A 57,671-nucleotide genomic window follows, 5' to 3' on the forward strand; every position below is an offset into this window, starting at 1 on the left:
TTAAAAAATAATTAATACTGAATACAGATGAAAAGATTCCATTACGCATTGATTTTGGCAGGCCTGATGGTTTTGGGTACTTCCTGTAAGCCCAAACAGAGTGCATATAAGCAGGTATATGAAGCAGCTAAGGAAAGAGAAATGCAACAAACAGCCTCTCAGCCTACAACGGTGGTAAAAGATGCCAGTCCTCTTCCTCCCGTGGAGGTATCGGTGAGAAAAGAAAAGGTGGAACCGGTATATGCTACCGACGCTGCCGGCTTAAAGAGATACAGTGTGGTGATTGCCTCCTTGAGCGTAAAGTTGAATGCCGAATCATTGAAAGATAGGATGACAAGAGAAGGACATCAGGTAATCTTGGCGCAAAATGAACAAGGCATGTACCGCGTTATTGTGGCCAGCTACGACGATAAGCAGGAAGCCGTAGCGAAAAGAGGAGAGATTTACAGCATCTATTCGGCAAAAGGAGATACCGATTACCTGAGAAGAACTTATGGTGTTCCTTTTAATGACCTTTGGATTCTGGAAAGACAATATTAAATTAAAAAGGTTGTGCGGGATCAGGCGGAAACCGGACTATGTGAAAAGTTGTTTAACTAACCGTTCCCGTACTAGAATAAAAAGCTGCCTTTTACTGAAAAAGAGGCAGCTTTTTTAGTTGGCATATTATGAAAGTACAATTTTTGGGCACGGGGACATCTACGGGAGTTCCGCAAATAGGTTGCCACTGTGCTGTATGCCGTTCTACTGACATGCGCGATAAACGGCTGCGTGCATCCGTTAGAATTGAAGTGAAGGGAAAGGTACTGGTGATTGATTGTACGCCCGATTTCCGTCAGCAGATGCTCCCACTCCCGTTTGCGAAGATCGACGGAATGTTATTCACGCATGAGCATTACGATCATGTTGGCGGCATCGACGACCTGCGCCCTTTTTCTGTTTTCGGCTCGGTGGAACTGTTTATGGAAGAGCAGCTGGAGCATACCATCAGAGAGCGAATGCCTTATTGTTTCGCCCCGATCCGCTATGGCGGTGTGCCGGATATCACCATCCGGAGGATCAGCGATAAAACCTCTTTTTTTGTCGACGGTGTTGAAGTGATTCCCATCCGTGTGATGCACTACAAGTTACCGATTCTAGGATACCGTATAGGTGACTTTGTCTATCTGACAGATGTGAAAACCATTCCCGAGACAGAGTTTGAGAAGTTAAAAGATGTGGACACGTTGGTGATCAGTGCACTCAGAAAAAAAGAACATATTTCTCACCAAACGCTTCAGCAGGCCTTGCAAATGGTAAACAACATCAGGCCCAAAAAGGCTTATTTTACCCACATGAGCCACGAAATGGGTTTGCACGAGGAAGTTGAGCGGGAGCTGCCTCCTCATGTTATGCTGGCGCACGATGGCCTGGAGATAACTCTGTAATCCTTCCTGCAGACACATTGTTTTGCTGCTTGCTTTGTACCCAGTTTACCGGCTCGGGAGGCCTCCTGCGAAAGTGGCTGTCTTTGCGTTTTTTTAACCAAACAAAGTGCAGCGTTTTGGAAAAAAGCCGTCTTTTTCATAAAAGAGAATGTTTTATCTGCTTAGATTCGTATATTTGTATGTAAATCTTCGATAATCAGTTGAAAAAATGCGGGTAATCATTAAACTATTGCTTTCAAACAAGGTCAAAGGAACTGATTAGATATAATAATTGATAAGTACTATATAAAAGGGGAGAAACTATGAAAACGAATAAAATTTTACTTACCGTTTTGCTGACAGCAGTACCTCTCTTCGGTTTCGCCCAGGAATGGGATGATATCTATGCTGATCCAACGCGAAATGAGCCGGTGAGGGTTCAGAAAAAGCAGCAAGAACCACAAAAAAAGAAAGTGGTGATTGTTCAGGGTGATGCTTCGAACATGGAGGTGATGGCCAACGGCAGAGATGTGGACGAATATAATCGCCGGGGCAAGAAGGATTCTTTGTCGGGAGAGCAGGCCTTTTCCGGCAATACAGAAGATTACACGGATTACAAGTATACTGACCGGATTGTGCGATTTCATGATCCGGAATCAAGCATAAAAATTACCGGTGCCGACGAAGTGATTGTCTACGTGGGTGACGAACTGTATGATAATTATAACAATCGCGGATGGGATACCAACATCTATTTTGGTATGGGGTGGGGATCTCCTTACTATCCATGGTATGACCCTTGGTACGATCCCTGGTTTTATAGCGGCTGGTACAGCCCGTGGTACTACAGTCGCTGGTATGATCCCTGGTTTTACGGCTATGGTAGCTGGTATGGCTGGGGCAGCCCCTGGCGCTATAGCAGATGGTATTCACCCTGGTACTATGGCGGTTGGGCTGATCCCTGGTACTATGGATACGGCGGATACTGGGGAGGCGGTTATAACCACGGCTTCTATGATGGTTATTACAGTAGCCTGAGCCATAACCGTTCCGGCAGAAGTTCGGGTGCCTACAGGACCAGCTCGGCCAACAGGAGCACTTCAACAACCCGAATTTCAGGAAGGTCATCTATTGCATCTGGTACGCGCAGTGGTTTATCGGGCAGAACAGCCAATACACGTACCACAGTATCGGGCAGAACAGGCATCACAAATTCACGGAGTGATGTATCGGATAGAAACGCAACAACGGCACCCAGAACAAGAATTATTGATAATTCTGGCAGAACCCATGACTCCAGAACGGGGCGCGTGATCGATCGCACAGGAACCACAAGCCGTTCAGGTTCCATCGACAGAGTTACGCAGCCAGGCAGGTCCGGAACATATAACAGCAGTAGAAATGCGACACGCAGCTACGAAAGAAGTACCACCACGCCGACAAGGAACCGGTCGACCTATGAGAGAAGTACCACACCCAGCAGAAGCAGCGGTACTTACTCCGAACCATCCAGAAGCTCGGGTACTCCCAGAAGTTCCACTTACTCTACACCCAGCCGTAGCTCCTCGTCCAGCGGCTCCTTCGGCGGCAGTAGCAGAAGTTCAAGCTCAAGCTCCGGCAGCAGCGGACGTTCCAGTGGAAGCCGCAGATAAGAACAGGCAACAAAGGCTGTCTCAGAGATACCTGAAGGTGTCGAATGAGCCAGTCTTTTCCAATGCATACCAATAAAATCATAATAGCGACAGATATGAAAAAAATCACTTGCATACTTTCCATATTTCTCATCGGGTCAGTTTCTCTTTTTGCGCAGTCGGAGGTAGATGCATTGCGTTTTTCCCGCGAAGATCTTCATGGAACTGCACGAGCCATGTCCATGGGGGGCGCTTTCGGAGCACTGGGTGGAGATCAGACTGCGATATCCATCAATCCAGCCGGAATTGCGGTTTATCGCAGCTCGGAGGTGGTCGGTACGTTGAACCTTTCACAGGAAAGATCGGGCGCAGGCAGTCAGGACGCTAACAAAACACGTTTCGACATGGACAACCTAGGCTTTGTGGGTTATTTTCCCATGAGAAACGATGTTTTCCCCCTCTTGAACTTCGGTTTTTCCTACAATAGGCTGAAGTCATTCGATAAAAACATTTCAGGTGTAGGGCCTGCCGCCAGCACAATGATCGATTATATTGCCGACAGGAGCGCCGGTGTTGATCCATCGAAACTGGAGATAGGGGACAACCTTCCCGATCCTTTTGTTACGCAACCCTGGCTCGCTGTGTTGGGGTTTAACTCCAAACTGATTAAACCAGTCAACAATGGAACCCGGTACGATCCGGTGAATACTTTCGGTGAGACAGCTATCGGAGAGATACGTACAAAAGAAAGAGGTCATGTTGATAACTATGATTTTACGGTGGGAACCACTATAAGCCATGTGCTGAACCTGGGACTCTCACTCTCCATAAAGGATATTTCCTACAGTCTTGAATCGGATTATCTGGAAGATTTTGACAAAGGTGGGTATACGCTCACCAACTGGATCACCACCAGTGGCGCCGGAGTGAGTGCCAAGCTGGGCGCAATCTACAGGCCGGTAAATTTTCTCAGGCTTGGCTTTGCCTGGCACACTCCCACTTTGTACGCACTGACGGAAACCTATGAAGCCCAGATAGACGACAACATGGGAGCATATGTGACAGATACTGATTATGAACCGGGGCAAACCTATTCGGCCGTATTTACGAACGATTACGATCTGAAAACACCTGGGAAGATCGTTGCCAGCATTGCCGGTGTATTCGGGAACAATTTTATAGCCAGTATGGATTATGAACTGGTGGATTACAGCCGCATGAAGCTGAAGGTGCCTTCCGGTTCGAAGGACGATCCAGGCTGGTACGATATCGACAACGAATATATCTCGATGGATTTCCGCTCCGCATCTACCGTCAAGGCAGGACTTGAGTACCGCTTTACACCGCAGTTCTCGGGACGTCTCGGTTATGCCTGGATGCAGAATCCCTACGAGAGAACCTTTAGAGAAAGCGGGGATGCATATATCCCCAACTCCAACACGGTCTACAGGATGGAGGGTGACGCCAACTACCTTACAGGGGGAATTGGATACCGTTTCAACAGGAACTTCTTCCTCGATTTTGCGGTAGTGTATAAAACCCAAACCGATGACCTCTATCCTTTCCCGAACCTGTGGACGGAGAACAGGGAGGAGCTGGTGATCGATGCCAGTCCCTTTACGCTGAAAAATAGTTCTATCAGAGGGTTGATTACCCTGGGATATAAGTTTTGATTCACGAAAGGTATATTAAAAACAGCGAGCCGGGAAGACACTTCCCGGCTATTTTTTTGGCATTATCCCGTAAAAAAATTAACTTTGTATCCATTACAAGTTAAAATAAAAACCGCATGTCACAAGAAAAAGCGTATCTGTCAGCCGACAACAAAAGAAAAGTCACTACACACCGCCTGCAGGAAATGAAGCAGCGGGGTGAAAAAATTTCCATGCTGACCGCCTATGACTATTCGATGGCGTCGGTGATTGACCATGCTGGAATGGACGTGATCCTTGTGGGTGATTCGGCCTCCAATGTGATGGCAGGAAATACAACTACCCTGCCAATGACAGTTGACCAGATGATCTATCACGGTAAATCGGTGATGAACGGCGTAAAACGAGCCATGGTGGTGATTGATATGCCATTTGGAAGTTATCAAGGGAATCCGGTTGAGGCTGTTTCCAACGCCGTGAAGATAATGAAGGAAACACAAGCCGATTGTCTCAAGCTGGAAGGAGGAAGGGAGATCCTTGAATCGGTTCAACGTATTCTGAGTGCAGGCATTCCCATTATGGGACATCTCGGGTTGATGCCGCAGTCCATTAACAAATACGGGACTTATGCGGTAAGGGCACAAGATGAGGCCGAAGCCTCCAAGTTACTGGACGATGCACATCTGCTGCAGGAGGCGGGCTGCTGTTCCATCGTACTGGAGAAAATTCCGGCCGAGCTGGCAAAGAGGGTGGCTGCTGAACTTGCGATTCCGGTGATTGGCATTGGGGCAGGTCCTTATGTGGACGGGCAGGTTTTGGTTATGCACGATATGCTGGGCATTAATAAAGGTTTTTCACCCCGCTTTTTGCGCCGATACGCCAATCTGTTCGACCAGATTGAGTCGGCTGTCCAGCAATATATCAGCGATGTAAAATCGTCGGACTTCCCGTCAAAGGAAGAAAGCTATTGATGAGACGAGATTGAGATTTGACCTCTGAGTCATAGTTCGCTGTAATCCGGAATTTCGGTGAGAAACTTGTACGACAAGTCCTGATAATCCAATTGGTAGCAATAATGTTGCATGCCGTTGGACACCACAATATGTTGTACCCGCAACACGCTGTTGTAGCGCGCTACCTGATCGAATACCTGCTGGGTAACCGGGACATTGGGCTCTTTGTATTCCAGGATCATGACCGGCTCAAGCTGCCTGTTGTATACCACCGTATCGCAACGCCGGGTAAGGCTGTGTAGCTTCAGGGAAATTTCGTTGGCAATAAGGGATGCCGGATAACCCTTTTCTGAAATCAAATAATGAACAAAGTGTTGGCGTACCCACTCCTCGGGCGTCAGTATTAGATATTTTCGCCGCAGGGGATCGAAAATTTCAAAACCATCGCCTTTTTTTCGGATTTTTGCTTCGTAAGAGGGAAGATTTAACGCGTACATATTGTATCTTTGTTTGTAGAACAGGGTTTCCACAGCACAAAAATAACGCTTTTTTATGAGAACAAAACAAGAAATTGTGGAGAATTGGCTTCCCCGATACACCAAGCGGCCGTTGCAGGAGTTTACAAAATTTATTCTGTTGACCAATTTCCAGAAGTATGTGGAGATTTTCGCAAATCATTTCAACGTGCCTGTAGTGGGAGCTGATGCGAATATGCCCAATGCTTCGGCCAATGGGATCACCATCATTAACTTTGGCATGGGTAGTGCCAATGCTGCGACCATCATGGATCTGCTCAGCGCGATTGCCCCTACGGCCGTATTGTTTCTGGGCAAATGTGGCGGATTGAAAGCAAGGAGCGAACTGGGCGACTATATTCTGCCTATCGCTGCCATTAGAGGCGAGGGGACGTCGAATGACTATTTCCCTCCTGAGGTTCCATCGCTGCCGGCTTTCAGCCTTTTGCGTGCTGTTTCATCCAACATTCGGGATTTTGGAAGGGATTACTGGACCGGTACGGTTTATACCACCAATCGCAGGGTATGGGAGTACGACGACGAGTTTAAGAGCTATTTGAGGCAGGTGCGCGTGATGGCGGTCGATATGGAAACGGCAACGCTCTTCACGTGTGGATTTGCCAATCACATATCTACAGGGGCGCTTCTTCTGGTGTCTGATCAGCCGCTTATTTCTACCGGCGTAAAAACAGAGAAGAGTGATCAGCATGTCACCGAAAACTTTGTGGAGGAACATGTGAAAATAGGCATCAAGTCGCTCTCTTCCATTATGAATAATGGTTCTACGATCAAGCACCTCAGGTTCGATTGGTGAAAAATAACTGTTAATTAAAATTGTTTGTACTCAATGGCAGCATCCAAACATACTTTCGACACTATCCGCAATGATATCCTGCAACGCCGTTTTAAACCAGTCTATCTGTTCATGGGCGACGAGGCCTACTTTATGGATGCTCTTACAGAGCTTCTTCATGAGACAGTGCTTACGGAAACGGAGAAAGACTTTAACCTGCTTACGTTCTACGGCGTTGATTCCGACACGAATGTGATCATCTCCTCGGCTCGCCGTTACCCGATGATGGCCGAGCATCAGCTCATTATTGTCAGGGAGGCCCAGAATCTGGATAACCTGGAATTGCTGGAACATTACCTGAAAAATCCGATGCCGACTACCATACTGGTTATCAACTATAAGCACGGAACTGTTGACAGACGCAAAGCCTGGGTAAAGCAGGCCGACAAAACAGGCATTGTTTTTGAATCGAAAAAGTTATACGATAACCAGATTCCGTCGTTTATTACCGCATACTTCAAAGAGAGAAAAATTGGCATTGATGAAAAATCGGCACGGATGCTGGCCGATTATGTAGGGAACGACATTAGTAAACTAATTCCTCAGTTACAGAAGCTTGAGGTGTCCCTGCCGGAAGGATTTCACCGGGTAACCTCCGAGTTGATTGAAAGAAACGTCGGGATCAGCAAGGATTACAATACTTTTGAATTGCAAAATGCCATCATCCGAAAGGATGTACTTACCGCCAACCGGATTGTAAATTACTTTGAGAAAAACCCGAAAGATAACCCAATTATGGCCACACTGGCCGTATTGTTTAACTATTTCAGCAACCTGCTGGAGTGCTTCTGGTTGCCGCGAAAAGACGAACAAAGCATTATGGCTGCATTAAACTTGCGCTCAAACTACTTCGTACGTGACTATGTCATCGGTTTGAAAAACTACAATGCCAACAAAGTGATGGAAATCATCTCCGATCTGAGAACGTTCGATGCCCGTTCAAAGGGGGTGGACAATATATCGGCATCACAGGGAGAGCTGCTGAAGGAACTGGTATATAGAATCCTGCACTAAGCCAGGGAAACACTACTCTTCTGTAATCCAGCGGACAATCTTATCGCTTAACGGGCTCTCTTTGGGCATCACCACATTCACAAGTTCCCCTTGCTCGTTGAGCAGAAATTTTTGAAAATTCCAGGTAACCTCCTGATCGAGCACTCCGTTTTCCGATTTCTGAGTAAGCCATTTGTAAAGTGGAGCCTGGTCCTTTCCTTTCACGCTCACCTTCTCCATCATCGGAAAGGTTACTCCGTAGTTGGTTGTGCAAAACTCTTTGATTGCTTGGTTGTTGCCCGGCTCCTGGTTGTTAAAATTGTTTGCAGGAAAACCGATCACCACAAAATTTTGGTTACCATACCGCTCATACAATGCCTGCAAATCTTCGTATTGGGGAGTAAATCCGCACTTGGAGGCTACATTTACCACCAGAACTTTCTTTCCTTTCAACGATGCCAGATCGAACTGTTTACCGTCGATATCTTTTACCGTAAAGTCGTGCAACGTCTTGAACCTTTCCGTATCTCCTTTGTCTTCCGTTTGCTGTATAACTTTCTTGCTGTCCATATTCTGTAGTCTGTGTTTTTGTTGTCCGTTGCATTGTACAGAAAGCAGTACCAAAAGAACAATTAATGTGCTGATGCCGTAAATGGGTTTCATATGAATTATTTTTTAAGAAAACTCTCAATTTAAAACAGCAATAAATGACAATCTGTTCATTTCTGAGTGAGATATAATTATCAGGATCAAATTTCATACAGGAAAAAACAGATAAAAGATTCTGTTTATCAATAGAATATTCTTTTTTTAACTCGATGAGTGCATCCTATTTTTTGGCTCTCAATACTGTGACCCGATTTATTCGTAATATAAGGCATTTAGTGAATTTACATTTGGAATTCTAATTTAATCGGACACGAACGATTCAAACAAGTTACATTTCTATATTTCCCACCCGTTTAGACTTCACTACAAATGTGTATTTCTGAATAGATACATATGTATTTGATAAGTCTCTACATTTGTAGTATGTGTTTGTATATTAAATTATATACGTCGCACATTTCTATATTTAACCGTTTAACATAATATTTCAAGTGTTATCATATTTATATATGTCTATAAATCAATCAAATATTCATTATATTTTAAGATTAAGTTCATATTTTAAAGATAAAACGGAAAGATTTTGCGTCGAAAAGTTAAAAAAAGCGGTATTAAGTATACTAATATACTGTATATCAATATGATTAAACGTAATTATAAAGTATTAATTATGTACTTATTGGATTTGTTTCATCTGTTCGTTTTCTATTTGGCTACAAATGTATCAATATTGCATACGTTTGTAATTTACAAATATAAATCACATTTCTTTTCATTTGTAAATAATTTCTTATACATTTGTATTGTTACTTTTGTAACAAATACACATCCCTAACCGGTCATTAAAGAGCAAGTGTGATGAAAGATCGTATAAAGCTAATCATGGAAAAGGAAAATCTGACTCCGGCCAAGTTTGCAGACAGGTTACAAATAAACAGGGCAGTTATTTCCCATATTCTGAACGGCAGGAATAATCCCAGCCTCGATGTCGTGACAAAAATTCTTGACGATATGCACTACATTAATCCGGAGTGGTTGTTAAAAGGAACAGGCAGCATGTATAAAGACGGATTTGATGCCGGTGAACTGCCGGTGGAGCCTGATTTATTCCGTCAGGGTGCGATAAATCAAAGCCAGGAGGCTGCGCCTGTCGAAAAATCGCCGGAAACAGCGCTTAAACCGTCTGTTTTAATGCCGGAAAGTGCGGAATATAAACAACTTGAGCCACCAAAAACAGAGTCGAAAAAGATTAGTCAAATAATTATTTATTACAGCGACAACACTTTTGAGACTTTCACTCCTCCGGCAAAGTACGGAAGCGATAAATAATTTTTTCACGCTCTCCGGAATGTTTCTATATTTGTCTGACTCTTTTCTTCCGAGTGTCCAAAAGAAAGTTGCCAGATGAAAGAGAATACGTTCGAAAAGAGAACGGGAACCGTCCCTAAACGCTCCTTGCAGCTCATTGATGCCATCGTACTCATTTTGGGTATCGTTATTGGCGTCGGAATTTTCAGGACGCCACAGGTGGTAGCTGTCAATTCACCGAATGAATATTGGTTCCTGGGAATTTGGGCCGCTGGAGGTTTTTTATCGTTGATTGGCACGCTCTGCTATGCAGAACTCTGTTCAGCTTTCCCCAGTGTAGGCGGAGACTATCATTTTCTGAAGATGGCTTTCGGAAAGAGATTTTCTTTTCTTTATGCCTGGGCACGCATCACAGTAATCCAAACAGGGTCTATTGCTATGCTCGCTTATATTGCCGGTGATTATCTTTCTAGGCTCATTCATCCTGCTACGTTCTCTTCGCCATGCTTTGCAGCTGTCATCGTGTTGCTGCTAACCTTTATCAACGTGTTGGGAATCCAGTTTGGTACCGGTACCCAGAAATTATTAACAATCCTCCAGATGGCTGGGATATTGATTATTATCGTGGTCGGTATTTTTGTCGAACCGATCATTGACACAAGGCGGGTGGAAATGCCAGTTACAGAATCCTCTGCGACAGGCTCACTTAGTCTGGCATTTATTTTTGTCCTGCTCACATTTGGCGGCTGGAACGAGGCGGCCTATGTTTCTTCAGAATTAAAAACCGGCTCCAGGAAAATGGCCTTTGTGATGATAACCAGCATCCTGCTAATTACGCTGATTTATCTGCTCATTAACCTTTCCTTTTTGAATGCTCTGGGTTTGAAGCGCATCGGCGATTCCGATGCGGTAGGGATGGAAATGATGAAACAGACATTCGGCAAAAAGGGTGCTGTATTGATCGGCATACTGATTATTTTGTCGGCACTGACTTCCCTGAATACCACCATTTTTACCGGATCAAGGTCGGGATATGCGTTGGGTAAGGATTTTACACCATTGGCATTTCTGGGAAAGTGGAACGCAGAAAAATCGGCCCCCATCAACTCTCTCCTGCTGCAAGGAGCCATAGCCATCCTGCTTATATGCTTCGGTGCATTTATGCGTGATGGTTTTGAAGCCATGGTAAACTTTACAGCTCCTGTATTTTGGTTTTTCTTTTTCTGCATTGGGCTTAGTGTGATGGTGTTACGAAAAAAAATGCGGGATGTCACTCGCCCGTTCAAAATACCACTTTATCCTGTAACGCCTATCCTGTTTATGGGTTCCTGCCTCTATATGTTATATGCAAGCCTTACGGTGACCGGGCTGGGTGCTTTGTTGGGCGTGATCATTTTGCTGGCTGGTTGGACCGTTTCTGCGATACGGTTGTGAAGTGGTAAAAGCGTTTGTTTAATGTAAATTTCGCCTGCCTGCCTCTTATTTGGAAATTATGATGTATTTTTGTACTTCAAAAAGAGAGGTTACTGATGAAAGTACGCGATTTTAAGATTCGTTCCAACACAAAGTTAAACGACCGGAATCATCTGTTAAAGATTACTTCCGTTGACAATGAGCCACTTCCGGAAATGTATCCGGGGCAGTTTGTACAGATTCTGGTCGCCAACTCCCCGCAGGTATTCCTTCGCAGGCCCATTTCCATCAATTTCGTGGTTAAAGAGGATAATGAAATCTGGCTTTTGATTCAGCGCGTTGGAGAAGGGAGCAATAAAATATGCGCCTTATCCGCCGGAGAGACCGTAAACATTATATTCCCGCTGGGGAGTTCATTTTCACTGCCCGACGAAAAGGGCAACTTCCTGCTGATTGGCGGAGGGGTGGGGACGGCTCCGTTACTTTTTTTGGGGAAAATGATGAGGGAAAAGGAATTTGAACCTGATTTTTTGTTGGGGGGACGTTCAGAGAACGATATTCTACAGCGGCCTGATTTTGAGCTTTTTGGAACAGTTTACAGTACGACTGAAGACGGATCGCTGGGTGAGAAAGGATTTGTAACCCAGCACTCAATATTGCAAAAAAAGAAATATGATTTTATTTATACCTGCGGACCAAAACCAATGATGGTGGCGGTGGCACGATATGCTAAGGAGAACGGGATTACTTGTGAAGTATCGCTCGAAAACCTCATGGCATGCGGCTTCGGAGCTTGTCTGTGCTGTATCGAGAAAACCGTAAGAGGGAATGTGTGTGCCTGTACTGAAGGGCCTGTATTTAACATCAACGAACTCACATGGCTAGATTAGATGTACGTATCGGAAATTTACAATTGAAAAATCCGGTGATGACTGCCTCGGGCACTTTTGGCTACGGGACAGAATATAGTGATTTTATTGATTTGGGCCGTCTTGGTGGTGTTTTTGTGAAAGGAACGACCTTGGAGCCAAGGCAAGGGAATGACTACCCGAGAATGGCGGAAACACCTTCGGGGATGCTCAATTCAGTGGGGCTGCAAAACAAGGGAGTGGATTATTTTGTGGAACATCTATACCCGATCATAAAGGATTATGACACCCACATGATCGTGAATGTATCGGGATCTACTGTGGAAGATTATGTAGCTTGTGCGGAGAAGCTGGCAGACCTTGAGAAGATGCCGGCGATCGAGTTGAATATTTCCTGTCCCAATGTGAAAGAAGGCGGAATGGCATTTGGCACTTCTTGCAAATCGGCAGCACAGGTTACGCGTGAAGTACGCAAGGTATTTCCCAAGACAATGATTGTGAAATTATCGCCTAACGTGACTGATATTACGGAAATAGCCCGTGCCGTGGAAGCTGAGGGAGCCGACGCCGTTTCACTGGTAAACACATTTCTTGGCATGGCACTCGATGTGGAGAGCAGAAGTCCCAAACTCTCCACCATCACTGGCGGATTGTCAGGCCCCTGCATCAAACCTATTGCCGTACGCATGGTCTGGCAGGTTTATCAGGCTGTACGGGTTCCCATCATCGGAATGGGGGGAATTTGCACCTGGCAGGATGCCATTGAGTTCATTTTGGCCGGATCCACTGCTATTCAGGTCGGCACCTTCAATTTTGTCGATCCCGAAGCATCGGTAAAAATTGTGGAGGGCATTGATGCTTATCTAGACCGGCATAAGATAGCTTCTGTAGAAGACCTTGTGGGACAGATAAATTATGTCTGAATGCGAAAATGCTAAGCATGTGTGTGTTATTTGGGAAAAATGTTTTTTTTTCTCCTGAATACTATCATAATGCAAATTTAACTCCGCCCATTTTTGACAAAATGGATATATTTGGTAACTTTGCAGCTTAATATTGAAATCAGATTGTAAAACGTATGTCTCAACTACAAATCCCTTCCGGTTACAAACCGTTGCTGAATTTAAAGCAGACAGAATTGGGTATAAAACATATCAAAGATTTTTTTCAGGTAAACCTTTCTTCAGAACTGCGTTTGCGCAGGGTTACGGCGCCACTTTTCGTAGAAAGCGGTACCGGCATAAACGACGACTTGAATGGTATAGAGCGGCCTGTGCATTTTCCCATCAAAGACATGGGAGATAAACAAGCGGAGATTGTCCACTCTCTGGCAAAATGGAAACGGCTGACCCTTGCTGATTACGGAATTGAAGAAGGTTTTGGCATTTATACGGACATGAATGCCATCCGTGCCGATGAGGAGCTGGATAATCTGCATTCATTGTATGTGGACCAGTGGGACTGGGAAATGGTGATTGGCGAGCAAAACCGGAGTGTGGACTATCTGAAACAGATCGTGTGTCGTATCTACGCAGCCATGCTGCGTACCGAATACCTGGTCTTCGAATTGTTTCCTGCAATTACTCCTCAACTGCCCGGCGAAATTACTTTTATCCATTCCGAAGAATTGCTCCAGAAGTATCCCGGCATGGACGACAAGCAACGTGAAGATGCCATCACCCAAGCGCATGGAGCAGTGTTTGTGATCGGTATCGGTGCTCCCCTTTCCAACGGGTTACCTCACGATGGCCGGGCACCTGATTATGACGATTGGAGTTCGATGAACGCCGATGGCTATCTGGGGCTGAACGGCGATTTGCTTGTATGGAACCCGGTTTTGGAAAAAGCCATGGAACTCTCATCGATGGGTATCCGTGTTGATTCCGTTTCGCTGAAGCGCCAGCTTAAAGCCCGGAACAAAGAAGATCGGCTTTCACTTTATTTTCATAAAAGGCTGATAAACAATGAGTTGCCGCTATCTATCGGGGGAGGTATTGGGCAGTCGCGTTTGTGTATGTATTATCTTCGTAAAGCACATATAGGGGAAATCCAGGCCAGCCTGTGGCCGCAGGAGATGCGGGAATCTGCTAAGGCTCAAGGTGTTTTTTTATTATGAACGACGTTGTAAACAATACCCCGATCCTTCTTCAGAAAAGAAGGATTTTTTTTTTAATGGAAATTGTTTTTGTATTTTAGCATTCTCAATAAATATTACAAAGCATGGATGTGAAGATCGAGTTGAGCTGGAAGGCTCATCTACAGGAAGAATTTCGTAAGCCCTATTTTGAAAGACTGACCGATTTCGTACGACAGGAATATGCCAAAAAAATAGTATATCCTCCCGCCAGGCTGATTTTCAACGCTTTCGACCGTTGTCCCTTTGACAAAGTAAAGGTGGTGATTGTGGGTCAGGATCCGTATCACGAGCCGGGGCAAGCACACGGATTGTGTTTCTCCGTGACCGATAAGGTTGCTGTACCGCCATCGCTTCAGAATATTTACAAGGAGATACAAGACGATTTGGGAAAACCTGTTCCCCGTTCCGGTAATCTGGAAAGATGGGCTATGCAGGGAGTCTTATTGTTGAATGCCACGCTTACCGTGCAAGCACATCGTGCGGGATCACACCAGGGAAAGGGATGGGAAGAATTTACCGATGCTGCCATCCGGCATCTTGCCCTCGAGCGTGAACATCTTGTTTTTATTCTGTGGGGTGCTTACGCACAGCGAAAAGGAGCGGAAATAGATGCGAATAGGCATTTAATATTGAAGTCTCCACACCCTTCGCCGTTATCTGCTTATCGTGGATTCTTTGGTAATAAGCACTTTAGCCGGACGAACGACTATTTACAGGCTCACGGAAAAGAACCCATTGACTGGTAGGAGAATGTCCCGGTAGACATTGACACATTGTGGAAATGGCCGGCTTAACCGACACTTCCTTCGAGGCTGATCTGCAGCAATTTTTGTGCTTCAACAGCAAACTCCATCGGCAACTTGTTGACTACCTCCTTCACATATCCATTTACAATAAGCCCGATAGCCTCTTCTTCTCCCAGCCCGCGTTGATTGCAGTAGAAAACCTGATCCTCGCTGATCTTTGAGGTAGTAGCTTCATGTTCCAGCACAGCTGTCGGATTCTGGATGTCGGTATAGGGAAAAGTATGCGCCCCGCAATGATCGGTAAGCAGCAGGCTGTCACATTGAGAGTGGTTACGTGCATTTTCTGCTTTTTTGGTTACTTTTACCAGGCCGCGATAGCTGTTCTGGCTGCTACCTGCTGATATCCCTTTGGAGACGATGCGGCTGCGTGTGTTCTTACCCAGATGAATCATCTTGGTGCCTGTATCTGCTTGTTGAAAGTGGTTGGTCACCGCCACCGAATAAAACTCGCCCACCGAATTGTCTCCAGCCAGTATACAGGAAGGATACTTCCAGGTGATGGCCGATCCGGTCTCTACCTGTGTCCAGGATATTTTGGAGTTAAAACCTTTGCAGATGCCTCTTTTGGTGACGAAGTTGTATACACCGCCCTTGCCATGTTTATCGCCCGGATACCAATTTTGTACCGTTGAGTATTTTACTTCGGCATTGTCGAGTGCAATGATCTCCACAATAGCTGCATGCAGTTGATTTTCGTCGCGCATGGGAGCTGTACACCCCTCAAGGTAACTCACGTAGGAGTCGTCGTCGGCCACAATCAGGGTTCGCTCAAATTGTCCTGTGTTGGCGGCATTGATACGAAAGTAGGTCGAAAGCTCCATCGGGCAGCGAACGCCTTTTGGGATATAGACAAACGATCCATCACTGAACACCGCAGAATTCAAAGCGGCGTAGAAATTATCTTTGTAGGGAACAACCGTTCCCATATACTTCTTTACCAGGTCGGGGTGATGTTTCACTGCTTCGCTGAACGAGCTGAAGATAATGCCTTTTTCGGCCAGTACCTCTTTAAACGTGGTTTTGATGGAGACACTGTCCATCACTGCATCGACGGCAACGCCTGTGAGCTGTTTCTGTTCCTCAAGCGGGATACCAAGTCTTTCAAAGGTCTTAAGCAATTCCGGATCTACCTCGTCGAGACTTTTGGGCGACTTTTTTTTCGTGGGATCGGCGTAATAAATAATATTCTGAAAGTCGATTGCCGGGATTTGCAAATGTGCCCAATCGGGCAATTTCAACGTCAGCCAGTGACGGTAAGCCTTCAGGCGAAAATCAAGCAGCCACTCCGGCTCTTCTTTCTTCGATGAAATCAACCGGATGACATCTTCGTTCAATCCTTTTTCAATCACTTCGGTTTCTACGTTGGTAGTGAACCCGTATTTATAGTCTTGTGTGGTTAAGTCGTTTAATATTTGATCTTGATCCAATTCCTGCATAATTATTTTTGTATTGTGGCCTGTGTGGCCCGTTTTATTGAGACAGGCTTATGAATGCCTCCCCGTTCAAGTAACAACCGATTTGCTGTTTTTGTTGTGCAAAGATAATGCTTTTTCATCAATTTATTCTATAGCCGAAAGGGATAGCGCTGGATGAACAATCAACTTACCCTACATGTTAATAGGTAGTAAATCAAAATATAAACAATTAATAGTATATGAAAAAAGGAACTTTTTTATTTGTCGCCCTTTTTATTGGTCTTGGGCTGATGGCTCAAACACAATATAAAATAGATCCAGCTCATTCCTCCGTGAATTTCAAAGTGAAGCACATGGGAATCACGTTTGTGAACGGCAAGTTTGAAAAATTCGACGGTGGGATTATCGGAAATATCAACAAGATGGAGGATGCCCGCGTTTTTTTTAATGTAGAGGTAGGCAGTGTGAATACCAGTGTGCCTATGCGGGACGATCATCTCAGGAGTACCGATTTCTTTGAAGTGGAGAAATATCCTTCCATGACCTTTGAGAGTACACGCATTGAGAAAGTGAACGACCAAAAATATAAACTGCATGGCAAGATGCAGATCAAAGATGTGACCAAGGATGTTACATTTGATGTGATGCACGGCGGAGTGGTGAAGGCAGAGGATGGTACGGAGACCGTTGGATTTATTGCCAAAAATAAAATTAACCGCATTGATTATCACGTAGCCTACGATCCTGATGGGTTGGGAATAGGCAAGGAGGTTGCGATCATACTTTACCTTGAATTCAAGAGTGCAGGCGGCATGTAACGGATATGAGTCCAATCAGGTGAGTTGCAATGATAAGCAGTTAACTCATACGTAAACAGGGAGAATCCGGCAAACTGACTCCCTTTTTTTTGATGTAAAGCGACTCAAAATTTATCTGTATGCAACCCCAGGCGAAGAGAGGTGGCACTATTTTTCAGATAAAAAGTAACGTGAAATAACTCCTCCGGGCAACAAGATGTCCTGCAAATCAGTATAGGGTATTGCTACATCGATTACTCCCATGGAATAGGGAGCGATCTCATACTGATTGTAACTGTAATGAATTCCTTCGTTGTTGAGCCAGAAGTTGTTGTTGGGCACAATATCTTCAATAGTGAAAAAACCTTTGTCTAAGAGAGAGTCGGGTTCGTTTACGCGGTAAGAATGCATGAGTCCCTGCACAATTTTCTCCCTAAGAGGTTTGTAGTAATCCGGTACAAAGAGATCTTCTTCCGACAAAGTAACCAATTCATTCAGATCGATATTGGTATAGGTAATCCTGTGGGATCCGTGTGCACCGCCCTCATAATCGTTGTATGTTACCGCATAACTTAATATCGATTCGTTTTGAAACAATATTTTGTTGCTGTTGTTCATGTAATACCAGTACCAGACTGGCATTTCTCCTTTCAGCCGATTTTTGTCTTCGTAATAGGCGTTGGAAAGTGATCGATACCGCTGGCTATAGTCTTCCACAAACTTTTTCACCGCTTCTCCCGGAGGTATACTATCGTACTGTCTGTCCCCGAAAAAGGTTCCCTGAAATATTTGTTGTAAGCGGAACAGGCTTTCCTGATTTCTGAATTTTGAAGGATAGGTGAACGCAATTCTTATTTCGGCAAAGGGCAATGTCGTATCTGATGTCTGGAGCAACGGAATCTGTTGCTGTACAACAATGCTGTCGAAATGGATATCCGAAGATCTGCCCGATGCGGCACCTCCGGTGCATGAACTCCACAAGCCGGCTCCAAGGAGGAGGTACGCGGCAAAATAGAGGGATCGGAACTCTCTTATCGTCATCAACATGGATGCAAACGGTTTAAATGTTCGTTTCATAGATTAAACTTTTTTTATTTTCATTGTGCCGCTATGTGTAAATGGCGTTCAAGCATATTTCAGCCGATAATTTACTGAATGATTTGTCTGATTGCGCCCAGTTCCGGGTAAAAGAAAACCTTGATAGGTTGCTTCATATTGTCGAACATTTTCCTGGTGAGTACGTCCTGTGAACCGTATTGTACGACATCGGCTTCCATGCTCCTAATAATTTCGTTTCTGAACTCAATGGTCAGTTCCGCTTTACCGGGAACATTATACACCAGTCCTTCAGTGAACTTCGTCTCCAACCGCTTCACGTCGCGTTCCGGCAATTGAAGCCTTACCTCGGGTGTCTTGTTCTGAAGCGACAATAGAATGGGTTCTCCGGCAAGATTATCTGCATCCACCGGGCCCAGCTTTTCGGAGATTCGGGCAATAACCATTTTGTCAATATCGTCAACATCGGGCACCACAGTATAAGTTCGAACGAAGTACTCGGTCTGCAAGCTCCCTGCAAAGAGTTCAGTCAATGCTCTTTCCTGCAGGTCTATTTCATCCATCACCACCTTGTAGGCATTTCCATCGGGTGGCATGCTCTCAGCCTCCCCCGTGAGTATGTCTGTGCGGCTTTGGCGAAGGTCGAAAATCTGCCGGGCAACCAGCTCTGCCTGTTTGGCGATGGATCCGGCCATCAGTGCTTCCTGAGAAAGGAACCGGCGTGGGTTTACGGCAGGTCTATTTCCCTGGGGAAGCGACGTACCTTCGGATACTATGGAAGTAGGTTCGGCATTGACGGCGACAATCAATCCATCCTCGCGGAGGTAAACATAGGGTTCGAAGGTCTTGGATTGAAACTGCACCATGTATGAATTGGTTTTATCGGGAATGCCTCTGTTTTTTACGGATACATCTTCCAGGGTGAAGACAACTCTGTTTTCGGTGACAGGATCATCTATCCCCAGGTAACGTTGAGCGTACGGATAGAAATCGCCCCGTTGATAGATACTCTTTTTTACCAGGATTGTGATTTCAAACGATGTTTTCGGGAGGGAATAGATTACGCCATAGTCGTTGGCCTTAATGGCATTTACACGGGTCGTCTTTTGCGCCTGCATGGCGGTGAATGCCAAAATAAAGGCAGGTAGGATAAAATATTTTGTACTCATCATTTTCAAATTTACCTTGTTCTCTATAATTTATTCCGACTTTGAAAACACTCAGTTGTTCTCAAAATCGGTGAAGTCAAAAAAAGCGGGTGCAATGAGCAAATGACGCGTGCTGCACAAATCAGTGTGCCGACTGGAATTGAGTCAGAAAACGCACATCGTTCTCAGAAAACATCCGCAAATCTTTCACCTGATATTTAAGATTGGTGATGCGTTCTATGCCCATACCCAACGCATAACCTGAATAAATTTTGCTATCGATGCCACAGTTTTCCAGCACATTCGGATCTACCATGCCACACCCCAGAATTTCCACCCATCCTGTATGTTTGCAGAAAGGACACCCTTTACCTCCACAGATATTGCAGGAGATATCCATCTCTGCACTTGGCTCCGTAAATGGGAAATAAGAAGGGCGTAACCGGATACTGGTATGCTCGCCAAACATCTCTTTGGCGAAAAACAGAAGAGCCTGTTTCAGGTCGGCAAACGACACATCCTTGTCGATATACAAAGCTTCCACCTGATGAAAGAAACAGTGGGCACGGTATGAGATTGCTTCATTCCTGTAGACGCGGCCGGGACAGATGATGCGAATGGGGGGGGCTTTTTTTTCCATCACCCGTGTCTGTACAGACGATGTATGTGTACGCAACACAATCTGGGGATCATTCTGAATAAAGAAAGTATCCTGCATATCGCGTGCGGGATGATCTTCCGCGAAATTTAATGACGAGAACACATGCCAGTCGTCCTCCACCTCCGGACCCTCAGCAATAGAAAAACCAAGCCGTTTGAAGATATCGCAGATCTCTTCTTTGACAATCGATATCGGATGTCGTGTCCCCAGCGAAACAGGATATGCAGTGCGGGAGAGATCGACCTCCGTCGAGGTTGAAATGTTGTGTTCGAACTGTTCTTTGAGCGTTTGGATTTTCTCTGTCGCTTTCTGTTTCAATGAGTTCACTCGCATGCCCATTTCCCTTTTCTGGTCGGCAGGTACAGTACGAAAATCGTCCATCAGTGTGGAAATGATTCCCTTCTTACTGAGGTATTTGATGCGTGCGGCCTCAAGTTCATCGGGTGTGGAAACTGTCAATTGCTCTATTTCTGAAAGAAGAGCCTCAATCTTTTCTATCATTATGCTATATCACTTATCCATTTATTACTAGCACAAAAGTACACTTTTTATGGCAATTTATGCCTGTTTTCGGGTAAAGAATTAATTTCGTACATTTGTTTTATTATACTGATTGCTGAAAAAAGATGCTTGACACAATACGCTCATTTATAGAGAGGGAAAAAATGCTTTCTCCCAGTGCTTCTGTCATCGTAGGCCTGAGCGGGGGAATGGACTCCATGGCATTGCTCGACATACTCACGTTGTTAGGCTACCGGTGTATGGCAGCCCATTGTAACTTTCATCTCCGGGGGGAGGAATCGGATAGAGATTTCGAGTTTGTTAGAAAGTGGTGTAAAAGTGTCGACATCCCCTTTATTTATGTCGATTTCGATACCCGGCAGTATGCTTCCGATAAAAAGATATCCATCGAAATGGCTGCACGTGAACTGCGTTACCGCTGGTTTGAGATGATGCGCAGGCAATACGAAGCTGAGGCCATCGCCGTGGCACATCACAAAGATGACTCGGTGGAGACAGTGTTGATGAATCTTATCCGGGGCACCGGTATCAAAGGACTGACCGGTATTTCACCCAGGAACAACAGGGTAATACGTCCGTTGTTATGTCTGTCGCGCGAAGAGATAGTCCGATATATGGAATCACGCGACATCCCCTCTATATTTGACAGCACCAATAATGACGATGTATTTTGGAGGAATGCCCTCCGCCTGCGTATTATTCCCAAACTTGAGGAGATGAATCCTGCCGTGAAGGAAGCAATTTACCGCACAGCACAAAACGTGGCGGAAGCAGAAAAAGTATACAGTGCTTCGGTACAGGAGTCAATTGATGCTGTTTTCCAACATGACAGAATCGATATTCGGGCATTACGAAAAACGGTTTCCCCGCAATCCATCCTGTTCGAGTTGCTCTCGCCGTTAGGTTTCAAACCCTCTTCTATTCATGATATCACTCAAAGCATGGATGCTGCACCGGGAAAGGTCTTCTTTGGCGGGGCGTATCGGGTGATGAAAGACCGAGACTGTTTCATAATTGACCGGATGCCGGATACCAAAACCGTGGAGCAAACATTTTTGATTGAGCCACAAACCAAAGAGATAACGTCACCGATACATCTCACCATCCGCACCGTGCAGACACCGGTTTGCATCCAGAAAAACAAACATTTGCTTTATGCCGACTATGACCGGCTTAAGTTCCCGTTGTTTCTCCGAAAGTGGCAGCGAGGCGATTGGTTTATTCCTTTTGGCATGAAAGGCAGAAAGAAGATAAGTGATTATTTCACGAACCGCAAGTTCAGCCTGAAAGATAAGGAGAATGCGTGGGTACTTCTTTCGGGAGATGAAATTGTGTGGATTGTGGGAGAACGTTCCGACGACCGGTTCAAAATTACGGAGAGCACAAGAAACGTTTTCCATGTTTTATACGAAGAGGGAAAATAACGTTTTTTTTGTTCGCAGGAAAACTTTTTTCCGCTTTTGTGCAGCTTTTTTTCCGCTTTCGCATCTAATAGTAAAACCTAACTGAGACTTTTTTGTTATTAAAGATAAATAAATATTGATCATGAGAAAAAACAGTACAATAAAAGACATTGTGATGCTCGGTGCGTTTGCCGGGTTTGCTTATTACATTTCGCGCTACTATCGCCAGAAAAAACAAAAAGAGAGAGAATTGCGCGAAACACTCCACTTTCAGCTATTTTAAGTTTACAAAAGACTCCGGGATATCTCGTTTTTTTGTATCTTTGCGGACGTAAAGAAAGTTAAACGTTTTCGTGATTTTTTTTTATGCTCACACTAAAAGTTATCAACGATAATCCCGAAGAGGTAGTACGACGCCTGTCGAAAAAACATTTCGATGCACATGAGATCGTTGCCCAGATAATTGCCTCTGATGATCTTAGGCGGAGTACGCAGACATCTCTTGACACGCTCCTGGGAGAGGTCAATGCGCTGTCAAGGTCCATTGGGGCACTCATGAAAGAGGGAAAAAAGAAGGAAGCCTCTGCCGCCCGGGAGAAGGTAGTAGCATTGAAAGAGTCTTCCAGACAACTGGATGAGACTCTAAAAGAGGCAGAGGCTAGAATCGAGCAGCTGCTGGTTACTGTGCCCAATCTTCCTCACGAGTCGGTCCCCGAAGGAAAGGGAGCGGAAGATAACATGGTGGAAAGAAGTGGCGGAGTGATGCCGGTACTGTCCGACGATGCGCTTCCTCATTGGGAACTGGCAAAAAAATATGACCTTATCGACTTTGAGCTGGGAGTAAAAATCACCGGTGCGGGTTTTCCTGTCTACAAAGGGAAGGGAGCACGTCTGCAGCGTTCGTTAATCAATTTCTTTTTGGATAGTGCACGCGATGCCGGATTTCTGGAGGTGCAGCCGCCTTATGTGGTAAACAGCGACTCTGGCTTCGGCACCGGCCAGCTTCCAGACAAAGAGGGACAGATGTATCATGTGGGATTGGACGACCTTTATCTGATTCCGACCGCAGAGGTGCCGGTAACCAACATGTATCGCGATGTGATTCTTGACGAGAAAGAGTTGCCGGTAAAGAATACGGCCTATTCGGCATGTTTCCGCCGGGAAGCAGGCTCCTATGGCAAGGATGTGCGCGGGCTGAATCGCCTGCATCAGTTTGACAAAGTAGAGATTGTCTGCATCGAGAAGCCGGAAAATTCTTATGAACGGCTGGATGAGATGGTCCGGTATGTACAGACACTGGTGGAAAAGTTGGAACTTCCCTGGCGCATACTTCGTCTTTGCGGCGGTGACATAAGTTTTACCTCGGCGCTTACATTCGATTTTGAAGTATATTCTGCCGCGCAACAGCGATGGCTGGAAGTGAGTTCTGTTTCTAATTTCGAAAGCTTTCAGGCAAATCGGTTGAAATGCCGTTACCGCGATGCAGACCGCAAAACACAACTCTGCCATACGCTCAATGGCAGTGCCCTTGCCTTACCCCGTATCATGGCAGCATTGCTGGAAAATAACCAGACTCCTGCGGGAATACGTATCCCGGAAGTGCTTGTCCCTTATTGTGGGTTTACATCAATTTGATTCTGTTACGCCTTTACGGGTCAGCATCTTTAGCAACTGGAGGATTGCCAGGTTGGCTGTACGCTCGATGTTCTCTTCCCGGTTACTGCCAACCCGGTATTCAACGGAAAGTTGCTCGTCACCATTTTGTGTGCATATCCAGACTGTTCCGACCGGTTTCTCCTTAGTTCCTCCTTCGGGGCCCATGATGCCGGAGACAGCTATGCTGCATCCGGTCTTCAGTTTGTTTGCTACATTCCTGGCCATCTGTTCGACCACTTCCCGGCTCACCACGCCAAATTTTCCGATCGCGCTTTTCTCTACACCCAGCACGTCCTCTTTGATACGGTTATCGTACGATACAATGCTGCCTTCAAAATAGTCTGAAGCGCCGGGGATAGCGGTTATACGATGCGCAATGAATCCTCCCGTGCAGCTTTCGGCAGTGGACACCCTGAGCTGTAGCTTGCGCAGCTTATCACCGAGGAGTGCCTCCGCTGTTTTTTCGCTTCTGGCAACAAACTCGTCACCAAGAAGCATTTTCAGCTTGCGCCCCAGTTGTTTCATCTCCTGTTCATGTTCTGCACCCCAGGCAGATAATCGCAGCCTGATAAATCCGAAAGAGGGAAGGTAGGCTAGTGAAAAGCCTGTAGGAAGCATGGTTTCAAATCCCGCAAGACGTGTAGCCAGAGACGATTCGGTAATACCTGATACCAAGTAAGTGCGACGTAGGTATTGTTTTACCTGAAACTGTTTTTGCAGGCGTGGAATAATGTCGTCACGCATAGTCATTTTCATTTCAAAGGGTACGCCCGGCATGGAGACCAACACCTTTTCCTCTTTGTTGAACCAGAGGATGGGAGCGGTACCGGCCTTATTCTGAATCACAGTGGCACTGACCGGGACATATGCCTGTTTCCGGGTGAGCTGATTTAACAGAAGATTTCTTTTCAAAAAGACCGATTCAATATTTTGCAGAACCTCGTCGTTAAACTCCAGGGCAGTATGGAAGTACCGACAAAGCGTATGTTTTGTGATATCATCGTTTGTCGGTCCCACACCTCCGGTGAGCAGCAAAATATCGGCCCGTCCGAAAGCAACCTCTATTGCCTGCATGATGTTGTCACTATGGTCTCCCACAGTGGTAATGGCTGTGATGACGAAACCATGCTGCGTCAGCTCACGTCCCATCCAGGCTGCATTGCTGTTCACAACCTGCCCGATAAGTAATTCGTCACCAATGGTAATAATCTCAATTCTCATGTTTATTTTTTCGATACGTTAAAACGACCACAATTTAACAGATAATCCTGATAAAAGAAAAAAGAAACCTATTTATTTTTTTATTTTAAAGGATTGTGCTATCTTTGCCATCCGAAAATTGAGACGAAAATAATAAAACATATGAAGAAAGAAATTCATCCCAACAATTACCGCCCGGTAGTTTTCAAAGATATGTCGAACGAAGAGATCTTTATCTCCCGCTCTACAATCAATGCGAGGGAAACTATTGAAATAGATGGCGTTACTTATCCGTTGGTAAAACTTGAGATCACAAGTGCTTCCCATCCTTTCTATACCGGAAAACAAAAACTGGTAGATACTGCAGGACGTGTGGATAAGTTCATGAACCGTTACGGAAACCGTAACAAGAAAAAATAAAATTTTCCTGAAAAAAGGTATTGAAATGAAACGGCGGTCATTACAGATCGCCGTTTTTTCGTTTTATGAGTATGAATTTAGCACAATTTTGTCTATTTTTGTCACGCGATGGTTCATGAAATAAAAGAAATTCAATGAAACGATTAATACCGGCAGTACTGCTCCTGCTACTTACGCTCGCCGTTTCCCCCGCACCCGCCCAGGTGCAGCTGAGTGATAGTGCAAAAATAAGTCTGCTTACCGCTTCTCCCTGGCACGGGGCCGTATATGCGCTGTTTGGCCATACGGCCATCTTTGTACAAGACGATTCAACGGGTGTGAATGCCGTCTTCAATTACGGTTATTTTGATTCTTCGCAACCCAACTTCATCTACCACTTTGTCAGGGGAGAGACAGACTATATTCTGGGAGTTACCTCTTTTCAGGATTTTTTGTCGGAATATGCACACAGAGGCCAGCAGGTAATAGCGCAGGAATTGAATCTGTCTCCTGACAAAAAACAACAGCTCTACGAAGCCCTCTCTGTTAACGCCTTGCCGGAAAACCGGGAATATCGATACAATTATTTTTACGACAATTGCGCTACCCGTCCACGGGATATGGTGGAACATTATGCGGATGGCCTCATCCAATATTCTCCCACACCTCAGGAGCAAACATATCGTGATCTGGTGAAGGAGTGCGTAGTAGGATACCCCTGGCTGCATTTCGGCATCGACCTGATCATTGGGAATGACGCAGACAGGACCATCGATGTGAGAGAGAAGATGTTTATTCCCCGTTATCTGATGGACTCTTTTAATGATGCCTCCGTACAAAAGAACGATACATTACGCTTTTCGCTGGTACAACAGAAGGAAATCGTACTGGAGCCCAATAGCGAAACAAACAGTCCAAAAGCGGTCAGCAAGTTTACCCCACTAGCTGCAGCTATTTTACTGCTTTTGCTTACCCTGTTTATCAGCCTGACTCAGCTGTTCAAGCTCAGCCCAACGAAGCTTACCCTGTTTTATGATACCATCTTGTTTGGTATTGCCGGTCTGGGAGGAGGAATTCTTTTTTTTATGATGTTTTTTTCCGCACACCCTGCGATGCGTCCCAACTGGAATTTTGTCTGGTTAAACCTTTTTGCACTTATCGCGGCCTTTTTATTTTGGGTAAAATCGGCAAAGAACGTCGTTTATTTCTATCAAATCATTAACTTTGCAGTCCTAACGCTTTTTCTATTATTATGGTGGTTGATACCGCAAACATTACCGGCAGCTACTATCCCATTCTCAATGAGTCTGTGGCTCAGATCGGGCACAAACATACTTATTTGGAGAAAAATGAAATTAAAAAACAAGCGATTCAGATCGAGCAGATATCTCAAAGCGGGATGGGGACAGTGAATCGGTAAATGATGTGTACGTATAATGATCAGGGTATTATCTTCTTTGGTGGCTTTCTTTTCGATTACCGCACTATGTGCACAGAATCCTGCGGGAGAAGTGCCCAAGTTGGTTGTGGGAATTACTATCGATCAGCTCCGTGGCGATTATCTGGAGATGTTTCGCCATACTTTCGGACAGAAAGGATTTAATAGGCTGCTTGCCAATGGGTTGGTGTACAGCAATGTGCATTACGACTTTCCGAATCTTGACAAAGCCTCTACCATTACCACCATTTTTACCGGAGCCAATCCTTCTTATCACGGTATCACTGCTGAAAAAAAGTATATCGTTGCACAGAACCGGGAGGAATTCTCCTTTTTCGACGATAACTATTTGGGAAATTTCACTACCGACAAGCGGTCGCCACTCCCCATAAAAGTGTCCACCCTTGCCGATGAACTGAAGATCGCCTCGGGCGGTCAGTCCGATATTTATGCTTTTGCGCCCGACGCCTCGCAGGCGCTGGCTTCAGGCGGGCATGCTGCCAGCGGTGCATACTGGATTGAAGATGTTACCGGCAAATGGGCTACCACAACCTTTTACAAAAACAAACAGCCGATAGTAGATCAGTATAACCGCAGCGCCCAGTCACTCACGAATACAATCGGCAGCATTACCTGGCGACCTGCTATCGATATAGCGCGTTACAATGCTTTCCCCTATACTAAAAACCGGTATAATTTTCAGCATTACTTCGGACTAGACAAGAAAGACAATATACGTTTGTTCAAACAGTCGCCCTATGTGAACAGGGAGGTGGCTGAGATGGCAATCAAGGTGTTGGAATCCAGTTCTCTCGGGCAGAGAATGAATCCTGACTACCTGGCTCTCACTTTTTATGCAGGGAACTACGAGAAGGCTCTTGATAAAAATTACTCGGTAGAGATTCAGGATACCTACTATTGTCTCGATCAGGAGCTTGGCAAATTGCTCGATGCCATTGAGGCAACAGTGGGAATTAAAAACACACTGATCTTCGTGGTTTCTACTGGCTACTTCAACGAGCAGGAGACCCTTCCCGAAGGGATGGTTACGTCGGGCGGTGATTTTCATCCGGACCGGAGCCAGGCACTTCTTAATATGTACCTGATGGCACTTTATGGCCGGGAGCAATGGATCAAGAAATACTACAACTGCCAGATCTTTTTTGACAGGAAGCTTCTGGAAGACAAAAAGATTGACTTAGTTGATTTTCAGCAAAAAGCAGCCGAGTTTCTTGTCCAATCTGCAGGTGTGCAGGATGTGATCACCTCGCACCAGATGCTCCACGGTGCATACAACGAAAATGTACAATATTACCGGAACGGGTATTACAAAGGAGTATCGGGCGATCTTTTTCTGGAATTACAGCCGGGCTGGAAGGTGATTGAGCCACAGTCGTCCGATTCATACCGGGTACGGTACAATGCAGTTGTCTCTCCGGTAATCTTTTTTGGCAGCAACATTAAACCGCAAAAGGTTGAACGAACCATTGAAGCAACAGAAATAGCGCCCAGCGTGGCTTATCGTTTGCGTATCAGAGCTCCCAACGCAGCCGGCGGAGAGATTCTGAAAGAACTGTTTTGATACAGAAAACACATTTATATCGAAATCATTCAATATGGGAGGCAACAGATGCATCCCGCAATAAAAGAACAACATACAGAATATGGGATTCAACGACATTATTTCAAAAATATTTGGAAACAAGGCTCAGCGCGACCTGAACGAAATAAATCCGGTCGTTAAGCGAATAAAAGAAGCTTATACCGCCATTGAACAACTCTCTAACGACGACCTTCGTGAAAAAACGAAAGAGCTCGAAAAACATATCCGGGAGCAGGTCGCAGAGGAGAGAGCACAGATTGAGAAGTTAAAGGCCGGCATGGAAGAGATTGACCTGGACGACCGTGAAGCCGTATGGAACCAGGTCGATAAGCTAGAAAAAGATATTACCGAGAAATATGAGAAGGTGTTGAGCGAGATACTGCCCGATGCTTTCTCTATCATGAAAGAGACTGCCCGCCGTTTCACCGAAAACGAAGAGATCGTGGTCACAGCAACCAGTTTCGACCGTGATCTGGCTGCCACGCATGATTTTGTCCGTATTGAAGGAGAGAAGGCAATCTATCAGAATCATTGGGTCGCCGGAGGAAACGAGATTACCTGGGACATGATTCACTACGATGTACAGCTCTTTGGCGGTGTGGTGCTTCATCAGGGTAAAATAGCCGAGATGGCTACGGGAGAAGGTAAAACGCTGGTCGCCACCCTTCCCGTATTTTTAAATGCACTTACTCACGAGGGGGTGCATGTGGTGACCGTGAACGATTATCTTTCGAAGCGTGACTCCGAGTGGATGGGGCCTATGTACATGTTTCACGGTCTATCTGTCGATTGCATCGATAAGCACGAGCCCAACTCCGATGCACGTCGCAAGGCATACGAGGCGGATATCACCTTTGGAACCAACAATGAGTTTGGCTTTGATTATCTCCGTGACAACATGGCTGTCTCCCCCAAAGATCTGGTACAAAGGAAGCACAATTATGCCATTGTGGACGAGGTGGACTCGGTGCTGATTGACGATGCACGGACACCGTTGATCATTTCAGGCCCGGTACCCAAGGGCGATGACCAGCTGTTCGACCTGTTCCGTCCCCGCGTGGAGGTAATTGTGAAAGCGCAGCGCGACCTCACTACCCGCCTGCTTGCCGAGGCGAAAGTGAAGATGGCTTCATCCGATCCCAAAGAACAGGAAGAGGGTGCTTTATTGCTTTTTCGTTCCTACAAGGGAATGCCGAAGTACCAACCGTTGATTAAGTTTCTTAGCGAGCAGGGTGTCAAAGCTGCCATGCTCAAGACCGAAGCATTTTATATGCAGGAGCAGATGCGCAATATGCACATCGTGACCGATCCGCTCTATTTCGTAATCGACGAAAAGCTCCACAGCATTGAGCTGACCGACAAGGGAATCGACATGCTGACCGGAAAATCGGATGATCCGCAATTTTTCATTCTTCCCGACATTGCTTCGCAACTGTCGGATCTGGAACACTCGGCCGGTACCGACGAGGAGAAAGCCGCAAGGAAAGACGAACTACTGCAAAACTTTGCCATTAAATCGGAACGGGTACATACGGTGAATCAGCTGCTCAAAGCCTATACTCTGTTTGAGAAGGACGATGAGTATGTTGTGATCGACAACAAGGTGAAGATTGTCGATGAACAAACAGGGCGTGTTATGGAAGGACGTCGTTATTCCGATGGTCTTCATCAGGCTATCGAAGCAAAGGAACGCGTGAAAGTAGAGGCTGCAACGCAGACATTTGCCACCATCACCCTGCAGAATTTCTTCCGGATGTATAGTAAGCTTGCAGGAATGACCGGTACTGCCGAGACCGAAGCAGGTGAGTTTTGGGATATCTACAAACTGGACGTGGTGGTTATCCCCACCAACAAGCCAATTATCCGCGACGATCAGAACGACCGCATCTATAAGACGAAACGCGAAAAATATACCGCAGTTATTGAGGAGATAGAAAAGCTTATTGGCGCCGGGCGACCGGTATTGGTGGGAACTACCTCCGTAGAGATCTCCGAGTTACTGAGCCGCATGCTTGCGTTGCGGAAAATAAAGCACAATGTGCTGAATGCCAAACTCCATCAGCGTGAAGCAGAAATTGTGGCGCACGCAGGACAGAGTGGTGTGGTGACCATTGCTACCAACATGGCCGGTCGCGGTACCGACATCAAACTGTCTCCCGATGTAAAAGCCGCGGGAGGGTTAGCCATTATCGGTACGGAACGTCACGAATCGCGGCGTGTGGACCGTCAGCTGCGTGGTCGTGCCGGTCGTCAGGGAGACCCGGGCTCATCTGTTTTCTTCGTTTCGCTTGAAGATGACCTAATGCGACTCTTTGCCACAGAACGCATTGCCGGATTGATGGACAAGATGGGCTTCAAAGAGGGCGATGTTCTGGAACACAGCATGTTGAGCAAATCAGTGGAGCGTGCCCAAAAGAAAGTGGAAGAAAACAATTTTGGTATTCGCAAGCGTTTGCTGGAGTATGATGATGTAATGAACTCGCAGCGGGAAGTGATCTACAAACGTCGCCGCCACGCTCTGATGGGAGAACGCATTGACAATGACGTGGCCAGCATGATCTCGGAAACAGCCCGCAACATTGTGGAGTCAAATGAAGATGATTACCAGAGCATGAAACTCGACCTTCTTCGGGTAATGGCACTTGAAGTTCCTTTTAAGGAGCAGGATATGAAGGGCCTGAAAGAAGAGGAGCAGGTAGAGGCTGTTACTGCCAAAGCTTTTGAAGCATTCAAACGTAAGACCGAGAGATTGGCCGAGGTAGCCCAGCCGGTCATAAAACAGGTCTATGAGAACCAGGGAGCTATGTACGAGAATATTCTCATTCCCATTACCGACGGGAAAAGAGTATATAATATTTCCTGCAACCTGAAAGAAGCCTATGAAACAAGTTCCAGAGCATTGGTGAAAGCTTTTGAAAAATCGATTCTCCTACATACCATCGACGAAGATTGGAAAGAGCATCTCCGCGAAATGGATGAATTGCGCCAATCTGTTCAGAATGCCAGTTACGAGCAAAAGGATCCACTCCTGATCTATAAGCTGGAATCGTTTAGCCTTTTCCGGGAAATGATCAACGATGTGAATTCGAAAGCTGTCTCCATTCTCATGCGTGGCCAGATACCGGTGCAGGATCCGGCCAGCGTTCGCCGGGCCGCCCCGGAGCAAAAGACCGACTACAGTCGGTATCGGACCCAAAAAGAAGATTCGGACGGCATGGTACCCGGAAAAGGGGAAAATAGTGCGGCTCAGCAACCGCGACAACCCCAGAAACTGGAACCAATCCGCGTAGAGAAAAAGGTAGGCCGAAACGATCCCTGTCCTTGTGGTAGTGGTAAAAAGTACAAAAGCTGTCACGGAAAATAAGCCACATAAAAAAGATTAAAACAGAGAGCAAATGTCTCTCTGTTTTTTGTTAAATCCAAAGAAAAGCCGTATCTTAGTGTAATCAAACGGCATACTCTTTAAGAGATTTATTTGCCTATTAATGAGCTACATACAAAAAGTTATTGAAGAGAATTATCACATTTTAATATGATTGATCAGGAAGACAGAATCATCAAGATTAATATCGAAGATGAAATGAAATCATCGTACATCGATTATTCGATGTCCGTGATCGTTTCCCGCGCGTTGCCCGATGTGCGGGATGGATTTAAACCAGTACACCGGCGTATTTTATTTGGTATGTCGGAGCTGGGCAATACTCCCGATAAGCCCCACAAGAAGTCTGCCAGAATTGTCGGTGAGGTATTGGGTAAGTACCACCCGCACGGTGATTCATCTGTATATGGCGCCATGGTTCGACTGGCACAGGACTGGAGCATGCGCTATACTCTGGTGGACGGACAGGGAAATATGGGTAGTGTGGATGGAGACAGTCCCGCCGCCATGCGATATACCGAAGCAAGACTGAATAAGCTTGCCGAAGAGATGTTGCGGGATATCGACAAGGAGACGGTCGATTTTCAATATAACTTTGATGATACACTGCAGGAGCCGACTGTCCTCCCCACGCGCATTCCCAATCTGTTGATGAACGGTTCTTCCGGTATTGCTGTAGGGATGGCCACCAATATGGCGCCGCACAACCTTACAGAATGTGTGGATGGCATCATCGCTTACATCGATGATAACGATATCGATACCAAAGGATTGATGCAGTATATCAAGGCTCCAGACTTTCCTACCGGAGCCTATATTTATGGATATAAAGGCGTTGAGGAGGCATTCGAGACGGGCAGGGGGCGCATTGTAATGCGCGGAAAAGCAGAGATAGAGTCGGGGAAGACACACGATAAGATCATCATTTCTGAAATTCCCTACCTGGTAAACAAAGCCGATTTTATCAAACATGTTGCCGATCTGGTCACCGAGAAGAGGATCGAAGGAATATCCAACATCAACGATGAGTCAGACAGAGACGGTATGCGTATTGTGGTGGATATCAAACGAGACGGCAATGCAAACATTGTCCTCAATAAGTTATACAAACTGACTGCGCTGCAATCTTCGTTCAGTGTTAACAATATTGCGCTAGTGAAAGGACGCCCCGAACTGCTGAACCTCAAAAGGATAATTGAGCTCTTTGTGGAGCACCGTCACGATGTGGTCATCCGGCGTACCCGCTACGAATTGCGAAAGGCGGAGGAGCGTGCTCACATTCTTGAGGGGTTGATCATTGCTTCCGACAATATCGACGAGGTGATTGCCATCATCCGGGGATCCTCTACGCCCCAGGAGGCCATACAGCGTTTGATGGAGCGATTTTCGCTCAGCGATATTCAATCGCGTGCGATTGTGGAGATGCGATTAAGGCAGTTGACTGGTCTTGAGCAGAATAAGCTCCATGCTGAATACGACGAGATACAGAAACTGATTGCCCACCTGAACTCTATCCTGAACGACGAAGGAATGCGCATGCAGGTGATCAAGGATGAGCTGATTGAAATCCGTGAAAAATATGGCGACAAGCGCCGCTCGGAGATCATCTACGCATCGGAAGAAATGAATCCGGAAGATTTTTACGCCGACGATGAAATGGTGATTACCATTTCCCATATGGGCTATATCAAGCGTACCCCGCTTACGGACTTCCATACCCAAAACAGAGGAGGGGTAGGTGCCAGAGGAACCGATACGCGGGAAGAAGATTTCGTGGAGTATATCTACCCGGCCACTACACACAACTACATGCTTTTCTTTACCCAAAAGGGTAAATGTTACTGGCTGCGTGTATTTGAAATCCCCGAAGGTACCAAAAACTCCAAGGGCCGGGCGATTCAAAACCTGTTGAATATTGATCCGGACGACAGCGTTACTGCTTTTGTGCGGGTAGATACGCTCACTGACCAGGATTACATCAACTCTCACTACCTGCTGTTCTGCACCAAAGAGGGTATTGTGAAAAAGACGTTGCTTGAAGCCTATTCCAGGCCCAGACAGAACGGTGTGAATGCCATTACCATCCGGGAAGAAGACCAGGTGATATCGGTACGATTAACGGACGGTAAACAGCATGTGATCCTGGCGAACCGTAACGGTCGGGCTATCCGCTTTCAAGAAGATGATGTGCGCCCAATGGGACGAACTGCTACAGGTGTGCGGGGAATGACTCTCGATGAAGACGGGGAAGATTGCGTGATCGGCATGATTTGTATGGAACCCAATTCGGAGAATACCATTATGGTGGTTTCAGAACAGGGGTATGGCAAAAGATCGCGGCTCGATGACGAAGATGGTGAGGCGGTCTATCGAATCACCCGCAGAGGAGGAAAAGGTGTTAAGACACTGAATGTTACGGAAAAAACAGGTAAATTGGTAGCCATAAAGAGTGTATCAGACGATAATGATTTAATGATAATTAACAAATCAGGAATTACCATACGTCTGAATATTTCCGATATTCGCATCATGGGACGAGCTACTCAAGGAGTACGCCTTATTAATTTGGAAAAAAGAAACGATGAGATAGCCTCTGTTTGCAAGGTAAATTCGGAAGTTTTGGATGAGGAAGCTCCATCTGAAGATGCTAACGGCAATCAAGATGATTTCGATAGTGAAGAATAAATTTCCATTTTAAACTTTTTGCAATCTTTCAGTCAAAGTCAATAACAAACGAAAATTGAAACCAAATGCTTGCAGTGAGTTTCAATAGACATTCAAGAAAAGAATAAACAAAATCGTATTAAATAACATCAATTTAATCACATTAAAAAATGAGTAAAATGAGAAAAATCTTATTCCTTACTATGATTGCCGTTCTTTCAGCAGGGAGTATCTTTGCACAAAAGTCGGCATTAAAAGATGCTAAAAGAGCATTGGGCCGTGACGATTTAAACGAAGCTCGTACGCTGATCAAGCAAGCATCCACTCATCCGGAGACTGCAAACGATCCGGAAACATGGAAAGTAATGGGCGATATAGGCAACAAGGCTTTTGATAACCAAAGAACAAATGCCATGCTCGGTAAACAAGCGAACGACAAGGTCATGTACGACGGTCTCTACGACTCTTATGAGCCATACCTGAAAGCAGACTCACTGGGTGAACTTCCCGATGCAAAAGGCAAGGTTAAGAATAAGTTCCGGAAAGACATTGCAGGTATTCTCCGTGCCAACCATCCTTTTTACATAAATGGTGGAGTTTATTACAACGAACAAAAGAATTACAACAAAGCAACCGATTTCTTCCAAATCTACTGGGATATTCCTTCATTGCCGATGTATGAGGGACAGGCGGATGCTTTCGTCAAGGACAGCACTTTCCAGACAATCAAATATTATGCCATCATCACCGCCATTCAGGCTGAAGACCACAAAAGGGCGCTGAGTATGTTGGAACGAGCTGCCAAAGAACCTTTCATTGAAAACAGTGCATACAAAGAAAGCGACATTTACGAATTGATGGCCAGCGAATATGTAAGCTTGGGGGATACTGCCAAGTACCTCGAAACGTTGAATTTCGGAGCCGAAAGATTTCCATCCAGCAAGTATTTCATTCCCAACCTTATCAACGTATTTATTCGCCAGGGAGATACCCAAAAAGCAATGAATTATCTTGATCAGGCAATTAACAACGACCCATCCAATGCATGTGATCTCAACAGTGTAAAAGGTGCATTATTGGCTGAGAAGGGCGATTATGCCGCTGCAGAGGCCGAGTATAACAAGGCACTGACACAAGATCCCAACTGCGAAAGAGCACTCGAGGCTATCGCTGTGAACTATATTCTTCAGGCTCAGGATCTAAAGGAAAAAACGGCCATGCTGTCCGACAGACAACAACAGGTCGCCAACGATAAAATTACCATTGAGCTTTATCAAAAATCATTGCCTTCGTTGGAAAAATATGCAACACTGTTGAGAGGTCGCAACGCCGAAAAGCATGAACTCGAATCCGCATTACTCAAATTACGCAACGTTTATTACAATCTGAGCAGTATGGGTGTTGACAAAGCTTCGGAACTTGAAGCAGTAGAAAAAGAATTGAATCTCTGATTTGACGTCCAGATTCATTTCATAGAAAATTATAGTAAGAGAAGAGCGATATCGGTCCGGTATCGCTCTTCATTCACAATAGGGATGACTGCATGATCAAATCTGGAATTTATTGGTCGAAATGAATATTTTGATTAAACATAATAGTAATTATAGGAATTCAAGTTTGCTTTTTTCATTCAACAAAGTCCCCGGTTGAATGGTATATTTATTATCTTTGCACAAAATTACACAAACTGCAACTTCTGTAGCGCATAATATTTGCATACATTGAATAAATCAGCAACAATGAGCAACCAACGATACAATCAGCGTGGAGTTTCCGCATCGAAAGAAGATGTACACAACGCCATTAAAAACATTGATAAAGGTATTTTTCCAAAGGCATTTTGTAAAATTATTCCGGATCACCTGGGTAATGACCCGGAATATTGCAACATCATGCATGCAGACGGCGCTGGTACGAAATCGTCACTTGCTTACGTCTATTGGCGGGAAACAGGCGATCTTTCCGTTTGGAAAGGTATTGCCCAGGATGCGTTGATCATGAATGTGGACGACCTTCTTTGTGTGGGTGCTACGGACAATATACTGGTTTCTTCCACCATCGGTAGAAATAAAAAGCTGATACCCGGAGAAGTAATTTCCACCGTCATCAACGCCACCAACGAGCTGTGTGAAGAACTTTCGTCACTTGGACTGAACATTTACCCCACTGGTGGAGAAACAGCCGATGTGGGTGATCTGGTGCGGACAATTATTGTGGACAGTACGGTCGCATGTCGTATGAAACGTTCCGATGTAATTGACAACGGTAACATACAGGCTGGAGATGTGATCGTAGGGCTTTCCTCATCGGGACAGGCTACCTACGAAAAAGAATATAACGGCGGTATGGGTAGCAACGGGCTCACCTCGGCGCGTCACGATGTATTTGCCAATTATCTGGCACAGAAATATCCGGAAAGCTACGATACCTCCATACCAGCAGATCTGGTATATTCGGGAAACCTTCATCTCACGGACGAGATTGAAGAGCTGGGATTGGAAGCGGGGAAACTAGTACTCTCCCCCACCCGCACCTATGCACCAGTTATAATACAGATAATCAAAGAGTTGAGAAAACATATTCACGGAATGATTCACTGTTCAGGTGGTGCACAAACCAAAATTTTACACTTCCTGGGCAATAATTTGAAAGTGGTAAAGAATCGTCTATTCCCTGTCCCTACTCTGTTCGATCTGATCCAAAAACAGTCCGGAACCGATTGGAAGGAGATGTACAAAGTATTCAACATGGGACACCGGATGGAACTATATCTTCCCGAAGAGCATGCACAGCGTGTGATTGAAATTTCAAAGTCGTTTCATGTAGATGCACGGATTGTGGGACATGTGGAGAAATCGCATGTGCGGGAACTGGTGATCGAAAGCGAATTCGGCCGTTTTAAATTTCTTTAAAAAGCTTCAGATTCAATCTATGTCAGACAACTCACTTTTGGATAAATTACAACATCTTGTCACCCGCTTCGAGGAAGTAGCCACACTGATTGCCGATCCGGCCGTGATATCGGACATGGATCGTTACGTAAAACTGAACAAAGAGTACAGTGAACTACAAAAGATTGCAGCTGTGCGCAATCGGTACAAAAGTGCACTTGACAGTATTGCAGAAGCTAGATATATACTTGATAACGAATCCGATACAGATCTCCGCCAGCTAGCCAACGAGGAACTTGCATTGAACACCGCTTCGTTGCCCCAACTGGAAGAGCAGATTAAGTTGTTACTCATTCCCGCCGATCCTGAGGATGCGAAAAACGTGATTATGGAAATCCGGGGGGGGACCGGAGGCGATGAAGCAGCCATTTTTGCCGGCGATCTTTACAAGATGTATACCCGCTACTGCGAAAGTAAAGGCTGGAAAACGGAACTGGTCAGTTTTACCGAAGGGACTTCCGGTGGCTATAAGGAAATTATATTTACAATTACAGGCAGCGATGTATACGGTACGTTAAAATATGAGTCGGGTGTACATCGCGTGCAACGGGTGCCACAGACAGAAACACAGGGAAGAGTGCATACTTCGGCTTCAACGGTGGCCGTACTGCCTGAAGCGGAAGAGTTTGATGTGGAACTCAATCCGGCCGATATCGATTTCCATACAGCACGTTCCAGTGGTGCCGGGGGACAGAATGTGAACAAAGTGGAAACAAAGGTGCAGCTGACGCACAAACCCACCGGCATAGTAGTTGTATGTCAGCAGGCCCGCTCGCAATTACAAAATAGGGAGCTGGCGATGCAAATGCTACGCACAAAACTATACGACATGGAGCTTTCCAAACGGCAGGGCGACATCGCATCCCGAAGGAAGACCATGGTGTCCACAGGAGATCGGTCCGCCAAAATCCGCACTTACAATTATCCACAGGGACGCATCACTGATCATCGCATCAACTACACCATCTACAATCTTGCAGCTTTTATGGATGGCGACATCCAGGCTGTGATTGATCAGCTGATGGTGAGTGAAAACGCGGAAAGAATGAAGGAAGCCGATTTATAATTCCTTTAAGTTTTCAACAACATGATATCACCCATCGCCCCATGGCATTTTTCAATACCTCGTCGGCAAGTACAACCGATCTGATTTATCTGTTTTCTCCAAAAAAAGGAGATAAAATTGTATCGGTATAAAATATTCTGGACGAAAATTCTGACAACTCCGCAATCATTCCCGATGCCTGGCACCTGGAAATAATTGAGGTATCAAACTGAAAATATGACAAAACAACAACTTTTTGAAGAGATACAAAAAAAGCAATCTTTCCTCTGCGTAGGACTCGACAGCGACATTAAAAAAATTCCCGAACATCTGCTCGATGCCGATGACCCGCTCTACACCTTCAACAAAGGCATCATTGATGCTACCGCTCCCTATTGTGTAGCCTACAAACCTAATCTGGCCTTTTATGAAAGCATGGGCTTGAAGGGATGGCTGGCTTTTGAAAAAACAGTGGCTTATATCCGGCAACGCTACCCTCAACATTTTGTTATTGCAGATGCCAAGCGGGGAGATATTGGGAATACCAGCGAGATGTACGCCCGTTCCTTTTTCGACCAAATGAAGCTGGATGCTGTTACTGTGGCACCCTACATGGGCGAGGACAGCGTGAAGCCCTTCTTGCTTTATCCACAGCGGTGGGTGATTCTGCTGGCACTTACCAGCAACAAGGGATCATATGACTTTCAGCTGACGGCCGACGATAAGGGAGAACGCCTTTTTGAGAAGGTGTTGCGGGTTTCCCGTGAATGGGCTACCGACGAGCAAATGATGTACGTGGTGGGCGCTACGCAAGGCAAACTGTTTGAAGAGGTGCGAAGGATCGTGCCCGGTCATTTTCTCCTGGTACCCGGTGTGGGTGCGCAGGGAGGATCTCTTGAAGAAGTATGCCATTATGGGATGAATAAGGAATGTGGACTGCTGGTGAATTCATCACGGGGGGTCATTTATGCTGACTCCGGAGAGAACTACGCCATCGCCGCCGGGGAAGAAGCGCGCAAGCTTCAACAGGAAATGAAAGAGATGCTTGATAAATATTTGAAGTTCACCGACTCATGACGCCAAAACACAAACTAATGCAGGCAAATATCCTGTTCCAGAAGGACTGAGCGTCGACTACCATAATGATGAGACGAAAAATAATCAATGATCCGGTATTCGGGTTTATCGGTATACCCAACGAATTTGTATATGAGGTGATACAGCACCCCTTTCTACAACGGCTGAACCGTATCAAACAGCTGGGATTGGCTTCTTTTGTCTACCCGGGAGCCCAGCACACGCGTTTTCATCACTCCATAGGGGCTATGTTTCTGATGGACGAGGCACTTAAAACGCTGAAAGAAAAAGGACAACCTATTGCCGAGTCCGAATATAATGGAGCCTTGGCTGCCATTCTGATGCACGACACCGGACACGGTCCTTTCTCCCATGTTCTGGAACATACATTGGTGACACACATCAATCATGAAACCATTTCGTTGTTGCTGATGCAGCAGATGAACAACGAATGGAAAGGAGAGCTGCAGGCAGCCATTGATATTTTTACCGACAATTATCCCAAACGGTTTCTTCATCAACTTGTGAGTGGACAATTGGATGTGGACAGGCTCGATTACCTACGGCGCGACAGTTTTTTCACAGGTGTAAGCGAGGGTAATATTGGATCGGCACGGATCATCAAGATGCTGGAAGTGAAGGACGACAAGTTGGTGGTAGAATCGAAAGGAATTTATTCCATCGAAAACTTTCTCATGTCAAGGAGGCTGATGTACTGGCAGGTCTATCTGCATAAAACAGCTTTGGCAGCAGAGAAGATGATGATAAATACACTTCATCGTGCCCGGGAACTATCCCTGAACGGTGAGAAGCTGTTCGCCTCGCCTGCCCTCTCCTTTTTCTTAAGGAACGAGACCACGATGGCCGACTTCACCGGTAACGGAGAAGCAATGCGTCACTTTATAAGTCTGGATGACAATGATATATGGACTTCGCTAAAGGTGTGGTCCACTCACGATGACAAGGTGTTGTCTGTGTTGAGCGATGCAATGGTAAACCGGAAGCTATTCAAAATTGAAATTACTGAACAACGTACCTCGGAAGAAAAATATACAGCATTGCTGGATGGATACAGAAAGAAATACCGGCTGAGTCCCCACGAAGCTGCCTATTTTCTTTCGTCGGATATTGTGACGACCGATATGTACAGTGAAAAAGATGACAGCATCGATATCCTTTACAAAGACGGTACGGTAAAAGATATTTCCAAAGCATCTGATATGCTGAATATTGAGTTATTATCGAAGAAGGTCGTGAAATATTATTTTGCCTACCTACGCGGGTAATTCCCCCTCTTCGGGCGACGAAACCGCGTCAACAGGTACAGCCGTGTCGCTCTTTGCCGTAGGCACAAAAAACCATACTACCACTGCACCGATTATTCCGAGAGCAAGGATTACCATTCTTATGGATATATTTTGGATGACAACGAACGAGGAGAAAAGCACCATGGTCGTCATAAAAGCAATTACCCCGATCTTTCCTTTGCGTGTTACGCCTTTCCGCCTTTGGTAATTCCTGATCCGGGGACCAAGTAACTTACTGTTCAATAGCCAATTATAGAGCCTGCTTGAACTTCTCGCGTATAGCACGGCCGATAAAAGGGCAAGGGGGGTGACCGGAAGGCCGGGAACAACAATGCCGAGGATGGCAAGCGCCAGGGATATTGTGCCTCCGATAAAATAAAACGCGCGCGCAATCTTGTTCTTTTTAATTTTCAGTTTGCTCTTTTCGTCGTGCAATATTATGGCCGTAACCTCCCGGACCACTGTACCTCTTTTAATTTGTTGATATTTGTCTATTTCTGTCATTCTATTTAGTACCAATACACTGAAGCCTGCAAAGGTAACGAAATAATCAGAAAATACAAATGCTACACTACCCGGGTGCCTCATTATGAATAATCTATTCCATATTTTTTGGACTTAGGGAGAAATCTATTATCTTTGCAGAAATTGTTAAGGTTATAAAAAAACTGTTTGAAAAAGATGGAGTCCACACAAGAAAAGAAAAAGAAAATCCGCCTGCTTTTTGTCTGTCTTGGAAATATATGCCGTTCACCGGCTGCAGAGGGTATTATGAAAAGTATTGTGGAAAAAAATGATCTTCAGGATGTCATAGAAGTGGACTCCGCCGGCACATCGGGCTGGCACGAAGGAGAGTTGCCGGATGAAAGAATGCGCGCTCACGGGGAGAAAAGAAAATATGACTTCTGTAGTCATTCCCGTAAATTTAGAAAAAGCGATTTTGACGATTTCGATTATATCGTCGTAATGGATCAAAACAATTATAACAGTGTGAAAACACTCGCTGACAAACCCGAACAGGTGGAAAAAATTCACCTGATAACACAATTCTCGTTGCAGTATGGGTATTACAACGAAATACCCGATCCTTATTACGGCAATTCATCGGATTTTGAGCTGGTGCTCGATTTGCTGGAAGATGCATGCAAAGGACTACTACAGAGAATAATCAAAGATTATTCTCTGATATAACCCACACAGTTGTTGTTTTTTCGGCCGTGTGAGTTTCACTACCTTTTTTAATACGTCATCCGCGCTTCTGCCCTGCCAGCATTCTCAATCATGGACACAAGCTGATTAAGTGATGGCAGGCGACGGACCAGTTTCTTGTTTTCGTTCACCTCCTGCATTTTTGCATAAAGATTTTCGGCATTTCGGGTCCGAAGTTCTTTTACAGTATCCACACCAACCTCTTCAAGCAGTTCGGCAAACTGAGGACCAATTCCATCAATGCGAAACAAGTCGGCATGATTTGTCCACTTCAGAATCAATTTCTCATCTATACCGGTCTCTTTAGCCAAAGCCGTGCGACCGGTTTTGCTGCTGCATTTCTCAAGCAGTATATCGGCATTTGTAATGCCCGCTTCTTTTAAAATTTTTCCGTACACGGGCCCGATGCCTTCAATTTCTTCAATTTTGTAAATCATGACATTTTTTTTGGTGAAATCATATTGAACATAAACAATCAAATGTACTAAAACCGTTGGTTGCGTAGTCTTTCTTTTCCATAAATTATATCAATGTGTAGAAAAAATCCCTGTTTGCCATGCTGTGTCAATCTAATTGAAGGGATAAAACAACTGACAGAGGAGGTAAACAGGGATCTTCGGGTGCTGCCGCACGCTACAGAGTTGTTATACTACGTATAACGAGCTGATTGACTCGTTGTTGCATACTCTCATGATGGAGTCGGCAAACATGTCTGCTACGGAAAGGATCTTCACTTTTTCCGATCTTTTCGAATAAGGGATGCTATCCGTAAAAATAATTTCTTTCAGATTCGATTGGTCCACTCTTTCTGAAGCCGGATCAGACATCACGGCATGGCTTGCAATGGCTCTCACTGAATTAGCGCCATTCTCCATAATCAGGTTGGCAGCCTTGGTGATGGTGCCGGCTGTATCCACAATATCGTCGATTAGCAACACATCCATTCCCCTCACATCACCAATGATTTGCATATCCGATATTTCGTTCGCTTTTTTGCGGAGCTTGTAACAGATCACCATGGGACAACCCAAAAATTTTGAGTAAGCGCTGGCGCGTTTCGTACCTCCCACGTCGGGCGTGGCAATCACCATGTTGCTCAAATCAAGCTGCTTCATGTACTCAACAAATACCCCCGACGCATAAAGATGGTCTACGGGGACGTTGAAGAAGCCTTGAATTTGGTCGGCATGCAGATCCATGGTTATTAACCGGTTGATTCCGGCAGCTGCCAGCATATCGGCAATTAGCTTTGCGCCGATACTCACGCGTGGTTTATCTTTTCTGTCTTGTCGTGCCCATCCAAAATAGGGTATGACAGCCACGATTGATTTTGCTGAGGCACGTTTTGCCGCATCAATCATCAGCAACAACTCCATCAGGTTATCGGAATTGGGAAAAGTGGATTGAATAAGAAATACCTGTTTGCCACGAATCGATTCTTCGTAAGAAACGGCAAATTCGCCGTCGGCAAAATGTTCAATAATCATGTTACCCAACGGGCAACCTAGGCTGTTGCATACCTTTTCGGCAAAATAACGTGATTTACTACCCGAAAAGATTTTAAAAGGTCTCTCCTGCATGCTTTTAATTTTGAAAACAATAAAAAGTTTTTTACGAGATTATTCTCTTTGAAATCAATAATTTTGATCGAACGAAAGTTTCTACAAAAATACAAAAACTATACGCAATAAATAGATTTTTCTTAAAAAGAAATGCGATATATTTCTCCAGTGCAGGGTGCAAGTTTTATTCTGAAAGGATATTCGAGAGAAAAAAGAATTTCTCTCTGTTCCTTATGCAGGAGAGGAGTCAAAATACCTTCGCCGGTATCTTCTGCATTGAAAAAAGTGAATGCATGGGTGGGAATATTCACGCTACATTCCTGCATATTTCGATCGAAATTAACAACGACAAGCAACAGTGATTTTTGATTGCCTCTTAAAAAAGCAAACAAACGGGTGGAGTCAAAATCCTGATTTTCATAATTAGCGCTCATCAGATCATAAAAAAGTCCACTTGAAAGAGCTTCTTCCTCGTTGCATAATTTGATCAGACGGCAGTAAAAATCGCGCAATTCCCTCTCCTTTTCGCTCAGCAGATTGTCGTTCCATTTGCCGTAATTATTCCATCGGCGAAGAGTGTCTACTGACCAATAGTCGAAGATGGTTGTACGGCCGTTTTTTCCACTGAAACCCTCCTCATCCATACCTCTTTCCCCAAACTCCTGACCGGCATAAACCATCACAGGGTTCCTGTTGATGCAGCAGGTAACAATCATGGCTGCCTTTCCCTTCTCACCCTCTTTCAGAAAATAATCAGATGCCAGTCGTTGCTCGTCGTGATTCTCCAGGAAGTTGAGCATTTTGTGTTGGATATCACCCACCTTATTCAGCGCGAATGTAATGTCGGAAGAGGGTCGATAACCGCACGCCACATCGCGCAATGTATCGTACAGGCCAACCTTATCGTACAGATAATCAAAGGTGTTGTGTTTTAAAAAATCGCGATATGCAGTCGGATTATATATTTCTGCGAGAAAAATAATTCCGGGAAATCTGGTCTTTATCTGAGGGATTACCCATCTCCAAAAAGCCAGCGGAACCATCTCTGCCATATCACAACGAAAGCCGTCAATCTTTTTTTCTGCCCAAAAGAGAAGAATGTCTCTCATTTTCAACCATGTATCGGGGATAGGGTCAAAATGTACCGCTTTCCCGTTCAGGTAATCCACACCGTAATTAAGCTTCACCGTTTCATACCAATCGTATTGAGTCGGTCTGTGAGTGAAACAGTCATTTCCCGTGGCTTTTGCCGGATATTCTTTATAGGTAAATCTGGTCAGTTTCTCCGGAGAGAGTTGAATCTCCAGCTCTTTTTCCGGGAGATAATAGTAGTTGTTTTTGGGTGAAAAACCGACGAGTGAATTGTCTTTTTCCCCGAAATCAGGAATTCCTTCAGGTTTACAGACCGACCGATAGTTCCGTGCCACATGATTGGGCACATAGTCCATAATCACCTTTAATCCGGCTTTGTGCGTACGATAAACCAAATTCTCAAACTCTAGCATCCTTTGTGGAATGTTCGTTGCCAGATCGGGATCCACATCATAATAATCACGCACAGCGTAGGGTGAACCCGCCTTTCCCTTGATGATTTCCGGATATTCTGCCGGAATGCCGAAACCGGTGTAATCCGTTGCCGAAGCGTGCGCTATAATACCAATGTACCACACATGGGTATATCCGCTCTCTTTTATTTTTTTCAGTACATCCTGGGAAATATCGTCAAATTTTCCACAACCATTTTCTTCGATAGTGCCGCTGTACTTGTTTTCCGTAGCACTATTTCCGAATAATCTGGGTAGTAACTGATATATAAAAAGTTTATTGTAGTGCATACGTTTTTTATGATTTACCTCCTCTGAAACGATCAATCTGAGTACTTATTTTTTTTGTCAGTTGGTAATGTTTGTGGCACTTTTCAACGATCCTCCACGATTCTTTTTCGCTCATTTTCAGGGCAGCATAGTGATACCCGGCTTCCATAATTATCTTCTGATTATTTAGGTCGAACATCGAAAACTTTTCTATTCCCTGCGGTTCGATCAGGACATCGCAGTATGTTTTGTCGAACAGGGTGTTTGAATTGGACATCAGGTTAAACGTCCTCTCCATCATGGTCCTGATATTATTTTTTCCGGCAGGGGGTAACATTAACGATACATTTACACCAATTACATACCTGCATTTCTTTCGGATTACCGAAACAGGGAAATTCTTCAATAGGCCTCCGTCAACATATTGTACGCCGTGGATATGCTGTGGGGAAAAGACAACGGGTACAGAACAGGATGCCACCACGGCATCCACCAGATCGTCGCCATTGGAAAAAACAACGGTAGTTGCTCTGTTCCAGTCGGTAGCTACGGCACAAAATGGCATCTGAAGCTCCTCGAACCGTCTGGCTCTCAGGTTCTTCTTCAGAAAGCTGTGCAATCCTGTGCTCTTCAAAAAACCGGTTTTGGGTATTGTAAGCTCAACAAACTCTCTAAACTCTCTCTTGCGAAAGAGATCGGCAATTTCTTCGGGATGGTACCCGTCAGCATAAAATACTCCGGCAAGTGCCCCTGCGCTGGTCCCGGCAATGATATCGGGCTTTAATTCGCATTTTTCCAACACGCGTAACGCTCCCAGATGGGCAAAACCTTTAGCCCCTCCTCCACTGAGAGCGTAACCCAGAAAATAATCATAATTATTACCAAAGAGAGCCATAATGAGAAATTCTTCTAGACCTTAAGACACAAATATGCAATTTTTTTCTTTATATTTTTCGCTTTCCTGGCCGGGATCATCAATTTTTACAAATATTAATATTTCACAAACGAGTCACTCTTTCCGGCAAGAAAACATACAAAGCCTACTCCACAGACTGCATCCGGTCCAGTTCCTCTTTTAATCGACGAATGGTTTTTCCAAAAATCGGATGAACCATATCGGGGGCTATTTCACACAAAGGTGTTAGTACGAAATCGCGCGTATGAAATGCAGGATGCGGTATGGTGAGTTCGGGTGTGTCAACAATTAAATCGCCCGCCATGATCAGGTCAATATCGATGATTCTGTCAGCATAACAGCCATTTATGCTTTTTTTAGACCTACCCATCTCTATTTCAATGGATTGAGATATTGCGAATAGGGTAAATATGTCAATATTCAGAACTACTTCGCATACACAGTTGACAAAGTTATGCTCTGAATGAAACCCTACGGGTTTAGTTACATAAAAAGCGGATAGGGAAGTTATTCTTCCCACCCGCTCTTCAATCTTATCGAGTGCAATTTCGATGTTTTGCTGTTTATCTCCCAGATTGGAACCCAAGGCCAAAATTACGGAAAGTGCCATAGGGTTTTAATCCACAATCAACATTGCGTCACCGTATGCTCCGAACTGATATTTTTCCTTGATGGCTACTTCATAAGTATCCATGATCGTTTCATAGCCTCCAAATGCACACGCCATCATCAACAGTGTGGAATAGGGTAAATGAAAATTGGTGATCAGGCTGTTCGTGAGTGTAAATTCATAGGGTGGAAAAATAAATTTATTGGTCCATCCCTCCCGGGGCTTTAAATGCCCATCGGTACTCACAGTGGTTTCCACTGCACGAAGGACGGAAGTACCCACAGCACAGATGTTTCGATCTTCGTCTTTGGCTTTGTTCACTTTCTTACACAATTCTGAGGTGATGATCATCTGTTCTGACTCCATCTTATGTTTTGTCAGATCCTCCACATCGATCATACGATAAGCCCCAAGTCCATTATGAAGCGTGAGAAAACCGAATTCGATATCTCTGATTTCCATTCTTTTCATCAACTCGCGACTGAAATGCAAACCTGCTGCAGGGGCGACAACTGCGCCCTCTTTTTGCGCAAAGATATTTTGATATCTGTCCACATCTTCTGGCATTGCTTCGCGTGAAAGATACTCCGGTATGGGTGTTTCACCGATGGCGAACAGTTGCTTTTTGAACTCATCGTAAGGCCCGTCGTACAGGAATCGTAGTGTCCGCCCACGCGACGTGGTATTATCGATAACCTCTGCCACCAACTCTTCATTTTCACCGAAATAGAGCTTATTTCCAATACGGATTTTTCGGGCAGGATTCACCAAAACATCCCATAAATGTTGATCAGGATTGAGCTCTCTCAATAAGAACACTTCTATTTTTGCTCCTGTTTTCTCTTTATTCCCATAAAGTCGTGCGGGAAAAACCTTGGTGTCGTTGAAGATGAAAAAATCTTTCGGTTTGAAGTACTCAAGCAGATCCTTGAACACCTTGTGTTCCAATTCACCGGTTTTTCTGTGTACAACCAGAAGACGTGCTTCATCACGATGTGTAGCAGGGTACTTCGCAATGAGCTCCTCCGGCAAATTAAATTTGAATTGTGAAAGTTTCATATGATTATTGTATTTTCTTCTATAAAATGATCTATCTCGTCCATTTTTAGGCACTTGTCCAATGTAGTCTCTCCCACTCTTGTGCGTGTCAGTCCAGTCAGATGGGCACCCGAATGCAACGCTTCGCCTATATCCCTGGCAAGTGCTCTGATATAAGTACCTTTGCTACACACCACACGAAGGGTAATGTCCGGCAGATCGTAAAAAATTAATTCGATATCATCTATAACCAATAATTTGGGTTTTAGTTCAACATCCTCATTTTTGCGCGCAAATTCATATGCTCTTCTCCCTTCAACCTTCACGGCAGAGAAGAGAGGCGGTACCTGTTCAATTGTACCTCTAAACCTTTGAAGGACCTCATTAACCAACTCTTTGGTGATATGAGAGGTTGGATATTCGGCGTCAATCGCTGTTTCCAGATCAAACGAAGGCGTCGTTGCCCCCAACCGGATCTGCGCGATGTATTCTTTTGTCAGTGCCTGTAACGTTTCTATCTGTTTAGTCTTTTTTCCTGTGCAGATAGTCATCACACCCGTTGCAAGCGGATCGAGCGTACCTGCATGTCCTACCTTCAACTTTTTTATCTTCAGCTTCTGGCATAATTTTGCACGGACAACCCGCACCACCCGGAATGATGTCCAGTGAAGCGGTTTGTCGATATGTATAATTTCTCCTTCTATAAAATCCATTGACTACATGCTTACGTTGGCACCGGAAAGGATGAGGACAAGCAAAACGGAACCTACTATGATCCGATAGATTCCAAACACCCTGAATCCATATCTGGTAAGGAAATCGATAAAAAATTTGATTGCAAAAACAGCCACGATAAACGCCACCATATTCCCGATAAGCAGCAATGTGACATTGTCTTTCAACATCGCGCTACTCACCGGGTCTTTCATCAGTTGAAACAGTTTGTATCCTGCTGCGGCAGCCATGGTCGGCACAGCCAGGAAGAAAGAGAACTCGGCAGCACTCTTCCGAGTAAGCCTGGTTCCCATACCGCCGACAATGGTTGCCATGGAGCGGGAAACACCTGGAATCATTGCGATACATTGGAAAAAGCCGATCTTGAGAGCACGCTGCCAGCTCATCGACTGATCCTGAACCGGCTTATTGAACCATTTATCGACATACAACATAAAGATACCGCCCAGTACCAGCATCACGGCAACCACCGTAACACTTTCGAGCAGCCTATCGATATAATCACCCATCAGCAAACCTATTACTCCTGCAGGTATGACTGCAATAAAAAGTTTCCAGTAAAAATCGAACTTGTATAGAAGTCGTTTCAGAATTATCCACCCTTTTTTACCGGGCGGCACACCATTTAATGCCTGCTTATCGAATACAACAATTTCATTCAGGCGGAAGAAACGATTCCAGTACAGGACCACCACAGACAGGATTGCCCCAAACTGGATGATGACGGTAAAAGCTTTCACAAAAGGAGTACTCTCTATACCCAGTAGTTCCTGGGTGATAATCATGTGGCCGGTGGATGAAACGGGAAGGAACTCTGTAAGCCCCTCTACTACAGCAATAACAATTGCCTCAATGATGTTCATGAAGTTGTTGTTTTGGACAGATGGATGCCAGAATTATTGATTATCACCTTTTGCTCTGACTTTCGAAGGATAGAGAATGCCCACGATCATCAGCACGAATCCGGCAAGACAAACCAAGGGTGCAGCTTTTATCCTTCTGGCACTGAAAATGTCGGGTTCAAATCCATTCTCAAAAGAGCTGGAAGGACCAGTCATCAATAGAAAACCGACAATTATTAAAAGAATAGCAATCCCGCAAATGATCAGATTTGTTGTGCTGAGAGCAAAATTTTTTTGTGACATATCGTATGAATGTTTTATACGTAATAAAGTTGGTCGGTTTGCATTTTTAGATACCTGTTTACCGCAAATGCTGTGGCTGTGGTGGTAATGAATACACCGAGCAAAATGACAACCCCGAATATAATTCCCAGGTCGACAACCGATACGATGGGATGTATCGACACATATTCCCGGTTGAAATAGGCAATCATCAACCAAATGATACCATCTGCGATGATCCCGGCTATAATCCCGGTATAAACATTGTTCACCACAAATGGTTTTCTGATAAAGGCCGATGTAGCACCCACCAGCTTCATAGTGTGAATCAAAAACCTTTTGGAGTAAATGCTTAAACGAATGGTGTTGCGGATAAGCGTAAAGGAGATAAATAACAGGATGGCTGCGAGGATCAGCAACACCGTCATCACTTTGGAAAGATTGTTGTTTATGAGATCAATCGCTTCCTGCTGATAAAGCATGTCGGTTACATTGTGATCCTGTCTGATAACCGTGCTGATCATCCGGATGCTATCGTTATTCGCATACTGGGCATGAAGAAAAATCTCAATGCAGTCCTGTGCGGGATTGTAGCCCAGCAGCTCTTCAGGATCTTCACCCAAATCGCTGATCAGTTGGTCTTTGGCTTCCTGTTTACTGATAAAACGTGACGATTTAACGAAGGGTTGTGCATCGAGATTTTTGCGTATTTCGTTGATCCGGGCATCGCTCACATCGGACGAAAGCATCACATTGAAGCTCATATTTTCCTTCATATAATCCGACAAACCATTTCCCATAAAGAGAATCAGCACAGTCAGTCCCAACAACACCAGAACCAGTGAGATACTGATTGTGGATGTTATTTTTGCATTTAAGAATCTGGCGACGGATACTTTTTTCTTGTTCGACATACGATCTTCGGATAAACGAAAGGCAAAAAATTGAGAAAGCGCACTTACTCCAAAATTAACCGCAAAGTAATAAAAAAACTCGCAGAAAAAGAGACATAAGGGGAAATATTAAGGCAAAAAAACGTAATTTATAGATTCCCTACATTTTCTTCAACAACTTTTTTCTCCAGCAGTTTGCTTCGAATGATGGATGCCACGATGGAAACTGCAATAAGTGTCACAATAATCAGAAGGGATGTGGTTGTGGCAATATAAAATGAAGATCCGTTTTCGTGTGCATAATGATTGATGGTCATCTTACTTCCGATGAAGATGAGTATGGCACTAAGTGCATACTTTAAATAATAGAAATAATCCATCACACCTCTCAGGGCGAAATAAAGAGAACGCAGACCCAAAATGGCAAAAATATTGGATGTATAGACAATGAACATGTTGGTCGATACTGCGAGCACGGCCGGAATAGAATCGATTGCAAAGACGAGATCGGTCATTTCAATAACCAGCAATGCAAGAAAAAAAGGTGTTGCAACCTTCTTCCCGTCGATTCTTTTAAAAAACGTTGGCTCCGACATGTCGTCAGTCATGGGGAAAACCCTGCGAATGAATTTCACAAAAGGGTTTTGATTCATATCTTTGATTTGGCCTTCCTGTTCATTCTCCTTTGTCCGCACTTGGTCCACGACCATCTTTATACCGGTAATTACGAGAAATCCGCCAAAGATATACATGATCCATGCGAATCGTTCGATCAGGGTGATGCCAGCAAAGATGAATATTGCCCGAAAGATCAACGCGCCCAAAATACCCCAGAAGAGTACGTCGTGCTGATATCTGGGATGAATTTTAAAGGATGAGAAAATAAGGATGAAGACAAAAAGATTATCAATACTCAATGATTTCTCAATGACGTACGCTGTGAAAAATTCCAGGGCAGGCTCTTTCCCAAATACAAAATAGATGAAGACGTTGAAAAAAAGTGCCAGAGAGATCCAGAATAGACTCAGCCACAAGGCTTTTTTCACATTTACTACTTCTCCCTTTTTGTGGAAAACGAACATGTCGAGTGCCAGCAGGACAATGATGAGGATGATAAACCCTATCCAAAATGCAGAATCAATGACCATCTGTGAGGCATGATTATGCGAAAGTAAATTAAGTAATGAAACGAACATATTAATATTTAACCTAAAACAAAATTATTTACGCGGAAACGCCATCGACTCATTGAATTCCATACGATTAAAAAAAGTGAATCGTATAAAATTTCGAACGATAAACATCTTTATAACCTAAAAGTTCATAAAAAAGTGAGGATTTACCTCTATCGTGGCTGAATCAATTATCTGGGAGAGGCTTCAGATTTAACTCACTTGCTTTTTTCAGCAGAAATTTGTACGCAGCACTGTGTTCATTGGGAATCACACCGTCAAGAATAGCTTCCTTAATGGCTGATTTCAACAAGCCCACCTCGCGCCCCGGCGGGAGACCAAACAGATCCATAATCTCCTGCCCATCGACGGGAGGTTGAAAATTGCGTACACGATCTTTCTCCTCTATCTCCAACAATTTTTTTCGCACAATTTTGAAGTTGTTCATAAACCGCTTCACTTTCTCCGGGTTTTTGGAGGTAATATCGGCTTCACAAAGTGTCATCAGATCGTCAATGTCATCACCCGCATCAAAAAGCAACCTACGTACAGCAGAATCCGTCACCTCCTCTTCCACCAGCTGCATGGGACGCATGTGTAGCGACACCATTTTTTGGATATATTTCATTTTTTCGTTTTGGGGAAGCTTCATTCGTCTGAATATTTTTGGAATCATTTTTTCACCAATGAAGTTATGGTTGTAGAATGTCCACCCCAGTTTCGGATCCCAGCGCTTTGTGACGGGCTTCGCAATATCGTGCAACAAGGCAGACCATCGCAGCCAGAGGTTGTCGGTTTGGCGGGAAATATTATCGAGCACGATGAGAGTATGCTGAAAATTGTCTTTATGCCCTACCCCGTCTTTCGTTTCAGCTCCTTTTAGTGCGGATAGTTCCGGAAAAATAATATCCAGCAGGCCTGTCTTTTCGAGAAGGTTAAGACCGATAGAAGGTTTTGGTGACAGAATGATTTTGTTGAGCTCGTCCGTGATGCGTTCCATGGAAACAATCTGAATGCGCTTCTTATTTTGCCCGATTGCATCGAATGTATCGGGGTGAATGTCAAAGCCCAGCTGGGAGGCAAAACGAACGGCCCGCATCATACGCAGCGGATCGTCGCTAAAAGTGATGTCAGGGTCGAGAGGGGTACGAATAATCAAATCCTCCAGATCCTGGATGCCGTTAAAGGGATCAAGCAACTCCCCATAGCGATCGTTGTTCAGACAAAAAGCCATGGCGTTGATGGTAAAGTCCCGCCTTTTCTGGTCATCCTCCAGTGTACCGTTTTCTACGATCGGCTTCCGCGAATCATGACTGTATGATTCTTTCCGGGCACCCACAAATTCAATTTCAAGATCTTTGAACTTCAGTTGTGCAGTACCAAAGTTTTTAAACACCGTCAAATGCGTCTGCCTGCCCAGCTCTCTCGCAACAGCTTCGGCCAATGCGATTCCCTTACCCACGGCCACCACATCTATATCCTTTGAAGGACGGCGCAAAAAGAAATCGCGCACATAGCCTCCAATCAGAAAGCATGGCAGTTTATTTTCATCTGCCACACGTGAAATAAGCTTTAATACAGGAATATTTAAATAAGACTGAATCTCCTCTTGGGATATCTCCATATACATCTTCACTACAGCTACTTATCTGTTATAAATTACAAATTTACAATAAATGGGCTTTAAAACGTCCATTTTGCCGATATATTTTGTAAATTTGCAATATAAAGATGAGTAGAAGGTAATTTTTGTAAGATAAATTTTCTTTTGCAATGCGCTTTTTTATTCGATTCTCCTTGTTGTCGTTTTTATTGCTGACTTTTTTCTCCTGTTCAGGAAAGAAAAGAGATGCAAAAACTTATTTAACGGAAGCCGAACAGGCATACAATGAATCGAACTATATACTTGCCAAGTTGAAGATTGACAGCATTAAGATCCTTTATCCTAAATCTTTTAATGAGATTAAAGAGGGGTTTGCCCTGATGCAGGATATACGACTTGCAGAAAACAGAAGGAACATCCTTTTTTGCGATTCCATGTTACGGGAAAATTACAATCAGTTGAGCGAGGTACTCACACGCTTCGATTATGTACGGGACGATCGTTATCAGGAATTTGGCGAATACTATCCAAAAATTTATCCCTATCAATCGTCGTTGAACAAAAATGGTCTCCGTTCAGGCGTTGGCGAAAAGGGTTTTTTTTTCATCGAGAGTATCTTATCGGGAACTCCTATTAAGCACAGTAAAATAAAAGTATCCACGAAAGAAGGCAGTTTTGCCGAAACGCTAGCCGTCACTTCCGACGGATTCAACTACCGTTTTCGGACAAGTGACAAAACCTACGAGATTGTCCGGTATACTGGGAACAACGAAAACGGAGTAGCCCGTTTCATTTATAGTTTCCCCCATGAACCAATCCGGGTGACTTTTATTGGAAACAGAACCATCTCCATGACGTTGGACGATGCTGCCAAACAAGGTATAGCCCAATCTTTTGAACTATCCACGCTGCTGCTCAACATCGAGCAGTTGAAATTTGAAAAGGAGAAGAGTGAAACATTGATTCGTTATCTGGAGAGTAAAGTAGATAATTGAGAATCATTATAATTTAGCACATTCACAAACACACATTCACAAACAAATGAAAAGAACTACATTCGCTGCAATCGCTCTTGTTTTTATTTTGGCAAGTTGCGACAATTTAGGAGAAAACATCGGCTCCGACAACAACTATTTGTCCTTTGATGGAAAGAAGACATCCATCCGGTATGGAAAGTCTTTTCGCACGGGCGACAGCTTCACGTTCCAATTGTATACCGACAGCCAAGGGGCTGCAGGCGATAATTTTATGGAATTGACTTTTCCTGCCACGCTGACAGACACCATATTCACAATCCCTTTGGCACAAGGCGAATGGCAGGTAAATGGTGCCGTAAACGGCATGACCTATTCTGGTAACAGCTCGGGTAGAACTGCTTTTCAAAGTGCCAACGTACAAATTAAAGTTTTGGACGGTACAGGTATCAGCGATTTGAAGATTTCTCTTGCATTACCTGATAACCGATGTGTTACCGGTTTTTATAAAGGAACAATTAACGGATTTTAACATGACCGGTAAAGTTTAAATTATTTGTATTTTCTACTTTGCTGACTATTTCGCACCAAAAAAGGCACTCCAGATAAATGGGGTGCCTTTTTTGGTGCATCATCTGTATAATGCACACATCTATGAAATATGTGCAATCCGGGAACAATTAATACTAAAAATTGTTTGAATAATATTCTTTTGAAAAATTGAATCGGGTGTATAAGGTAAAATCAATTTTAATCGTTGTGAGTTGTGATAAATAAAATATTAATAGCAAATCGGGGAGAAATAGCTATTCGTGTAATGCGTACATGTAAAGAAATGGGTATTCGTACTGTGGCAGTCTATTCCGAGGTCGACCGTACTTCACGCCACGTTACATATGCCGACGAAGCGGTATGCATAGGTTTGGCCTCCTCTCAGGAAAGTTATCTCCGAGCAGATAAAATTATCAGTGCAGCAAAGCAGTTTCAAGCCGATGCCATTCATCCTGGTTATGGTTTTTTGAGTGAGAATGCCGATTTTGCACGACGCTGCAAGGCAGAAGGTATCATTTTTATTGGTCCTTCGGCAGAGAGCATCGAGGCAATGGGCGATAAGATCTCTGCCCGCCGGAAGATGCTGGAAGCAAAAGTCCCTGTCGTTCCTGGCACCTCAGAAGATATGAAGCCAAGGGACCTGTTTCGGGTATGTCGGAAAATAGGATTTCCTGTCATTATCAAAGCAACAGCAGGAGGTGGAGGTAAAGGGATGCGACTGGTTTACGAAGAAAAACAGTTGCAGGAAGCTTACGATGCCGCGAAATCGGAAGCATTGGCTTCGTTTGGAAATGATTCTGTTTATATCGAAAAATACATTGAGTCGCCCCACCACATAGAAATTCAGTTTCTGGGCGATTCTTACGGAAATGTGATTCACCTGTTCGACCGGGAATGTTCGGTACAGCGTCGTCACCAAAAGATCGTTGAGGAGAGTCCCTCCCCTTTTATCGATGAGAAAACCCGTATGGCAATGGGATCCATCGCCGTCAGAGCAGCGAAGTCCATTGGTTATACCGGGGCAGGAACTATCGAGTTTCTGGTAGATGGGGAAATGAACTTCTACTTTCTCGAAATGAACACACGCCTTCAGGTGGAACATCCCATTACGGAAGAGGTATTGGGTATAGACCTGGTGAAGGAGCAAATCCATATAGCCAACGGGAAGAAATTGCGCTTAACCCAGAAGAGATTGCACCAAAGGGGGCATGCGATCGAGTGCCGTATATATGCAGAAGATCCCGATAATAATTTCGCCCCTTCGCCCGGCATTATTCGTCATATTCAAACTCCCGAAGGGATTGGTGTACGGGTAGACAGTCACATTTACAATGGGTACGAAATACCGGTCTATTACGATGCAATGATTGGCAAACTGATCGTATGGGCTACCAGCCGTGTATATGCACTGGAGCGGATGCGCCGTGTACTCTACGAATATAAGATCACGGGGGTAAAAACCAACATCGATTATCTCCGACGAATTATGGATACACGAGATTTTGTAAAGGGTAATTATACAACGCATTTTATCGAAGACAACAGCAAGAAGCTGCAGAAAAGCGCCGGCATTGACAATGAAATAGAGGATATGGCCACTATTGCTGCCTATATTGACTATATTGTAAACAGCAATGACGTGCCTTCAGCCTCGCCCATTGATAACCTTCCAATAAGTCGGTGGCGTGCTTTTGGCAAACAAAAGGGAGTATTGAGGATTTAATCTTCTTATCAGCAAACATATATTAACATGAAGGCAAAGATAGGCAACAGGATGTGCGAAGTGGAGCTGTTATCGAAAGATGGAAATAAGGTGGAAATATCTGTCGACGGAAAAGTATATAATATCGACGTGGTAATGTCTGAGAACGGGTTTTGCTCCATTCTGCACGAAGGGCGTTCCTATAATGCAGAATCTGTGAGGCATTCGGATGGCAAATATACAATCACCACCAATTTTCGTTATTTTGATATCGAACTTTCCCATCCACAGAAAAAATATGTAAGAGGACGACAACCGGCAACTGAAGAAGCACAGGAAACGATTGCTTCTCCCATGCCGGGAAAGATCATAAAAATAATGGTTTCCGAAGAGATGGAAGTAAAACAGGGTGATCCGCTCATTGTGGTGGAAGCCATGAAAATGCAGAGTACCTATACGGCAGCTCAAAATGCCATTGTGGAAAAAATTCACGTGGAAGAAGGCGATTCCGTAATTCGGGATCAGACACTCATCACATTCAAAACAACGTAACAATAGCAACGATGACATTACAGGAAATATATGAGGACTTTGAGGAAAAAAACCGTGTAGCCGAGGCAGGCGGAGGTGAAAAAGCAGTTGAGAAGCAAAAAGAGGCAGGTAAACTGACAGCACGCGAAAGAATCAACATACTGCTGGATGATAGTACATTTGTGGAGATTGATAAACTGGTACTTCACGAAACACATCAATACAATATGCAAAACAAGCGCATCCCAGGGGATGGCGTAGTATGTGGTTATGGAAAAATTGACGGTCGTCTTGTTTACGTATATGCGTATGATTTTACCGTATTTGGGGGATCTCTTGGGCGGTCAAACGCCAATAAGATTGTCAA

General features: G+C 44.7%; 53 protein-coding genes (1 of these 53 running past the window's edge). 33 read left to right on the forward strand and 20 right to left on the reverse strand.

Going from position 1 to position 57,671, the window contains the following annotated elements; genetic code table 11:
* Positions 1–27 precede the first annotated feature (27 nt).
* The 5 genes from B3Z75_RS10180 (at position 28) to panB (ending at position 5,660) form a co-directional block, all read left to right on the forward strand.
* Positions 28–540, forward strand: coding sequence for an SPOR domain-containing protein (locus B3Z75_RS10180; RefSeq protein ID WP_294071159.1), 513 nt, complete (start codon positions 28–30; stop codon positions 538–540).
* A 128-nt stretch (positions 541–668) separates the two neighbouring features.
* Complete coding sequence (locus B3Z75_RS10185; protein ID WP_294071162.1) at positions 669–1,427, forward strand: MBL fold metallo-hydrolase; 759 nt, start codon at positions 669–671, stop codon at positions 1,425–1,427.
* 302 nt (positions 1,428–1,729) lie between these two features.
* Positions 1,730–3,058, forward strand: a complete 1,329-nt coding sequence (locus B3Z75_RS10190) for a hypothetical protein (protein ID WP_294071165.1) — start codon at positions 1,730–1,732, stop codon at positions 3,056–3,058.
* 95 nt (positions 3,059–3,153) lie between these two features.
* On the forward strand, positions 3,154–4,710 hold the full coding sequence (locus tag B3Z75_RS10195; protein WP_294071168.1) for an OmpP1/FadL family transporter: 1,557 nt from the start codon (positions 3,154–3,156) through the stop codon (positions 4,708–4,710).
* A 116-nt stretch (positions 4,711–4,826) separates the two neighbouring features.
* A complete protein-coding gene (gene panB / locus B3Z75_RS10200; protein ID WP_294071171.1) occupies positions 4,827–5,660 on the forward strand; it encodes a 3-methyl-2-oxobutanoate hydroxymethyltransferase in 834 nt (277 codons plus the stop codon).
* 29 nt (positions 5,661–5,689) lie between these two features.
* Here the strand turns inward: panB and B3Z75_RS10205 are convergent, their stop codons facing one another.
* Positions 5,690–6,139 (reverse strand): type I restriction enzyme HsdR N-terminal domain-containing protein, encoded by a 450-nt coding sequence (locus B3Z75_RS10205; protein ID WP_294071174.1) that lies wholly within the window; start codon positions 6,137–6,139, stop codon positions 5,690–5,692.
* A 55-nt stretch (positions 6,140–6,194) separates the two neighbouring features.
* Between B3Z75_RS10205 and B3Z75_RS10210 the strand changes: the two genes are divergently transcribed.
* Both B3Z75_RS10210 and holA read left to right on the forward strand, forming a co-directional pair.
* Positions 6,195–6,971 (forward strand): AMP nucleosidase, encoded by a 777-nt coding sequence (locus B3Z75_RS10210; RefSeq protein ID WP_294071177.1) that lies wholly within the window; start codon positions 6,195–6,197, stop codon positions 6,969–6,971.
* Positions 6,972–7,004: 33 nt separating this feature from the next.
* Positions 7,005–8,024: a DNA polymerase III subunit delta gene (holA, locus tag B3Z75_RS10215; RefSeq protein ID WP_294071180.1), complete on the forward strand. Its 1,020-nt coding sequence runs from the start codon at positions 7,005–7,007 to the stop codon at positions 8,022–8,024.
* A 12-nt stretch (positions 8,025–8,036) separates the two neighbouring features.
* Here holA and B3Z75_RS10220 read toward each other — a convergent pair whose 3' ends face one another.
* A complete protein-coding gene (locus B3Z75_RS10220; RefSeq protein WP_294071356.1) occupies positions 8,037–8,573 on the reverse strand; it encodes a glutathione peroxidase in 537 nt (178 codons plus the stop codon).
* Positions 8,574–9,470: 897 nt separating this feature from the next.
* Between B3Z75_RS10220 and B3Z75_RS10225 the strand changes: the two genes are divergently transcribed.
* The 6 genes from B3Z75_RS10225 to ung all read left to right on the forward strand — a co-directional run bounded on the left by B3Z75_RS10225 (position 9,471) and on the right by ung (position 15,085).
* A complete protein-coding gene (locus tag B3Z75_RS10225) occupies positions 9,471–9,941 on the forward strand; it encodes a helix-turn-helix domain-containing protein (RefSeq protein WP_294071183.1) in 471 nt (156 codons plus the stop codon).
* Between the two features lie 75 nt (positions 9,942–10,016).
* A complete protein-coding gene (locus B3Z75_RS10230) occupies positions 10,017–11,354 on the forward strand; it encodes an APC family permease (protein WP_294071187.1) in 1,338 nt (445 codons plus the stop codon).
* 95 nt (positions 11,355–11,449) lie between these two features.
* Positions 11,450–12,223, forward strand: a complete 774-nt coding sequence (locus B3Z75_RS10235) for a dihydroorotate dehydrogenase electron transfer subunit (RefSeq protein WP_294071190.1) — start codon at positions 11,450–11,452, stop codon at positions 12,221–12,223.
* Entirely contained in the window at positions 12,211–13,125 is a 915-nt protein-coding gene (locus B3Z75_RS10240; RefSeq protein ID WP_294071193.1) for a dihydroorotate dehydrogenase, read from the forward strand. Before B3Z75_RS10235 ends, B3Z75_RS10240 begins: the two co-directional genes overlap by 13 nt.
* A 155-nt stretch (positions 13,126–13,280) precedes the next feature.
* A complete protein-coding gene (gene asnA, locus B3Z75_RS10245; protein WP_294071196.1) occupies positions 13,281–14,318 on the forward strand; it encodes an aspartate--ammonia ligase in 1,038 nt (345 codons plus the stop codon).
* A gap of 104 nt (positions 14,319–14,422) precedes the next feature.
* Positions 14,423–15,085 carry a uracil-DNA glycosylase gene (gene ung / locus B3Z75_RS10250; RefSeq protein WP_294071199.1) on the forward strand — a complete coding sequence of 221 codons (663 nt, stop codon included), beginning with the start codon at positions 14,423–14,425 and terminating at the stop codon, positions 15,083–15,085.
* Positions 15,086–15,129: 44 nt separating this feature from the next.
* Here the strand turns inward: ung and sufB are convergent, their stop codons facing one another.
* Positions 15,130–16,581, reverse strand: coding sequence for a Fe-S cluster assembly protein SufB (sufB, locus tag B3Z75_RS10255; RefSeq protein WP_294071202.1), 1,452 nt, complete (start codon positions 16,579–16,581; stop codon positions 15,130–15,132).
* 218 nt (positions 16,582–16,799) lie between these two features.
* Here sufB and B3Z75_RS10260 point away from each other — a divergent pair, with 218 nt between their 5' ends.
* Complete coding sequence (locus B3Z75_RS10260; RefSeq protein ID WP_294071205.1) at positions 16,800–17,378, forward strand: YceI family protein; 579 nt, start codon at positions 16,800–16,802, stop codon at positions 17,376–17,378.
* Positions 17,379–17,525: 147 nt separating this feature from the next.
* On the opposite strand, the gene B3Z75_RS10265 is transcribed toward B3Z75_RS10260, so the two are convergent.
* The 3 genes from B3Z75_RS10265 to pheS form a co-directional block, all read right to left on the reverse strand.
* Entirely contained in the window at positions 17,526–18,434 is a 909-nt protein-coding gene (locus B3Z75_RS10265; protein WP_294071208.1) for a DUF3298 and DUF4163 domain-containing protein, read from the reverse strand.
* 71 nt (positions 18,435–18,505) lie between these two features.
* Positions 18,506–19,582, reverse strand: coding sequence for a DUF4831 family protein (locus B3Z75_RS10270; RefSeq protein WP_294071211.1), 1,077 nt, complete (start codon positions 19,580–19,582; stop codon positions 18,506–18,508).
* Positions 19,583–19,703: 121 nt separating this feature from the next.
* The gene (gene pheS / locus B3Z75_RS10275) at positions 19,704–20,723 is read right to left on the reverse strand and encodes a phenylalanine--tRNA ligase subunit alpha (RefSeq protein WP_294071214.1); all 1,020 of its coding nucleotides are present in this window, start codon (positions 20,721–20,723) and stop codon (positions 19,704–19,706) included.
* A gap of 125 nt (positions 20,724–20,848) precedes the next feature.
* On the opposite strand from pheS, the gene tilS reads away from it, so the two are divergent.
* From tilS to serS, 3 genes are all read left to right on the forward strand, one after another.
* Complete coding sequence (gene tilS / locus B3Z75_RS10280) at positions 20,849–22,168, forward strand: tRNA lysidine(34) synthetase TilS (protein ID WP_294071217.1); 1,320 nt, start codon at positions 20,849–20,851, stop codon at positions 22,166–22,168.
* Positions 22,169–22,289: 121 nt separating this feature from the next.
* A complete protein-coding gene (locus tag B3Z75_RS10285; protein ID WP_294071220.1) occupies positions 22,290–22,430 on the forward strand; it encodes a hypothetical protein in 141 nt (46 codons plus the stop codon).
* An 83-nt stretch (positions 22,431–22,513) separates the two neighbouring features.
* Positions 22,514–23,782 (forward strand): serine--tRNA ligase, encoded by a 1,269-nt coding sequence (serS, locus tag B3Z75_RS10290; protein ID WP_294071223.1) that lies wholly within the window; start codon positions 22,514–22,516, stop codon positions 23,780–23,782.
* Here the strand turns inward: serS and B3Z75_RS10295 are convergent.
* Positions 23,774–25,024, reverse strand: coding sequence for a CinA family nicotinamide mononucleotide deamidase-related protein (locus B3Z75_RS10295; RefSeq protein WP_294071225.1), 1,251 nt, complete (start codon positions 25,022–25,024; stop codon positions 23,774–23,776). The two genes, serS and B3Z75_RS10295, sit on opposite strands and share 9 nt — an antisense overlap.
* A 141-nt stretch (positions 25,025–25,165) precedes the next feature.
* On the opposite strand from B3Z75_RS10295, the gene B3Z75_RS10300 reads away from it, so the two are divergent.
* The 10 genes from B3Z75_RS10300 (at position 25,166) to B3Z75_RS10345 (ending at position 40,848) form a co-directional block, all read left to right on the forward strand.
* Positions 25,166–25,423, forward strand: a complete 258-nt coding sequence (locus B3Z75_RS10300; protein WP_294071228.1) for a type B 50S ribosomal protein L31 — start codon at positions 25,166–25,168, stop codon at positions 25,421–25,423.
* 134 nt (positions 25,424–25,557) lie between these two features.
* Positions 25,558–26,814: a DUF4105 domain-containing protein gene (locus tag B3Z75_RS10305; RefSeq protein WP_294071231.1), complete on the forward strand. Its 1,257-nt coding sequence runs from the start codon at positions 25,558–25,560 to the stop codon at positions 26,812–26,814.
* Positions 26,815–26,838: 24 nt separating this feature from the next.
* Entirely contained in the window at positions 26,839–28,422 is a 1,584-nt protein-coding gene (locus B3Z75_RS10310) for an alkaline phosphatase family protein (protein WP_294071234.1), read from the forward strand.
* Positions 28,423–28,504: 82 nt separating this feature from the next.
* Positions 28,505–31,807, forward strand: a complete 3,303-nt coding sequence (gene secA, locus B3Z75_RS10315) for a preprotein translocase subunit SecA (protein WP_294071237.1) — start codon at positions 28,505–28,507, stop codon at positions 31,805–31,807.
* 168 nt (positions 31,808–31,975) lie between these two features.
* Complete coding sequence (gene gyrA, locus B3Z75_RS10320; protein ID WP_294071240.1) at positions 31,976–34,510, forward strand: DNA gyrase subunit A; 2,535 nt, start codon at positions 31,976–31,978, stop codon at positions 34,508–34,510.
* Positions 34,511–34,668: 158 nt separating this feature from the next.
* A complete protein-coding gene (locus B3Z75_RS10325) occupies positions 34,669–35,940 on the forward strand; it encodes a tetratricopeptide repeat protein (RefSeq protein ID WP_294071243.1) in 1,272 nt (423 codons plus the stop codon).
* A 288-nt stretch (positions 35,941–36,228) separates the two neighbouring features.
* Positions 36,229–37,401 carry an AIR synthase related protein gene (locus B3Z75_RS10330; RefSeq protein WP_294071246.1) on the forward strand — a complete coding sequence of 391 codons (1,173 nt, stop codon included), beginning with the start codon at positions 36,229–36,231 and terminating at the stop codon, positions 37,399–37,401.
* Positions 37,402–37,420: 19 nt separating this feature from the next.
* Positions 37,421–38,506, forward strand: a complete 1,086-nt coding sequence (prfA, locus tag B3Z75_RS10335) for a peptide chain release factor 1 (protein WP_294071250.1) — start codon at positions 37,421–37,423, stop codon at positions 38,504–38,506.
* Between the two features lie 216 nt (positions 38,507–38,722).
* Positions 38,723–39,562, forward strand: coding sequence for an orotidine-5'-phosphate decarboxylase (gene pyrF, locus B3Z75_RS10340; RefSeq protein ID WP_294071253.1), 840 nt, complete (start codon positions 38,723–38,725; stop codon positions 39,560–39,562).
* Between the two features lie 65 nt (positions 39,563–39,627).
* Positions 39,628–40,848 (forward strand): HD domain-containing protein, encoded by a 1,221-nt coding sequence (locus tag B3Z75_RS10345; RefSeq protein WP_294071256.1) that lies wholly within the window; start codon positions 39,628–39,630, stop codon positions 40,846–40,848.
* On the opposite strand, the gene B3Z75_RS10350 is transcribed toward B3Z75_RS10345, so the two are convergent.
* Positions 40,837–41,373, reverse strand: coding sequence for a YbaN family protein (locus tag B3Z75_RS10350; RefSeq protein WP_294071259.1), 537 nt, complete (start codon positions 41,371–41,373; stop codon positions 40,837–40,839). The two genes, B3Z75_RS10345 and B3Z75_RS10350, sit on opposite strands and share 12 nt — an antisense overlap.
* 177 nt (positions 41,374–41,550) lie before the next feature.
* Between B3Z75_RS10350 and B3Z75_RS10355 the strand changes: the two genes are divergently transcribed.
* Positions 41,551–42,060 carry a low molecular weight protein-tyrosine-phosphatase gene (locus B3Z75_RS10355; RefSeq protein ID WP_294071262.1) on the forward strand — a complete coding sequence of 170 codons (510 nt, stop codon included), beginning with the start codon at positions 41,551–41,553 and terminating at the stop codon, positions 42,058–42,060.
* Between the two features lie 47 nt (positions 42,061–42,107).
* Here B3Z75_RS10355 and B3Z75_RS10360 read toward each other — a convergent pair whose 3' ends face one another.
* From B3Z75_RS10360 to B3Z75_RS10415, 12 genes are all read right to left on the reverse strand, one after another.
* Positions 42,108–42,515, reverse strand: a complete 408-nt coding sequence (locus B3Z75_RS10360) for a DUF4332 domain-containing protein (protein WP_294071264.1) — start codon at positions 42,513–42,515, stop codon at positions 42,108–42,110.
* A gap of 207 nt (positions 42,516–42,722) precedes the next feature.
* Positions 42,723–43,658: a ribose-phosphate pyrophosphokinase gene (locus B3Z75_RS10365; protein ID WP_294071267.1), complete on the reverse strand. Its 936-nt coding sequence runs from the start codon at positions 43,656–43,658 to the stop codon at positions 42,723–42,725.
* 122 nt (positions 43,659–43,780) lie between these two features.
* The gene (locus tag B3Z75_RS10370; RefSeq protein ID WP_294071270.1) at positions 43,781–45,475 is read right to left on the reverse strand and encodes an alpha-amylase family protein; all 1,695 of its coding nucleotides are present in this window, start codon (positions 45,473–45,475) and stop codon (positions 43,781–43,783) included.
* A gap of 7 nt (positions 45,476–45,482) precedes the next feature.
* Positions 45,483–46,349: a patatin-like phospholipase family protein gene (locus tag B3Z75_RS10375; RefSeq protein ID WP_294071273.1), complete on the reverse strand. Its 867-nt coding sequence runs from the start codon at positions 46,347–46,349 to the stop codon at positions 45,483–45,485.
* A 145-nt stretch (positions 46,350–46,494) separates the two neighbouring features.
* Positions 46,495–46,980 (reverse strand): 2-amino-4-hydroxy-6-hydroxymethyldihydropteridine diphosphokinase, encoded by a 486-nt coding sequence (gene folK / locus B3Z75_RS10380; protein ID WP_294071276.1) that lies wholly within the window; start codon positions 46,978–46,980, stop codon positions 46,495–46,497.
* A gap of 6 nt (positions 46,981–46,986) precedes the next feature.
* Positions 46,987–48,039, reverse strand: a complete 1,053-nt coding sequence (queA, locus tag B3Z75_RS10385) for a tRNA preQ1(34) S-adenosylmethionine ribosyltransferase-isomerase QueA (protein WP_294071279.1) — start codon at positions 48,037–48,039, stop codon at positions 46,987–46,989.
* Positions 48,036–48,731, reverse strand: a complete 696-nt coding sequence (gene truB / locus B3Z75_RS10390) for a tRNA pseudouridine(55) synthase TruB (RefSeq protein ID WP_294071282.1) — start codon at positions 48,729–48,731, stop codon at positions 48,036–48,038. Before truB ends, queA begins: the two co-directional genes overlap by 4 nt.
* A 3-nt stretch (positions 48,732–48,734) precedes the next feature.
* A complete protein-coding gene (locus B3Z75_RS10395; protein ID WP_294071285.1) occupies positions 48,735–49,616 on the reverse strand; it encodes an undecaprenyl-diphosphate phosphatase in 882 nt (293 codons plus the stop codon).
* Positions 49,617–49,649: 33 nt separating this feature from the next.
* Positions 49,650–49,898, reverse strand: coding sequence for a DUF3098 domain-containing protein (locus B3Z75_RS10400; protein WP_294071288.1), 249 nt, complete (start codon positions 49,896–49,898; stop codon positions 49,650–49,652).
* Positions 49,899–49,912: 14 nt separating this feature from the next.
* Complete coding sequence (locus B3Z75_RS10405) at positions 49,913–50,791, reverse strand: cell division protein FtsX (protein ID WP_294071291.1); 879 nt, start codon at positions 50,789–50,791, stop codon at positions 49,913–49,915.
* A 128-nt stretch (positions 50,792–50,919) separates the two neighbouring features.
* Positions 50,920–51,966 (reverse strand): TerC family protein, encoded by a 1,047-nt coding sequence (locus B3Z75_RS10410; protein WP_294071294.1) that lies wholly within the window; start codon positions 51,964–51,966, stop codon positions 50,920–50,922.
* Positions 51,967–52,129: 163 nt separating this feature from the next.
* Positions 52,130–53,566 (reverse strand): CCA tRNA nucleotidyltransferase, encoded by a 1,437-nt coding sequence (locus B3Z75_RS10415; RefSeq protein WP_294071297.1) that lies wholly within the window; start codon positions 53,564–53,566, stop codon positions 52,130–52,132.
* Between the two features lie 149 nt (positions 53,567–53,715).
* Between B3Z75_RS10415 and B3Z75_RS10420 the strand changes: the two genes are divergently transcribed.
* The 5 genes from B3Z75_RS10420 to B3Z75_RS10440 form a co-directional block, all read left to right on the forward strand.
* Positions 53,716–54,540, forward strand: coding sequence for a hypothetical protein (locus B3Z75_RS10420; protein WP_294071300.1), 825 nt, complete (start codon positions 53,716–53,718; stop codon positions 54,538–54,540).
* A gap of 46 nt (positions 54,541–54,586) precedes the next feature.
* Positions 54,587–55,051 (forward strand): hypothetical protein, encoded by a 465-nt coding sequence (locus B3Z75_RS10425; protein ID WP_294071303.1) that lies wholly within the window; start codon positions 54,587–54,589, stop codon positions 55,049–55,051.
* Positions 55,052–55,285: 234 nt separating this feature from the next.
* Entirely contained in the window at positions 55,286–56,794 is a 1,509-nt protein-coding gene (accC, locus tag B3Z75_RS10430; protein WP_294071307.1) for an acetyl-CoA carboxylase biotin carboxylase subunit, read from the forward strand.
* Positions 56,795–56,821: 27 nt separating this feature from the next.
* Complete coding sequence (locus tag B3Z75_RS10435; RefSeq protein WP_294071310.1) at positions 56,822–57,325, forward strand: biotin/lipoyl-containing protein; 504 nt, start codon at positions 56,822–56,824, stop codon at positions 57,323–57,325.
* An 11-nt stretch (positions 57,326–57,336) separates the two neighbouring features.
* On the forward strand, positions 57,337–57,671 hold the start of the coding sequence (locus B3Z75_RS10440) for an acyl-CoA carboxylase subunit beta (RefSeq protein ID WP_294071313.1). The gene runs 1,198 nt beyond the window's last position; only the first 335 of its 1,533 coding nucleotides appear in the window; the start codon lies at positions 57,337–57,339; the stop codon falls past the right edge of the window.

The sequence above is a fragment of the Proteiniphilum sp. UBA1028 genome (genome assembly GCF_002316955.1).
Classification (GTDB): domain Bacteria; phylum Bacteroidota; class Bacteroidia; order Bacteroidales; family Dysgonomonadaceae; genus Proteiniphilum.

What these genes read in the sequence shown, in the direction of transcription:
- secA (WP_294071237.1), top strand. Translation starts at nt 28,505, where the DNA reads ATGGGATTCAACGACATTATTTCAAAAATATTTGGAAACAAGGCTCAG.
- queA (WP_294071279.1), bottom strand. Translation starts at nt 48,039, where the DNA reads ATGAAACTTTCACAATTCAAATTTAATTTGCCGGAGGAGCTCATTGCG.
- B3Z75_RS10305 (WP_294071231.1), top strand. Translation starts at nt 25,558, where the DNA reads ATGAAACGATTAATACCGGCAGTACTGCTCCTGCTACTTACGCTCGCC.
- B3Z75_RS10265 (WP_294071208.1), bottom strand. Translation starts at nt 18,434, where the DNA reads ATGAAACGAACATTTAAACCGTTTGCATCCATGTTGATGACGATAAGA.
- B3Z75_RS10425 (WP_294071303.1), top strand. Translation starts at nt 54,587, where the DNA reads ATGAAAAGAACTACATTCGCTGCAATCGCTCTTGTTTTTATTTTGGCA.
- B3Z75_RS10310 (WP_294071234.1), top strand. Translation starts at nt 26,839, where the DNA reads ATGATCAGGGTATTATCTTCTTTGGTGGCTTTCTTTTCGATTACCGCA.
- pheS (WP_294071214.1), bottom strand. Translation starts at nt 20,723, where the DNA reads ATGATAGAAAAGATTGAGGCTCTTCTTTCAGAAATAGAGCAATTGACA.
- B3Z75_RS10210 (WP_294071177.1), top strand. Translation starts at nt 6,195, where the DNA reads ATGAGAACAAAACAAGAAATTGTGGAGAATTGGCTTCCCCGATACACC.
- B3Z75_RS10230 (WP_294071187.1), top strand. Translation starts at nt 10,017, where the DNA reads ATGAAAGAGAATACGTTCGAAAAGAGAACGGGAACCGTCCCTAAACGC.
- ung (WP_294071199.1), top strand. Translation starts at nt 14,423, where the DNA reads ATGGATGTGAAGATCGAGTTGAGCTGGAAGGCTCATCTACAGGAAGAA.
- serS (WP_294071223.1), top strand. Translation starts at nt 22,514, where the DNA reads ATGCTCACACTAAAAGTTATCAACGATAATCCCGAAGAGGTAGTACGA.
- B3Z75_RS10355 (WP_294071262.1), top strand. Translation starts at nt 41,551, where the DNA reads ATGGAGTCCACACAAGAAAAGAAAAAGAAAATCCGCCTGCTTTTTGTC.
- panB (WP_294071171.1), top strand. Translation starts at nt 4,827, where the DNA reads ATGTCACAAGAAAAAGCGTATCTGTCAGCCGACAACAAAAGAAAAGTC.
- B3Z75_RS10375 (WP_294071273.1), bottom strand. Translation starts at nt 46,349, where the DNA reads ATGGCTCTCTTTGGTAATAATTATGATTATTTTCTGGGTTACGCTCTC.
- B3Z75_RS10185 (WP_294071162.1), top strand. Translation starts at nt 669, where the DNA reads ATGAAAGTACAATTTTTGGGCACGGGGACATCTACGGGAGTTCCGCAA.
- holA (WP_294071180.1), top strand. Translation starts at nt 7,005, where the DNA reads ATGGCAGCATCCAAACATACTTTCGACACTATCCGCAATGATATCCTG.
- B3Z75_RS10410 (WP_294071294.1), bottom strand. Translation starts at nt 51,966, where the DNA reads ATGTTCGTTTCATTACTTAATTTACTTTCGCATAATCATGCCTCACAG.
- B3Z75_RS10330 (WP_294071246.1), top strand. Translation starts at nt 36,229, where the DNA reads ATGAGCAACCAACGATACAATCAGCGTGGAGTTTCCGCATCGAAAGAA.
- B3Z75_RS10345 (WP_294071256.1), top strand. Translation starts at nt 39,628, where the DNA reads ATGATGAGACGAAAAATAATCAATGATCCGGTATTCGGGTTTATCGGT.
- folK (WP_294071276.1), bottom strand. Translation starts at nt 46,980, where the DNA reads ATGGCACTTTCCGTAATTTTGGCCTTGGGTTCCAATCTGGGAGATAAA.
- pyrF (WP_294071253.1), top strand. Translation starts at nt 38,723, where the DNA reads ATGACAAAACAACAACTTTTTGAAGAGATACAAAAAAAGCAATCTTTC.
- sufB (WP_294071202.1), bottom strand. Translation starts at nt 16,581, where the DNA reads ATGCAGGAATTGGATCAAGATCAAATATTAAACGACTTAACCACACAA.
- truB (WP_294071282.1), bottom strand. Translation starts at nt 48,731, where the DNA reads ATGGATTTTATAGAAGGAGAAATTATACATATCGACAAACCGCTTCAC.
- B3Z75_RS10435 (WP_294071310.1), top strand. Translation starts at nt 56,822, where the DNA reads ATGAAGGCAAAGATAGGCAACAGGATGTGCGAAGTGGAGCTGTTATCG.
- B3Z75_RS10225 (WP_294071183.1), top strand. Translation starts at nt 9,471, where the DNA reads ATGAAAGATCGTATAAAGCTAATCATGGAAAAGGAAAATCTGACTCCG.
- B3Z75_RS10350 (WP_294071259.1), bottom strand. Translation starts at nt 41,373, where the DNA reads ATGACAGAAATAGACAAATATCAACAAATTAAAAGAGGTACAGTGGTC.
- B3Z75_RS10295 (WP_294071225.1), bottom strand. Translation starts at nt 25,024, where the DNA reads ATGAGAATTGAGATTATTACCATTGGTGACGAATTACTTATCGGGCAG.
- B3Z75_RS10180 (WP_294071159.1), top strand. Translation starts at nt 28, where the DNA reads ATGAAAAGATTCCATTACGCATTGATTTTGGCAGGCCTGATGGTTTTG.
- B3Z75_RS10205 (WP_294071174.1), bottom strand. Translation starts at nt 6,139, where the DNA reads ATGTACGCGTTAAATCTTCCCTCTTACGAAGCAAAAATCCGAAAAAAA.
- B3Z75_RS10300 (WP_294071228.1), top strand. Translation starts at nt 25,166, where the DNA reads ATGAAGAAAGAAATTCATCCCAACAATTACCGCCCGGTAGTTTTCAAA.
- B3Z75_RS10415 (WP_294071297.1), bottom strand. Translation starts at nt 53,566, where the DNA reads ATGGAGATATCCCAAGAGGAGATTCAGTCTTATTTAAATATTCCTGTA.
- B3Z75_RS10270 (WP_294071211.1), bottom strand. Translation starts at nt 19,582, where the DNA reads ATGAGTACAAAATATTTTATCCTACCTGCCTTTATTTTGGCATTCACC.
- B3Z75_RS10195 (WP_294071168.1), top strand. Translation starts at nt 3,154, where the DNA reads ATGAAAAAAATCACTTGCATACTTTCCATATTTCTCATCGGGTCAGTT.
- B3Z75_RS10285 (WP_294071220.1), top strand. Translation starts at nt 22,290, where the DNA reads ATGAGAAAAAACAGTACAATAAAAGACATTGTGATGCTCGGTGCGTTT.
- B3Z75_RS10405 (WP_294071291.1), bottom strand. Translation starts at nt 50,791, where the DNA reads ATGTCGAACAAGAAAAAAGTATCCGTCGCCAGATTCTTAAATGCAAAA.
- B3Z75_RS10420 (WP_294071300.1), top strand. Translation starts at nt 53,716, where the DNA reads ATGCGCTTTTTTATTCGATTCTCCTTGTTGTCGTTTTTATTGCTGACT.
- tilS (WP_294071217.1), top strand. Translation starts at nt 20,849, where the DNA reads ATGCTTGACACAATACGCTCATTTATAGAGAGGGAAAAAATGCTTTCT.
- B3Z75_RS10220 (WP_294071356.1), bottom strand. Translation starts at nt 8,573, where the DNA reads ATGGACAGCAAGAAAGTTATACAGCAAACGGAAGACAAAGGAGATACG.
- B3Z75_RS10235 (WP_294071190.1), top strand. Translation starts at nt 11,450, where the DNA reads ATGAAAGTACGCGATTTTAAGATTCGTTCCAACACAAAGTTAAACGAC.
- B3Z75_RS10325 (WP_294071243.1), top strand. Translation starts at nt 34,669, where the DNA reads ATGAGAAAAATCTTATTCCTTACTATGATTGCCGTTCTTTCAGCAGGG.
- gyrA (WP_294071240.1), top strand. Translation starts at nt 31,976, where the DNA reads ATGATTGATCAGGAAGACAGAATCATCAAGATTAATATCGAAGATGAA.
- B3Z75_RS10365 (WP_294071267.1), bottom strand. Translation starts at nt 43,658, where the DNA reads ATGCAGGAGAGACCTTTTAAAATCTTTTCGGGTAGTAAATCACGTTAT.
- B3Z75_RS10400 (WP_294071288.1), bottom strand. Translation starts at nt 49,898, where the DNA reads ATGTCACAAAAAAATTTTGCTCTCAGCACAACAAATCTGATCATTTGC.
- prfA (WP_294071250.1), top strand. Translation starts at nt 37,421, where the DNA reads ATGTCAGACAACTCACTTTTGGATAAATTACAACATCTTGTCACCCGC.
- B3Z75_RS10370 (WP_294071270.1), bottom strand. Translation starts at nt 45,475, where the DNA reads ATGCACTACAATAAACTTTTTATATATCAGTTACTACCCAGATTATTC.
- B3Z75_RS10395 (WP_294071285.1), bottom strand. Translation starts at nt 49,616, where the DNA reads ATGAACATCATTGAGGCAATTGTTATTGCTGTAGTAGAGGGGCTTACA.
- B3Z75_RS10240 (WP_294071193.1), top strand. Translation starts at nt 12,211, where the DNA reads ATGGCTAGATTAGATGTACGTATCGGAAATTTACAATTGAAAAATCCG.
- asnA (WP_294071196.1), top strand. Translation starts at nt 13,281, where the DNA reads ATGTCTCAACTACAAATCCCTTCCGGTTACAAACCGTTGCTGAATTTA.
- B3Z75_RS10360 (WP_294071264.1), bottom strand. Translation starts at nt 42,515, where the DNA reads ATGATTTACAAAATTGAAGAAATTGAAGGCATCGGGCCCGTGTACGGA.
- B3Z75_RS10190 (WP_294071165.1), top strand. Translation starts at nt 1,730, where the DNA reads ATGAAAACGAATAAAATTTTACTTACCGTTTTGCTGACAGCAGTACCT.
- B3Z75_RS10260 (WP_294071205.1), top strand. Translation starts at nt 16,800, where the DNA reads ATGAAAAAAGGAACTTTTTTATTTGTCGCCCTTTTTATTGGTCTTGGG.